At 41.2% G+C, this 57,671-nt stretch carries 48 protein-coding genes and 1 tRNA gene (2 of these 49 cut by a window edge); 20 read left to right on the top strand and 29 right to left on the bottom strand.

Annotated features, from left to right (window positions below; translation table 11 throughout):
* The 5 genes from KTO63_RS24265 to KTO63_RS24245 all read left to right on the top strand — a co-directional run.
* A protein-coding gene (locus KTO63_RS24265; protein WP_217794566.1) for an HAD family hydrolase crosses the window boundary here: on the top strand, positions 1–545 show its 3' portion. 430 nt of this gene lie to the left of the window's left edge; the window shows 545 of its 975 coding nt (coding positions 431–975); the start codon falls outside the window, past its left edge; its stop codon occupies positions 543–545.
* 58 nt (positions 546–603) lie between these two features.
* A complete protein-coding gene (locus KTO63_RS24260; protein ID WP_217794565.1) occupies positions 604–2,178 on the top strand; it encodes an arylsulfatase in 1,575 nt (524 codons plus the stop codon).
* 229 nt (positions 2,179–2,407) lie between these two features.
* On the top strand, positions 2,408–3,448 hold the full coding sequence (locus KTO63_RS24255; protein WP_217794564.1) for a hypothetical protein: 1,041 nt from the start codon (positions 2,408–2,410) through the stop codon (positions 3,446–3,448).
* A gap of 92 nt (positions 3,449–3,540) precedes the next feature.
* Complete coding sequence (locus KTO63_RS24250) at positions 3,541–4,713, top strand: BamA/TamA family outer membrane protein (protein ID WP_217794563.1); 1,173 nt, start codon at positions 3,541–3,543, stop codon at positions 4,711–4,713.
* A 109-nt stretch (positions 4,714–4,822) separates the two neighbouring features.
* Positions 4,823–6,013 carry a BamA/TamA family outer membrane protein gene (locus tag KTO63_RS24245; RefSeq protein ID WP_217794562.1) on the top strand — a complete coding sequence of 397 codons (1,191 nt, stop codon included), beginning with the start codon at positions 4,823–4,825 and terminating at the stop codon, positions 6,011–6,013.
* A 91-nt stretch (positions 6,014–6,104) separates the two neighbouring features.
* On the opposite strand, the gene KTO63_RS24240 is transcribed toward KTO63_RS24245, so the two are convergent.
* Both KTO63_RS24240 and KTO63_RS24235 read right to left on the bottom strand, forming a co-directional pair.
* A complete protein-coding gene (locus tag KTO63_RS24240; RefSeq protein WP_217794561.1) occupies positions 6,105–6,545 on the bottom strand; it encodes a twin-arginine translocation signal domain-containing protein in 441 nt (146 codons plus the stop codon).
* 81 nt (positions 6,546–6,626) lie between these two features.
* Complete coding sequence (locus KTO63_RS24235; protein WP_217794560.1) at positions 6,627–8,093, bottom strand: GMC oxidoreductase; 1,467 nt, start codon at positions 8,091–8,093, stop codon at positions 6,627–6,629.
* Positions 8,094–8,319: 226 nt separating this feature from the next.
* Here KTO63_RS24235 and KTO63_RS24230 point away from each other — a divergent pair, with 226 nt between their 5' ends.
* A complete protein-coding gene (locus KTO63_RS24230; protein ID WP_217794559.1) occupies positions 8,320–8,832 on the top strand; it encodes a DinB family protein in 513 nt (170 codons plus the stop codon).
* A gap of 188 nt (positions 8,833–9,020) precedes the next feature.
* On the opposite strand, the gene KTO63_RS24225 is transcribed toward KTO63_RS24230, so the two are convergent.
* Positions 9,021–11,177: a carboxy terminal-processing peptidase gene (locus KTO63_RS24225; protein ID WP_232373325.1), complete on the bottom strand. Its 2,157-nt coding sequence runs from the start codon at positions 11,175–11,177 to the stop codon at positions 9,021–9,023.
* 420 nt (positions 11,178–11,597) lie between these two features.
* Here KTO63_RS24225 and KTO63_RS24220 point away from each other — a divergent pair.
* From KTO63_RS24220 to KTO63_RS24195, 6 genes are all read left to right on the top strand, one after another.
* Positions 11,598–11,671, top strand: a tRNA-His gene (locus KTO63_RS24220).
* Between the two features lie 99 nt (positions 11,672–11,770).
* Positions 11,771–12,334: a hypothetical protein gene (locus tag KTO63_RS24215; RefSeq protein WP_217794558.1), complete on the top strand. Its 564-nt coding sequence runs from the start codon at positions 11,771–11,773 to the stop codon at positions 12,332–12,334.
* 244 nt (positions 12,335–12,578) lie between these two features.
* Complete coding sequence (locus tag KTO63_RS24210; RefSeq protein ID WP_232373324.1) at positions 12,579–15,230, top strand: outer membrane beta-barrel protein; 2,652 nt, start codon at positions 12,579–12,581, stop codon at positions 15,228–15,230.
* Positions 15,231–15,355: 125 nt separating this feature from the next.
* Positions 15,356–16,108 (top strand): hypothetical protein, encoded by a 753-nt coding sequence (locus tag KTO63_RS24205; protein ID WP_217794557.1) that lies wholly within the window; start codon positions 15,356–15,358, stop codon positions 16,106–16,108.
* 234 nt (positions 16,109–16,342) lie between these two features.
* A complete protein-coding gene (locus KTO63_RS24200; RefSeq protein WP_217794556.1) occupies positions 16,343–16,681 on the top strand; it encodes a type II toxin-antitoxin system RelE/ParE family toxin in 339 nt (112 codons plus the stop codon).
* 7 nt (positions 16,682–16,688) lie between these two features.
* Complete coding sequence (locus KTO63_RS24195; RefSeq protein WP_217794555.1) at positions 16,689–17,015, top strand: helix-turn-helix domain-containing protein; 327 nt, start codon at positions 16,689–16,691, stop codon at positions 17,013–17,015.
* Positions 17,016–17,095: 80 nt separating this feature from the next.
* Here KTO63_RS24195 and KTO63_RS24190 read toward each other — a convergent pair whose 3' ends face one another.
* The 12 genes from KTO63_RS24190 to KTO63_RS24135 all read right to left on the bottom strand — a co-directional run bounded on the left by KTO63_RS24190 (position 17,096) and on the right by KTO63_RS24135 (position 33,319).
* On the bottom strand, positions 17,096–17,551 hold the full coding sequence (locus KTO63_RS24190) for a DUF805 domain-containing protein (RefSeq protein ID WP_232373323.1): 456 nt from the start codon (positions 17,549–17,551) through the stop codon (positions 17,096–17,098).
* Positions 17,552–17,708: 157 nt separating this feature from the next.
* The gene (gene smc, locus KTO63_RS24185) at positions 17,709–21,242 is read right to left on the bottom strand and encodes a chromosome segregation protein SMC (protein ID WP_217794554.1); all 3,534 of its coding nucleotides are present in this window, start codon (positions 21,240–21,242) and stop codon (positions 17,709–17,711) included.
* Positions 21,243–21,623: 381 nt separating this feature from the next.
* Positions 21,624–22,130, bottom strand: coding sequence for a DUF2004 domain-containing protein (locus KTO63_RS24180; protein ID WP_217794553.1), 507 nt, complete (start codon positions 22,128–22,130; stop codon positions 21,624–21,626).
* A gap of 40 nt (positions 22,131–22,170) precedes the next feature.
* Positions 22,171–23,745 carry a sensor histidine kinase gene (locus KTO63_RS24175; protein WP_232373322.1) on the bottom strand — a complete coding sequence of 525 codons (1,575 nt, stop codon included), beginning with the start codon at positions 23,743–23,745 and terminating at the stop codon, positions 22,171–22,173.
* Positions 23,746–24,000: 255 nt separating this feature from the next.
* Positions 24,001–24,708, bottom strand: a complete 708-nt coding sequence (locus KTO63_RS24170) for a sulfite exporter TauE/SafE family protein (protein WP_217794552.1) — start codon at positions 24,706–24,708, stop codon at positions 24,001–24,003.
* On the bottom strand, positions 24,705–25,145 hold the full coding sequence (locus KTO63_RS24165) for a FixH family protein (RefSeq protein WP_217794551.1): 441 nt from the start codon (positions 25,143–25,145) through the stop codon (positions 24,705–24,707). Before KTO63_RS24165 ends, KTO63_RS24170 begins: the two co-directional genes overlap by 4 nt.
* A gap of 219 nt (positions 25,146–25,364) precedes the next feature.
* Entirely contained in the window at positions 25,365–26,792 is a 1,428-nt protein-coding gene (ccoG, locus tag KTO63_RS24160; protein WP_217794550.1) for a cytochrome c oxidase accessory protein CcoG, read from the bottom strand.
* 126 nt (positions 26,793–26,918) lie between these two features.
* Entirely contained in the window at positions 26,919–28,091 is a 1,173-nt protein-coding gene (locus KTO63_RS24155; RefSeq protein ID WP_217794549.1) for a cbb3-type cytochrome c oxidase N-terminal domain-containing protein, read from the bottom strand.
* Between the two features lie 24 nt (positions 28,092–28,115).
* Positions 28,116–28,277: a CcoQ/FixQ family Cbb3-type cytochrome c oxidase assembly chaperone gene (locus KTO63_RS24150; RefSeq protein ID WP_217794548.1), complete on the bottom strand. Its 162-nt coding sequence runs from the start codon at positions 28,275–28,277 to the stop codon at positions 28,116–28,118.
* Between the two features lie 48 nt (positions 28,278–28,325).
* Positions 28,326–30,458 carry a cytochrome-c oxidase, cbb3-type subunit I gene (gene ccoN / locus KTO63_RS24145; protein WP_217794547.1) on the bottom strand — a complete coding sequence of 711 codons (2,133 nt, stop codon included), beginning with the start codon at positions 30,456–30,458 and terminating at the stop codon, positions 28,326–28,328.
* A 32-nt stretch (positions 30,459–30,490) separates the two neighbouring features.
* Positions 30,491–30,652: a cbb3-type cytochrome oxidase assembly protein CcoS gene (gene ccoS, locus KTO63_RS24140; RefSeq protein WP_217794546.1), complete on the bottom strand. Its 162-nt coding sequence runs from the start codon at positions 30,650–30,652 to the stop codon at positions 30,491–30,493.
* A 279-nt stretch (positions 30,653–30,931) separates the two neighbouring features.
* Positions 30,932–33,319, bottom strand: coding sequence for a heavy metal translocating P-type ATPase (locus tag KTO63_RS24135; RefSeq protein WP_232373321.1), 2,388 nt, complete (start codon positions 33,317–33,319; stop codon positions 30,932–30,934).
* A gap of 137 nt (positions 33,320–33,456) precedes the next feature.
* Between KTO63_RS24135 and KTO63_RS24130 the strand changes: the two genes are divergently transcribed.
* Positions 33,457–34,512, top strand: a complete 1,056-nt coding sequence (locus KTO63_RS24130) for a response regulator (RefSeq protein WP_217794545.1) — start codon at positions 33,457–33,459, stop codon at positions 34,510–34,512.
* A 263-nt stretch (positions 34,513–34,775) separates the two neighbouring features.
* Here KTO63_RS24130 and KTO63_RS24125 read toward each other — a convergent pair whose 3' ends face one another.
* The 3 genes from KTO63_RS24125 to KTO63_RS24115 form a co-directional block, all read right to left on the bottom strand.
* Positions 34,776–36,488, bottom strand: a complete 1,713-nt coding sequence (locus tag KTO63_RS24125) for a tetratricopeptide repeat protein (RefSeq protein WP_217794544.1) — start codon at positions 36,486–36,488, stop codon at positions 34,776–34,778.
* Between the two features lie 229 nt (positions 36,489–36,717).
* Positions 36,718–37,452 carry an acyl-CoA desaturase gene (locus KTO63_RS24120; RefSeq protein WP_217794543.1) on the bottom strand — a complete coding sequence of 245 codons (735 nt, stop codon included), beginning with the start codon at positions 37,450–37,452 and terminating at the stop codon, positions 36,718–36,720.
* 67 nt (positions 37,453–37,519) lie between these two features.
* Complete coding sequence (locus tag KTO63_RS24115; protein WP_232373320.1) at positions 37,520–38,992, bottom strand: ABC transporter substrate-binding protein; 1,473 nt, start codon at positions 38,990–38,992, stop codon at positions 37,520–37,522.
* Between the two features lie 422 nt (positions 38,993–39,414).
* On the opposite strand from KTO63_RS24115, the gene KTO63_RS24110 reads away from it, so the two are divergent.
* The gene (locus KTO63_RS24110) at positions 39,415–41,067 is read left to right on the top strand and encodes a M1 family metallopeptidase (protein ID WP_217794541.1); all 1,653 of its coding nucleotides are present in this window, start codon (positions 39,415–39,417) and stop codon (positions 41,065–41,067) included.
* 144 nt (positions 41,068–41,211) lie between these two features.
* On the opposite strand, the gene KTO63_RS24105 is transcribed toward KTO63_RS24110, so the two are convergent.
* Positions 41,212–41,958 carry a menaquinone biosynthetic enzyme MqnA/MqnD family protein gene (locus tag KTO63_RS24105; protein ID WP_217794540.1) on the bottom strand — a complete coding sequence of 249 codons (747 nt, stop codon included), beginning with the start codon at positions 41,956–41,958 and terminating at the stop codon, positions 41,212–41,214.
* Between the two features lie 68 nt (positions 41,959–42,026).
* On the opposite strand from KTO63_RS24105, the gene purB reads away from it, so the two are divergent.
* The gene (purB, locus tag KTO63_RS24100; RefSeq protein ID WP_217794539.1) at positions 42,027–43,373 is read left to right on the top strand and encodes an adenylosuccinate lyase; all 1,347 of its coding nucleotides are present in this window, start codon (positions 42,027–42,029) and stop codon (positions 43,371–43,373) included.
* Between the two features lie 60 nt (positions 43,374–43,433).
* Here purB and KTO63_RS24095 read toward each other — a convergent pair whose 3' ends face one another.
* The 8 genes from KTO63_RS24095 to nusB all read right to left on the bottom strand — a co-directional run bounded on the left by KTO63_RS24095 (position 43,434) and on the right by nusB (position 51,694).
* On the bottom strand, positions 43,434–44,012 hold the full coding sequence (locus KTO63_RS24095) for a dihydrofolate reductase family protein (RefSeq protein WP_217794538.1): 579 nt from the start codon (positions 44,010–44,012) through the stop codon (positions 43,434–43,436).
* Between the two features lie 188 nt (positions 44,013–44,200).
* Positions 44,201–44,785 (bottom strand): AAA family ATPase, encoded by a 585-nt coding sequence (locus KTO63_RS24090; protein WP_232373319.1) that lies wholly within the window; start codon positions 44,783–44,785, stop codon positions 44,201–44,203.
* A gap of 167 nt (positions 44,786–44,952) precedes the next feature.
* Positions 44,953–46,107 (bottom strand): PepSY-associated TM helix domain-containing protein, encoded by a 1,155-nt coding sequence (locus KTO63_RS24085; RefSeq protein ID WP_217794536.1) that lies wholly within the window; start codon positions 46,105–46,107, stop codon positions 44,953–44,955.
* A 109-nt stretch (positions 46,108–46,216) separates the two neighbouring features.
* Positions 46,217–48,649, bottom strand: a complete 2,433-nt coding sequence (locus tag KTO63_RS24080) for a TonB-dependent receptor (RefSeq protein ID WP_232373318.1) — start codon at positions 48,647–48,649, stop codon at positions 46,217–46,219.
* A gap of 439 nt (positions 48,650–49,088) precedes the next feature.
* The gene (gene coaE / locus KTO63_RS24075) at positions 49,089–49,676 is read right to left on the bottom strand and encodes a dephospho-CoA kinase (RefSeq protein WP_217794535.1); all 588 of its coding nucleotides are present in this window, start codon (positions 49,674–49,676) and stop codon (positions 49,089–49,091) included.
* Between the two features lie 161 nt (positions 49,677–49,837).
* A complete protein-coding gene (yajC, locus tag KTO63_RS24070) occupies positions 49,838–50,161 on the bottom strand; it encodes a preprotein translocase subunit YajC (RefSeq protein WP_217794534.1) in 324 nt (107 codons plus the stop codon).
* A 127-nt stretch (positions 50,162–50,288) separates the two neighbouring features.
* The gene (locus tag KTO63_RS24065) at positions 50,289–50,732 is read right to left on the bottom strand and encodes a DUF1573 domain-containing protein (protein WP_217794533.1); all 444 of its coding nucleotides are present in this window, start codon (positions 50,730–50,732) and stop codon (positions 50,289–50,291) included.
* 38 nt (positions 50,733–50,770) lie between these two features.
* On the bottom strand, positions 50,771–51,694 hold the full coding sequence (gene nusB, locus KTO63_RS24060) for a transcription antitermination factor NusB (protein WP_217794532.1): 924 nt from the start codon (positions 51,692–51,694) through the stop codon (positions 50,771–50,773).
* A 417-nt stretch (positions 51,695–52,111) separates the two neighbouring features.
* On the opposite strand from nusB, the gene KTO63_RS24055 reads away from it, so the two are divergent.
* The 5 genes from KTO63_RS24055 (at position 52,112) to KTO63_RS24035 (ending at position 56,787) form a co-directional block, all read left to right on the top strand.
* Positions 52,112–52,393 (top strand): co-chaperone GroES, encoded by a 282-nt coding sequence (locus KTO63_RS24055; protein ID WP_217794531.1) that lies wholly within the window; start codon positions 52,112–52,114, stop codon positions 52,391–52,393.
* Positions 52,394–52,556: 163 nt separating this feature from the next.
* Complete coding sequence (gene groL, locus KTO63_RS24050) at positions 52,557–54,194, top strand: chaperonin GroEL (RefSeq protein WP_217794530.1); 1,638 nt, start codon at positions 52,557–52,559, stop codon at positions 54,192–54,194.
* Positions 54,195–54,429: 235 nt separating this feature from the next.
* A complete protein-coding gene (locus KTO63_RS24045) occupies positions 54,430–55,254 on the top strand; it encodes a toll/interleukin-1 receptor domain-containing protein (RefSeq protein WP_217794529.1) in 825 nt (274 codons plus the stop codon).
* A 28-nt stretch (positions 55,255–55,282) separates the two neighbouring features.
* Positions 55,283–55,870 carry a TIR domain-containing protein gene (locus KTO63_RS24040; RefSeq protein ID WP_217794528.1) on the top strand — a complete coding sequence of 196 codons (588 nt, stop codon included), beginning with the start codon at positions 55,283–55,285 and terminating at the stop codon, positions 55,868–55,870.
* Between the two features lie 11 nt (positions 55,871–55,881).
* Complete coding sequence (locus KTO63_RS24035) at positions 55,882–56,787, top strand: DUF4231 domain-containing protein (protein WP_217794527.1); 906 nt, start codon at positions 55,882–55,884, stop codon at positions 56,785–56,787.
* A gap of 18 nt (positions 56,788–56,805) precedes the next feature.
* On the opposite strand, the gene KTO63_RS24030 is transcribed toward KTO63_RS24035, so the two are convergent.
* On the bottom strand, positions 56,806–57,237 hold the full coding sequence (locus tag KTO63_RS24030) for a helix-turn-helix domain-containing protein (RefSeq protein WP_217794526.1): 432 nt from the start codon (positions 57,235–57,237) through the stop codon (positions 56,806–56,808).
* Positions 57,238–57,469: 232 nt separating this feature from the next.
* Positions 57,470–57,671 carry the 3' portion of a hypothetical protein gene (locus KTO63_RS24025; RefSeq protein ID WP_217794525.1) on the bottom strand. It continues 149 nt past the right edge of the window, so the window shows 202 of its 351 coding nt (coding positions 150–351); its start codon lies off the right edge, out of view — the gene reads right to left on this strand; its stop codon occupies positions 57,470–57,472.

Genomic DNA, 57,671 nt, shown 5'->3' with positions numbered 1-57,671 from the left:
ATTTCTTTGCAAATGCAAAAGCTCCGAATGGTAAATCCGTTGCAGACCTTGTTTACAAGCCACAGGTAGAACTTCTTCAATACTTGCGTGCCAATGGATTTAAAACATACATCTGTTCCGGCGGCACTGTTGACTTTATGCGTGCCATTTCAATAAAATATTATGGCATTCCTCCTGAACAAGTCATAGGTTCCACATTTGTTTATGTGTATAAAGACAGCGCAGGCATCAACGATATTTATCGCTTGCCTAAGCTGGCAACATTCAACGACAAACAGGTTAAACCCGTTAGTATTCAATATCACATTGGCAAGCGGCCAATATTTGCCTGTGGCAATGAAGGCGGTGCCGGAGATGTGTACATGCTGCGGTTTTCACAAGGAGGGAAATACCCTTCCTATCAACTGATCGTAAATCATGATGACAAGGAACGGGAAGCTTACTACCAGGAAAAAGACAACAAGTCTTTGAACTGGGCAAAAAAATACGGCTGGCACGTAGTAAGCATGAAGGGAAACTGGAAAACAATTTTTGCAACAAACTAAAGTGTTGACGACCTAAGAACCTCTCGAAATCTTTTCCCAAACCAAATCAATACCAAATATGCAACAACGAACAAAAACAAATCTTTTCGCGTTGACGATTGCATTTTTTTGCATCCTCACAGCGACAAGTAGCTATGCACAGAAGAAGCCAAACATCCTGGTGATTTTCGGTGATGATATTGGCATATCACAAATCAGTGCTTATACAATGGGAATTATGGGTTATAAAACGCCCAACATTGATCGCATTGCCCGTGAAGGCGCCATCTTTACAGACGCCTACGGCCAGCAAAGTTGTACAGCGGGCCGCGCATCATTCATTCTTGGAGAAGAGCCTTTCCGCACAGGCCTGTTAACCATCGGCATGCCCGGCGATCCGCATGGTATTACAAGCTGGATGCCAACCATTGCAGATGTAATGAAGGCGCAAGGTTATGCTACGGGCCAGTTTGGTAAAAACCACCTTGGCGATCGTGATGAACACTTGCCGACAAAACATGGGTTTGATGAATTCTTTGGCAACCTTTATCACCTGAATGCAGAAGAAGAACCCGAAGGTTATTTCTATCCGAAAGATGCTGAGTTCAGAAAGAAATATGGCCCTCGCGGAGTTATTCATTCTACTGCAGATGGTAAAATCGAAGACACAGGTCCGCTCACAAGTAAAAGAATGGAAACTATTGACGAAGAATTTTTAGGCGCTGCAAAAAAATTCATTGATAAAAATGCAAAAGCAAACAAACCGTTCTTTGTTTGGTTCAACAGCACACGCATGCACATCTTCACGCACCTGAAAGCTGCTTCAATGGGCAAGACTGGTAAAGGCATTGAAGCAGATGGTATGGCAGAACACGATGCAATGATCGGGGAACTGCTGAAACTACTGGAAGATCTTAAAATAGATGATAACACCATTGTTGTGTACACAACAGATAATGGTGCGGAACTCGCGCTATGGCCCGATGGTGGTATGACGCCGTTCAAAGGCGAAAAAGGTACTACATGGGAAGGTGGTATGCGCATTCCTATGATGGTGAAATGGCCGGGCGTTGTGAAACCTGGAACGGTGTACAATGACATCATTTCTTTGCTTGACTGGTTCCCTACGCTCTGCGATGCTGCCGGCGCTCCGGGCGTTAAAGAAAAAATGATGACTGGCTGGAGTGGTGCCGGCAAATCTTTTAAAGTTCACCTCGATGGTTATGACTTCATGCCATACTTCCAGGGTAAGGTAACAAAAGGACCACGCGACAGGCTATTGTATTTTGACCAGGGAGGAAACCTTAACGCTATTCGATATGAAGACTGGAAGTTAAGTTTTGCAATGGCGAATGGCAATATAGCAACAGGTGTGAGAGAAACTCCAGCCTGGTCATTAATTGCAAACCTACGTATGGACCCATATGAACGTGGAATGGAAGAAGGCGGTGGAGCTCTTGAATTTCTCGCCAGGCAAATGTGGCTCATTGTACCTGTCCAGGGAGTGATAAAAGACTTCTTCTCCGACTTTGATAAATATCCTTACCAGGAAGGCAGTTCGCTTAATGCAGCTGGCATTAACTATGGAATGTTGCGTCAACAGGATGCGCTGAAGCGATTGAAGGACGTAGAGAAAATGACAAGACCCAACTAAGAATTAAGAATTAGGATTTAAGAATTAACAGGTCGATCGTACAGATAGCATTGTGACATTCTCATAATGCTATCTGTTGTTTAAACTATTAACATAGATGACTGTTTTTGAACTTTTGATTTTGTAATAAAAATCGCCCCCTGGTCGCAAGACGTACAATTCTCGGGGGCCATGGTCTTTAAAATGTGTTGACCCACAAACCCTACGCTATAAAACCAGATCACACAAAATGAAGAAATTGCTTACGGGTCTATGTATCCTTACTGTTTCGATTCATGCAAACAATGTGTTGGCGCAAGCCGGAGCCGGTACAAAATACGGGCCTAAACAGCAGGCATATGTGGATAGTATTAAAAACTCTGACTACAAATGGACAATGCCAATCCTGGGTAAAAGGGCTTCAGGAAAGGGTTTTGATTTGCCCTACAACAGTGGCATAATGCTGAACACACTTTTTGCCAAACAAAAAGTGCTGATAAGCGATTTGAAGGTTGGATTTAACGACATGCAACCCGTGCCACTGGAGTTCATAAAGTTTGGCGACGTTGTTGCGAAAACACAATCTGTAACCGTGAGGCCAGATGTTTGGATATTGCCATTCCTGGATCTGTATGCTATTGGCGGTTTTAGCACGGCGCAAACAAATGTTTCAATTGTCGAGCCATTTGTAATGAACACCAATGCAAAGTTCCATGGCAACACATTTGGATTGGGAACAACTTTTGCAGCCGGTTATCACGGCTTTATAAGCATTATTGATTTCAACCACACGTGGACGCACATGGACAAAATTTCCGGAACCATAAGCGCCAACATGGTTGATGCACGTTTTGGAAAAAATTTTCTGATGAAAGATAAACCCTACAGAAGCATTGCCGTGTGGGTAGGCGCGCAGGGATTTTTTATTAACAGAACAACAGAAGGTTCCATCAATCTTGCCGACCTAAAAACCGATGCATCTCTTTCTGACATGGAGAGCATTGTAAACGAAACAGCTGGTTGGTACCAGAACCTCACTCCTGCTCAAAAAATTGTAATGAAACAATTGGCGCAAGCCGTTATTAATAAAATAACCGACGGAGGAGACAAAGACGTTATCGTTCACTACTCGCTTAACAAACGACCAACATCTGAATGGAGCATGTGCGTAGGCGGACAATTTCAGTTTAGTCACTCCTGGCAGGTAAGAACCGAAGTAGGATTTTTGGGCGGACGTTCGTCGCTGCTACTTTCGGCTAACTATAGGTTCAGAATGTTTAAGAAGCATTGATGAACTCAGCAGTAGTGTTAGTATGAAGCTCTCTTGCGTCGCACACTTCAACGTTAGAATTTCTATTGAACATTAGTAAATAAACGAACTTGATGTTACAAACTATCTATACCAGGAAAATAATTTGCTTAGTCCTCTTCACATTTATTTGTGCTACACTGCATGCACAACATAACAAAAAACAAATTTCAACGAAAGACTCCCTCGACGGTGCGTTTGACGTAAGTGACTACCTGATCGACGCAAATGGTTTCATACCCATCCCCATTATTATTACTGAGCCTGCGATAGGTGGTTTCGGCGGAGGTATTGCCCCGGTATTTATACAAAAACAAAGACCATATATCGATTCTATTGATGGCAAGCGGGTTGTAACACCTGTTGCACCGTCTCTTACAGGTGGTTTGGCATTTTATACTGTCAACAACACCTGGCTCGCCGGTGCTTTTCGCTCCGGAACATTTGTTAAAAGCAGGATCAAATATCTGGTCTTCGGTGCTTACGGAAATATAAACATGTCCTTCTACAGAACGCTGCCTGCAGTTGGCGAAAAGAAATTCGACTTTAACATGAAAACCGTCCCTATTGCACTGCAAGCCACTAAAAGAATAGGCGTATCTCATTGGTACGCTGGTCTAAAATATCTTTTTCTTAAAACAGATGTAGAATATACGGGCAGCCATTTACTACCGCCGGATTTTGTCACGCCTAAGGAATATTCAAGCATTGTGAGTCAGCTCGGGGCAGTAGTTGAGCTAGATAACAGAGACAATACTTTCACCCCCAACAAAGGTTTTAAAGTTCACTTCGATGCCATAAGATCAGATAATATCTTCGGCAGTGACTATGATTACTGGCACTTGAACTATTACATGTATGCTTATAAAACTATTTCTAAAAAGTTAGTCGGGGGTTGGCGTGTTGATGGGCAACAGTCTTTTGGTGATCAACCGTTTTATTTGAAGCCCTCACTCGACATGCGTGGCGTACCTACAGCAAGATACCAGGGCAATGCTGATATACTTACAGAATTAGAGGCACGCTGGGATTTTTACAAAAGGTGGAGCATCATGCTATACAGTGGTACTGGTAAGGCTTTTGATGAATGGAAAGATTTTGGCAGCTCTTTATGGGTATATACTTACGGCACAGGTTTTCGCTATCTGATCGCAAGAAAATTCGGATTAAGAATGGGTGTTGACGTAGCGTTCAGTAATTCAGACTGGGCGTATTATATAGTGTTTGGGAGCAATTGGCTGAAATAATGGAAAATTGAAAGTTGAAAATGACTGGAACGCTAAAAATGAAATGTAGCATATACTCAGTACTCACAACTCATAACTCAATACATTCTATTAACCCTGAAGAATATTTATGCTATGCAGGCTTTGTAAAAATATTTTTCCTTATTCTATTCATCTCGTGGCGCTAATGCTATTGTCTTCCTTTATAAGCGTTGCGCAGGACACCACTATTGTTTCCAAAGACAACACATCTCCACCGGCTGACACATTAAAAAAGGATTCTTCCAAGTTTGATAAATTTAATCAGAAGGCAGAGAAACTGTTTAAGATAATTCCTGTCCCTCTCGCATCTTATAGTACCGAAGCGGGCACTACGCTGGGGCTTGCGAAGTTTAATCTTTTTAACCTTTCAAAGAAAGATACTATCTCTAAGCCTTCGAGAATTTCAGGAGTCGTCTCCTATTCCACAAAGGGACGAATCAATGCATCTATAGCAAATGATCTTAGTTTCGACAAAAACAGATGGCTCATCATAAGTTACATTAACTATAAACGAACACCTGAATACATTTATGGCATTGGCAATGATGTAACCAGGGATAATGAAGAAGAAGTTTCAGTAGATCGTATAAAATTTGTTACCAACCCAATGCGCCTCATTGCGAAAAATTTATACTTCGGTGCTGCACTTGACATCGCGGACTATTTCAAAATTGAAGTTGATAGCACTGGCTATCTCGTTAAGAACAACATACCTGGCACAGAAGGCGGAACCTGCATTGGCGCTGGGCTTTCAATGGCTTATGATAGCCGCGATAACCGATATAATCCATACAACGGTCATTTCATTCTAACAGATATTCTCTTTTATGAACCGTGGATGGGCAGCAAGTATCAATTCATAAAGTTTGAATTGGATGGCAGAACGTATTTCAACCCCTGGTTAAGACATATTATTGCAGCGCAGGCAACAACAACTTACACATCAGGCACCGTCCCATTTTTTGAATTGGCAAAAATGGGTGGCGATAAAAAAATGCGTGGTTACTACGAAGGCGCCATTCGCGACAAAGTGCTGGTTGATGCTCAGATAGAATATCGAATGCCTGTCTGGAACATCTTTGGCATTGCAGGTTGGATAGGTACCGGGCGTGTTGCGGATTATTACGGCCATCTAAAGCCAAGCGGCTTTTGGCTCTCCTACGGTGGCGGTTTACGTATTCGCGTAGATACTAAGAACAATACCAACCTTCGCATCGACTGCGGCTTTGGCCCACATGGAGTGAGAGGATTTTATGTTGATTTCGGAGAAGCATTTTGAAGAAGTTGAGAGTGGAGAATGGAGAATGGAGAGTTCGTTGTCTGTTGTAATTCCTAACAACTCTCAACTTTCAACTCTCAACTCTCAACTCCTACGCCGCGTAAAACATCGAACTAAACGGATTCAAACACGGTGTGCTATACGGTCCCCAGATGGCGCCCATGTAAGCAATCTCTTTGCTTTCGTCCATTTTGTTTGTAAAGAAATTAGTGGATAAAAGAAAGCGGGAAACGACGTCATCTCTGTATAGTTTGTATTCTTTCTTGAAAGGCAATGGCATCCATTTGATCGGGCCGTATGCAGCCATTAACTTTTGTTTCTTCGCATTGAAATGCCATGGGTTCACTTCAGCCGCTTTATCTGCAAACTTTTCAATGTCACCTTGTTTTATTTTCAGTCCCTTCAAGTCTTCGTACAGTATATCAACAATTACTTTTCTAAAAGGAGAAAAACTCTTTATACCCACATAACCCGCTCCCAGTGCGAGAATACCGCCTGCAGTTAATTTTAAAAATTTTCTTCTACTTGCCATTTTTCAATTAATAATTAATAATTAAGAATTAATAATTGCGCACCCAGAAATATTCAATTTTCAACTTCTAACAACTATCAACTAGAAACTCTTATCCGCCGACATCAATGACAACGCAGATATTGTAAGTGTTGGATTAGCTGCTGAAATAGTTGGAAAGGCGCTGCCACCGAGCACAAACAAGTTTCTGTATTGATGATGGATCATGTGCTTATCCACCACACTTTCAGAAGCATCCTTACCCATTCTTGCAGATGAAAGCACGTGACATTCTGTATCTGTGTATGCTTTGTCTACCAGCACTTCCTCGATATCAAGCGGTGCAAATATTTTGTGCATTTCATCTTCAATTCTTTTTCTGCCACTAATCACGTAATCATTCAGCTCTTTGTACTCCACAAGTGGTTTCAATGGATTGTCGCTGAGCTTTACCACATTGTTGGTAAGGTCAGGAATACTCTCCAGCACAAACTTGAACCTTGCCATGTGGCGCCACTTCCCTTTTTCATTTCTCACAAATGCCTGGTTGTGATTTTCAATGAGAACAGACGAGCCGTTTTTTCTAAAGTCACCATCGTACTGCATATAGCCGTTTGCGGAAATAGATGAACCTCCACCAACGTTTGACATACCTATATGAATGTCTGTGAAGAAACCACACTGTTCACTCAAACCCTTTCCTACAAAGGGATTCTTATCACCGCTGCTCAATAAAATATGTGGATTGAAAATCGCATTTGCGCCAAGCGCTATGATATTTCCTTCAAATACTTCAGGGTTGTTTAAATCAGGATGCAATCTGTTCACACACACAACCCCCTTTGCTACATTGCCTGCAAACTCAACTTTATATACTTGCAAGCCTTCTTTCAGCTCCACGCGGGGATCTGTGTACACGGTATTGCGTAAACCATTTTCAATCGTAAACTTTGCATTTGCGGGACACAGGTTACAAGTGTAAGAACTGCAACAGGCATTACGTGTACTCAATACCTTGCTTGCTCTTGCAGCGGGTTGGCTCACCCATTGCGTGTTGCCGTAGGCTTTCTGCATTTTCAAATCCACTGTACTCAATGCATGCGCCGGCAATGGATATGGTTGGCTTTTGGGAAACGGAGTGTGTTCAGGACCCGCAATATTAATGATGCTTTCGGCTTCACAATAATATGGTTCCAAATCGTTGTAAGTAATAGGCCAGTCGATCGCCTGACCATACAATGTTTTCATTGCAAAATCATTGGGCATAAAGCGCGGCGTACATCCCCACCAGCAATTACTGCTGCCGCCAAAGTTTACATCGAACAACCAAGGCTTCACCTTATTGGTGTTGATAAATGAATCATCGTGTGACTCCATTTTATCGAGATACACTGGATTTTTGCCCTGTGCAAAAGCAATTCTGTCCGTATATGGAAAAAGCTGCCCACGTTCAATGACAAGCACTTTTTTATCGGGACCGCTTTTTTCGAGATATTTTTTTAGAAAGAAGGTTGAAGCAAAACCGGTTCCCGTAACAATCAGATCGTAAGTTGTTTTGGTCGCGCCCATTCAATTTGCGTTTATAGGTGTTGGTTATTGCAGGCGCAGCCTGCTTCTCAAATATAGTTTAAGGTTTTTGGAATTAATAATTAATAATTAAGAATTAATAGAGCTTTCACCCCGATCGAATATGACCGTGGGCAGCTGCAGCCGCAGGTATGAACTTCGAGCCCGTGAGGCCTTGTATTAATTATTCATTATTAATTATTAATTTAAATCCTCAAACCCAACCACTATGTCCACAAAAACAAACGTCGTATCAGCTGAGTATTTCAAACGCTACATCGATGTAGTGAAAGAAGATGACGCAATGGAAGCGCTTGATAACAATTTGAAATCATTTCTTAAACTGCTGAAACGTATTCCCCGCAAGAAGGTCAACTATGCATACGGAGAAGGCAAATGGACTATCAAACAGGTTTTACAACACGTGACAGATACAGAACGTGTTTTTGCATACAGAGCGCTTCGTTTCTCCAAAAACGAGGGAGTGAACCTGTCTGGCTTCGACGAAAATGTTTGGGGCGACAACACACCTGTCGATCAAAGAAAATGGAAGGATATGATTGAAGAATTTAAACACCTCAGGAAAGCAAATATTGCCATGTTTAATTCTTTTACAAAAGAACAATGGCTCTTAAGCGGAACCGCCAATAATAACCACCTCAACGTTACTGCGCTTGGGTTTATGTGCACCGGCCACGTGCAGCACCACATAGGGATTTTGAAGGAGAGATACTTGGGGTAATTGAGAATTGAAAGTTGAAAATTGAGAGAGAACGCGGATCCTCATGATTGTCATGATTCTTAATGATCTTTTTGAGTAAATATAAAAGCCTCCGAAGAACTTTCGGAGGCTTTTACTTTATTAAGATTTTGCCAAAAGATTAAAATCATTTTACATCATAACAATCATGAAAATCTGCGTTCCATTCTCTACTTCGCTTTCGCTAAGTTCCTCTGTACCACCATATCATTCACTACGTTCACCGCTTCATTCAGGTAAATGTCATTCTTCAAAGACTTCTGCCATTGCTTGAAACGATCCTGGCGGTCCTTATCATTTGCATATCTGTTTGCGTCCTGAGGAAGCGTAACTACATCAAGTTCTTTCGGCAATTTGTTCAAAGCCTCAAGCTTCTTAACTGTAGTGCTGATGTTTTTCTTTTCTTCTCTGAATTTATCGATGTTCAAAGAATATACTTTATCATTTTGATCAGCCAGCCATTTGGTGTCTGTCTTAATTTCATTGAATGCAGGATTGCTGTTTACGCGGCCGTTGCTGTTGTTATAAACAATGTTCATATCAAAGCCCGGTTTCCATGTATTGTAATCTGCTTTTTGAATTTCGTCCCAAGGCAAAGCATCAGGATCATCCTTTTCACGAAGTTTGGAATATTCAAATACATCAGGCAACACCACATCAGAGCTTACGCCTTTCAACTGTGTGGAACCTCCATTGATGCGATAAAACTTCTGTAAAGTCAACTTTATTGTTCCCAACTCACTATTGGAAGAGAACATGCCGGTTTCTTTATCCAAACCGATATTGCGCTGAACAGTTCCTTTACCGTAAGTAGATGTGCTGCCAATAATCACTCCGCGATGATAATCCTGGATAGCAGCAGCAAAGATCTCAGAAGCCGAAGCACTGAATTCATTTACCATTACAGCCAACGGGCCATCATACAAAATGTTTTTATCGCGATCGCGCAAAATGCTTGGCTTGCCATCTCTGTCTTTCACCTGTACAATAGGTCCATCTTCAATAAACAATCCAACCATTTGAACAACGTCAAACAATGAACCACCGCCATTGTTGCGAAGATCAAGCACCACACCATCTACGTTTTGTTCTTTTAGTTTTATCAACTCTTTTGCAACGTCTGCAGAGCAGCGGGCTCCTTTAGGATTATCGAAATCTGCGTAAAACTCTGGCAGATATATATAACCAACTTTAGATTTACCATTATCTACAATCGTGCTTCTTGCAAAAGTTTCATCCTGTACAATTTCATCACGGATAAGAGAAATAACTTTCATACTTCCGTCCGTTTTTTTCAACGTAAGTTTTACTTCTGTGCCTTTATCACCTCTGATGAGTTTAACAGCATCTTCAACCGCATAACCAGTAAGGTCAACTGCCTCACCATTTCCTTGCGCCACTTTCGCAATGATATCGCCAACAGCAACTTGTCCGGATTTCCATGCCGGGCTACCTGTAACCAGCGTCATTACCTTAATACCGCCATCTTCTTCACGAAGGGAAGCACCGATACCAAAGAAACGACCGCTCATTTGCTCATCAAAATACCTTTTATCTACAGGAGGGAAAAAGCTTGTGTGTGGGTCCATTGAAGTCGTGATCGTGTTCACATAAGTATTGAACTGATCGTCCACAGAAAATTTGAATTTATACCTGTCGAAGGTTTTGTTCATGATTTTTTGCACACGGTCCCTTGCGTCTGATTCCAGCTGCTCGTTAGATTTTAACACAACAGTTTTGTCCTTATCATTCGCTTTGTTTTTTTCCTGTGTGTCCTGCATATCCACATAGCGCTCAAGCACCATGTACTTCAGGCGTTTGCGCCACATGTCTTTTCTTTCCGCCTCATCCTTTGGAAAGTCAAGTTTTTCTGCGTCCAGTACCACTTCTTCGTTTGCTTTGAAGTCAAAGGGTTTTGACAGCAGCAGTTTGGTAATGGAATCTGCTTCGGCAACTCTTTTCTTAAAGATCTCAGCCACGGCAGGAACAAATTGCACAGGACCGCCCAGGATTTCGTCATCCAGTTTGGTCTCGTACATTTTTAACTGATTGATGTCAGATTGCAGGAAAAAGTTTTTGTCCGGGTCGATCGCCACTAAATACTTCTTGAAAATTTCCCTTGAAAAACTATCATTAATTGCTTTCGGACTGTAGTGAACCTGGTCCAGCATTTCACCTACATTATGGAGTATCTTCTCATACTTTGTGGGAGGATTGTGACCCTTTGTGCCCAGAGATTGAAAACCAATAAATAATGCGCCTGCTAACACCACTATTAAAAACGGCAAACTTCTTTTACTAAACATAAATTGAAGCACTTTTTTCATTCAACAAATTGTACATTTTATACACTTCTCTCCAAAAATAACAATAAAATTAATGGCTTGTTGTAAAATGAATTACATATTAACAACGTCTTTGCCAGAATATTATGAACGGTAATGAAGAGTGAAATGTTTAACGAAAAAACCGGAAGAATATTTGGTCGGGTTGCAAAATTGAAACAGGGTAGCCAGTTGCCAGCAGCCGGGGGCCGGTATTTCATGTGCATCATGTTTTTACAATAACTATCACAACAACAAGTTGAGAGATCGTTTGTGTGCGGAGCGTTACCACTGGCATCCGGCTACCGGCACCACACTCTCAACTTCCTTTCCCTCAACATCTAACAGAAATTATTTTTCAAAAAAAGTGTCCATTTTTTTGTGTGGAATAGGAATTACCTTACTTTTGCATCCCCATACACGGTGGTTGTAGCTCAGTTGGTTAGAGCATCAGATTGTGGTTCTGAGGGTCGCCGGTTCGAACCCGGTCATCCACCCAAAAAGCCGAAACAAATGTTTCGGCTTTTTTATTGGGCGAATTCGATTCGCCCCTACGCAGTGTTGGGAATTTTCGAATTTTCAAATTTTCAATTGTTATGAATCCTGCATTGCTCATTGTTCCTGTAGTTGCCGCTTTTATTGGATGGATTTGCAATAAGATTGCATTGCAGGTTTTTATTAACCGCTTTTCTAGCAAATCGAACATTAGTACACTTGCAGCAAGCATTCCTGTCAACGAGATTTTCTCTTTTGACGAAATCTCCCAAAAAATCACCGACCCCGCCAACCTGCAAAAGATCATGCCGGTTATCGATGAGCACATAGACCATTTTCTAAAAGTGAAACTCAAACAATCAATGCCAGTGGTGGGTATGTTCATTGGTGAGAAAACAATCGCTCAACTCAAACAGGTTTTTCTTGACGAATTGCAATCGCTTTTTCCGCAAATCATGCAGAATTACGCGAAAGAATTGCAAAATGACTTTGACCTGAAAAAAATCATCGCCTACAAACTGCAGTCTGTTCCAGAAGAAAAAATTCAAACAGTTATCAAACAGGCTTTTGCAAAACAATTTTCATCTATTGAAATTGCCGGAGCCCTTATAGGGTTTATCATCGGCTCCATATCGGTAGTATCCACATATTTTATTGTAAAATAGTACACAAATTTTATAGAATAGTACGCCATCGCCCCTTCACAAAACTTTAATTTTCAATATTTCGCCACTGGTTCGAGTACAAAACCACTCATCATTTTATTAGTGTACGAAAGACTATTAAGGAAGATATTTGCCCCCAATTAGCCCTTAATATGTAAAATGGAGGCATGGCATTTACAATATTTCCCTTTGCTTTTCGTCCCTCATATTAACTACTAGATCCAGAAATACAAGCAATCACACAATGAGACAAATTTATCTTTTCTTACTACTGGCAACAGTTTATTCTATTTCTGCGCAGGCACAATACCCGGGAGGTGGCAGCGGCCAAAGACGCGCAGGTGGTGGTAATATGACCGGTAGAATGTACGGCAAGATCGTGGACGAAAAAACGAACAAAGGAATCGATGCTGCTACAATCGAACTGACCCAAAGCAAATTTGATACGCTTACCCGAAAAAGAAAAGATACAGTAATCACTGGAATGCTTACAAGAAGCAATGGTGATTTTAGTCTTGAAAATGTTCCGCTTTTTGGCCAGTTCCGCATTACCATTACGGCGATCGGGCATGAGCCAATCGACATGAAAGTGGCGTTTGATTTAAAAGGAATGCAAGGCGGAGATATGTCAGCAGCACTCAATGCGACCGACAAGGACCTCGGCAATATCAAAATGAAGCAAGATGCAAAGGTGCTGGAAGGCGTAACAGTTACAGCATCCAAGCCAATGGTGGAAATGAAGATCGACAGAAAGGTGTTTAACGTAGATAAAAATATTACGTCTGCCGGTGGTTCCGGTGTAGATGTAATCAGAAACGTGCCTTCTTTGCAGGTAGATATTGATGGTAATGTTACGCTGAGAAACACGACGCCACAACTGTTTGTGGACGGTCGCCCAACAAACCTAACGCTTGACCAGATCCCTGCCGATGCTATTGAAAGCGTGGAAGTAATTACAAACGCTTCTGCGAAATACGATGCATCCGGTGGCAATTCCGGCATTTTAAATATCGTTTTAAAGAAAAATAAGAAAGCGGGCTATAGCGGAAACGTGCGTGCAAACGTTGACAGCCGTGGCAAAGTGGGCGGTGGCGCAGATTTGAACCTTCGTCAGGGAAAAGTGAACGTATTTGCAAACATCAACTATAACCAACGGAAATCAATTTCCAACGGTACGACTTCACGTGCTACTAACCTCGATACGGTTACCCTGCTGAAACAATATGACAAAAATATAAGCAACGGCGATTTCATTTTCTCTCGCGCTGGTTTGGATTATTTCATAGATAACCGCAACACGATTTCGGTTTCAGGAAACTTCGTTCGTGGTAAATTTAAGCCCAACACTTCGAGCCAAATGTACACGGACAGTGTAATGCCACCGCTTGATACAAAATATTATTATACCGATAGAGAGGCGAATGGCAATTCAATGTTTCGCAACACGGGTGTGAGTCTTAACTACAAACACAATTTTGCAAAGCCAGGCAAAGAACTGACTGCTGATGTAACCTACAACGGAAGTAACAACGACAACGAAAACTTCACTGGTTCAACTACATACTTAAGACCGAACAATGACTACTTTGGTTACTTCAATCAGCTTACTGATGGTGGCGGTACGAACAATTCGTTTACGGCACAAACAGATTATGTAAACCCACTTGGCGAAAAATCAAAAGTGGAAATGGGTTTGCGTGCAGCTGTAAGAAATGTGGATAGCCATAATGACATTTACACTGTGGATCATAACGGTAATAAAATCAAGTTGCCACAACTATCTTCTTTGTATAATAATTCAGATAAAGTATATGCCGCATACGCAACTTATTCCAATCAGGTAAAGGGCGGAAAATTCGGTTATCAACTTGGCTTGCGTGCTGAGAGTTCTGAAAACAGCGGAACCGTTCACAGTACAACAAATGATTTTAAAGACACATCAAACTATTTCAAGAACAACTTCCCTATCAGCTTGTTCCCTACTGTGTTCTTATCACAAAAATTAGGTGAAGGCGAAGACCTTCAATTGAACTACACAAGGAAAGTAAACAGACCGAACTTCTTCCAATTGTATCCTTTTACGGATTACTCAGATTCACTTAACCTGAATCGCGGTAATCCTAATTTGAAACCGGAGTTTACGAATTCAATTGAGTTGGGTTATTCAAAAACTTACCATGGCAATGACATGTTTTTGGCTACAGTATATTACAAATACACCACTGACCTCATTACAAGAAGCCAGGAAAAAGATTACAACCCTGTAACTGGAAAAGCGGTTTTGGTTAATACCTACATCAACGCCAACAGCAGTTATGTAACGGGCCTCGAGTTGACAGGAAAAAATGCCATCACCAAATGGTGGGATGTAAACAGCAACATTAACTTTTACACATCTAAAATCAATACGAGCGACTCAACAATCAAGCCACAGGATAATATCATCAGCTATTTCGCAAAATTGAGCAACACGTTCAAGCTTCCGAAAAACTTTACAATCCAGTTATCTGGTGATTATACTTCTAAAACAGTGTTGCCTCCGGGCGGAAGTTACAGTTCAGGCGGCGGTCGTGGCCCATGGGGCGGGCCAACTACCACAGCAAATGGATACTTAAGACCGACAGGCGGCGTTGACATTGCTGTTAAATATGAGTTCCTGAAAAACAAAGCAGCTTCTATTTCTGTAAACATGAACGATATCTTCAAAACGAGAAAGACTGATATGTATTCATCGTCTGATTATTTCGTGCAAAATTCTTTACGCACGAGAGATCAGCAGGTTGTACGTGTCAACTTCAACTACCGTTTCGGTAAATTCGATGCTTCTTTATTCAAGAGAAAGAACATGAAAGGCGGCCAGGAAGGAATGGAGAACATGGGCGGAATGGGTCAGTAAGAACTAATAATTAATAAAGAATAATTAATAGGGCCACATTTAGTAATGGATGTGGCCTTGTTGTATGCTCAAAGTAAAAGATATAACTTTCGAACAGACGTAAATTATGTACCAAGCTTAACGTTATGGATGCTGTATTCGACCACAACAAAATATTAAAAAAGATAGCCAAGGAGCGACTTACACCTTTTGGAATTATACAACAGGGTAAATCAAGAACATTTTTATACGATAACGGTTGGTGGATAATTATAATTGAATTCCAATCTTCATCTTGGTCCAAAGGCTCATACTTAAACATCGGCCTAGACTTTAATTTTTTCCCACGAGAACACTTTGCTTTTACTTACGGGTACAGAGAAAAAAGTTTCGAAGAAGTTAAAGACGAAAAACATTTCGCTGATGTGATCAATGAATATTGTGATTTTGCAATCAAAAAAGTAGCGGAATTAAGAACAAAATTTGCAGACGTTTGGACCGCATCTAATACTTTTAAAAAGCAAGTTGACAAAGACCCATGGGATAACTTTGAACTCGGTATTCTTTATGGTTTAACAGAAAATCTATCTAAGGCAAAAAATCATCTTCAAAAAGTCAGTAACGAAAAATGCGAACACAACTTTGAATTTGAAAGACGCAAATTGGTTTTAGAAATTTTGACTTGGCTGGGCGATGATGAAACGTTCTTAATCAAAATGAAAGACCTAATCACCCAGACACGACAACTAAAAAAGCTATCATTCGCCAACCTTGACAATTTAAGAACTAAATCCAACAATAGCGTTGCTAGTAGTGACTTCGAAGAAAAAGCAGCAAGCGTTTGGAATAAAATCAAGCGGTGGATGGCTATGGTGAATAAAGCACACAACCAGACATAAAATTGAGTACGCTAGCGTCACTTACTATAAGACTTGTGGGAGTTGCAGCAGGTCTTGCCCTGGGATTATTTGCTTTCGTTGCTTTCAAAATTGTAAAAAACAATCGGCATGAACAAGTTTATTCGCAAAGCAAAATAGTAAGTCTCGCGACATCCATGAGCGTCTTACTAAAATAGTTGAAAAACAAAGTTTCCAATTTTAGAAACTTTTAATACCTTTGTAGAAAGAGATTATTTGCGGTACTTTCAGACACGATTTTTAGAAGAAGCAGACAAATTCATAGCAGGACTTGACCCCAAAGCGATAAGGAAAGTATTTTATAACATTGACCTTGCCGAGCAGTGCAACGACCCAAGGCTCTTCAAAAAATTGCAAAAAGATATTTGGGAATTCAGGACAAAGTTTGGCGGCGTACAAATCAGGCTACTTGCATTTTGGGACAAAGATGATGAAACCGAAACTTTAGTTTTCGCAACTCATGGGTTTATTAAAAAAGTCGACAAAGTACCAGTAAATGAAATTGAAAGAGCACTCAACATTAGAAACAAATATTTTGCAAGTAAACTTCAATAGTAACCTTATGGCAAAGACAGCAATAAAATCATATTCACTTGCCGAAATGAAAGACAAATACATCGGCAAAAAAGGTTCAAAAGAAAGAGATCAATACGAGTATGAACTTAGCATGGATGTTTTGAGCCGAATGATAAAAACGGTACGGCAGGAACGCAATTTGACGCAAGAACAATTAGGCGAACTAGTCGGTGTGCAAAAAGCTCAAATCTCAAAATTGGAGAGTAGTGCCAACAGCGCAACAATTGATACGATATTAAAGGTCTTTAAGGCTTTGAAAGCCGAGATCCATTTTAATGTAACGATAGAGAATCAATATTTGCAGCTCGTGTAACAGCTCGTTTATTTCAATTATTAAAAACAGCAAAGCCTTTCTCTGCAGAAAGGCTTGCTTATAAAAGACACGTTGGTTGCTTATTGTTGCTCGAGCGGTTGTTGCTCGAAATCAAAAATCACATCTTCCGGCGCGTTTGGATCACGGCCGTATTTATTGTTTCCTATGGTTCCTTCGGAACAAAGCCAAACCAGTAACATGATACCACCTATGAATGGTACAAAATAAAAGAAAAGCCATGTGCCGCTTTTATCTAAATCATGTAATCTTCTCACTGCCACAGCGAGCCCCGGAATAAATGTGCCCAGCAAGATGATTAAATATAAAGCTACTGCACCAATTGAAAATGATTCTGCTCCTACTAGGTCTGATAAAAATCCAAGTGCAAAAGCCGGTACAAAAATCAACAGCAGGTTGAACAGTACAAAATACCAATATTCAGATCTTTTTGCTCTGCCATTGAAGTTGGCATAATTTTCAAGCACGACCTTTTTCCACCAGTCGATCATGTTGAATTGAGATTCTTCTTTCTTCATTTTTGAGGGTTTAGGTTATTGATTAAAAAATGTTTTCAGAAAGTCGAAACGTTCAATTACTGAATAATTGATTTATTGAATAATTGAGCGATCGCCAACCCCCATGCCTGTCCAAATTTCAACCACTCAATAATTCAATGATTCAATAATTCAATATCTACCTCGCCGGCGCACTAAGCGCTCTGAAGTCAACAGGCACAAGGCGGCTAACACCTGGCTCCTGCATGGTTACACCATAAATCACATCCACAGCACTCATCGTCATTTTGTTGTGTGTAACGATGATAAACTGGCTCTCTTCGCTGAAGCGACGGATCATGTTAGTGAACTTACCCACGTTCGCATCATCCAGCGGCGCATCCACCTCATCGAGGATACAGAACGGCGCTGGCTTGATCAAATAAATCGCAAACAATAACGCAGTTGCTGTCAATGTTTTTTCACCACCACTCAACTGCGTGATAGATGAAGGACGCTTGCCTTTTGGTTTCGCCACAATATCAATTGCTGTTTCAGCCAGGTTTTCAGGGTTTTCCAAAATAAGGTCACACTGGTCCTCCTCTGTAAACAATGCCTTGAATACTTTGATAAAGTTTTCCTTTACCTGGTTGAAGGTGTCCAGGAATTTTTGGTTCGCTGTACTCTCAACTTCAGCAATGGTTTGCAACAAGCTATCCTTCGCACTAACAAGGTCATTCTTTTGTTCAAGAATAAACTCGTAACGCTTCTTCATTTCCTGGAAAGCCTCAATGGCCGTAGGATTCACCTCGCCAAGATTCTCCAGGCGCTTCTTCATCCTGTCGCTTTTCTCCTGCAATTCTTCCACCGGAGTTTCTGTATTGCGGGCCTGATCAATGATATCATCCAGGTTAATTCTGAACTCCACCTGCAAGCGTTCTTTCATACCTGCAAGCTGCAATTTCAGTTCGTTCAACCTATCTTTTATTGCACTCAATGAATGCTCAAGAATGTCTTTCTCTTTTGTTTTCGAACGCAGCAAACTTTCTTTCTCCGTCATCTGGTTACGCAGATTGTAGAAAGCCTGGTCCGCTTCATTCAATTTTTTCTCATCTTCTTCTTTTTTGCGTAACAGATCAACCAAGCCGTTCTCAGCATTTTTCAATGCCTCTTCGCTCTCTGCAATGCTTTCGCTTGTTTGCTTCAATTGAGATGCATTGCTTTCGATCTGTACTTTCAAATCATTAAACTGGTTTGTCTTAAAGGCAAGCTCCTGTTTCAATGAGTTGATGCGGCTCTGCTGACGAGTAAGCGAAAGATTGAATTCGTTGTACTGTGCGTTTGCTTCGTTGTAAGCATTTTCAGCAGCTTTGTACTCTCCCTCTACTTCCATCAGTTTCATGCCCACCTCTTCGATCTGGCGAACCAATGTAGAAAGCTCTTCACGTGTTCCGGAAACAGAACCGTTGGTGCTTTCAAGGTTTTGCTGCATTTCTTCCAGCCTGTTACGACTACTTGATTGCTGCGCGTGCAGGTTCTCAATTTTATTTTGCAGCGCAAAAACCTGGTTCGTCAATGTGTTGATATCCGACTGCGTCTGCTTGATTACATTTTCTTTCAACTGCTCGTTAAAACCGATAACCTCATTGTGTTTCTCCTGGATAGAAGCTTTAATGCCACTAACAATGGTTTCCAGTGCAGCTATCTCATCACGCAGTTTCTCAAGATTTTTCGCACGACCAATTTTCTTACCTTCAAACAAACCTACGCTACCGCCAGTCAGTGCATATTTTCCTTTTACGTATTTACCTGTTTTTTCCAGAACCACTGCACCATTGCTGTTATTCAGCACCTCTTCATTTTCTGCGATGAAAACGTTGCCCAATAAATGCTCAGCCAGTTTTTTGTATTGCGCATCTACTTCTATGACGTCAATCGCCGGAATCGCATTTGCCAAAGAGGCATGTGCATTGGCTTCAGACGCATCCAGTTTATCCAGTAAGAAGAAGTTTGCCTTACCTTTTTTATTGGCATCCAGCAAATGCACGGCCTGCAAACCCTCCTGTAAGTTGTTTACAACATAGTAGTTCAGGTATGGCTCCAGCACATTTTCAACGGCTGCACGATACTCTTCTTTTACATAAATGATATCGGAAAGAATTGGAGCCGTATGGTTCCAGTTGGGATTCTTGTGTAAGAATTTCACACTCTCAGGATAGCCTTCCATGCTATCGATGAGGCTCTTCAACAGATCGTGTTCGTTCTTTTTCGCATCCAGTTTACGGCTTTCATCTGCAAGCGTTTGACGCAAACCTTCCAGCGCACTCTGCGTTTGCAAAATCTGCTCTTTGGTTCTCTCGTGATGCTCCTGCAGTTGTTGCAGATCTGTTTTCTTCGTCTCCAGCTCCTGCTCCTTCACACTCATTTCCTCTTCCAGCTGTTTAAGCTGACTGTGTCTCGCTTCACGCTCCTCCTCAATCTGGTTAATGGTGCGCTGAATATTTTGTATAGATGTATCTGCAATAGCCACGCGTTTTTCTGCTTCAAACTGGCTACGCTGTATTTGTTGATTTTCCTGTCTTAAAACATCAACCGCTTTTCTGCGTTCATCGAATGCCTGGCGTTGGCTATCAACAGTATCTTTCTTATCATCCAGTTGCATTTGCAGCGTTTCCAACTTGCCACTTTCCTCTTCCACCTGCTTTTGGGTGAAAGTGATGCTTTCTTCCAAACCTTGCAATTGGCCTTCGCTTTTTTGAAGGAAATCTTCAAGGCTGGTGATTTTTTCTGTCAGGAAATTCAAACGCTGGGAAGCAAGGTTCTTTTCGTTTTCTTTACCTCGCAGGTTTTGCAGCAGGTCGTTGAACTCATGCTGCATGCTTTGTAGCGCTCTTTCCTTTTCAATGAAACCAACTTTCTCCTGCTCGATCGCAGCTTCTTCCTGTGCAATCATCGCCTCAAGTTGGATCTTCTTATCGGTTTCTTCTTCCGTTTGAGAAGAAAGGTCGCGGTAAGTAAGATTGAACCCTTCTAACGAAGCTTTCGCCAACTCAATCGTGAGTTCGCGATATTCCTTCTTGATCTCGTAATATTTCTCCGCTTTTTTCGCCTGGTTTTCCAGTGATTTAAGCTGGTTATTGATCTCAAACAAAAGATCCTCGATACGCGCAAGATCCTGCTCTGCCGCATCCAGCTTTTGTTTGGCTTCTTTTTTACGTGTTTTGTATATGGAAATACCGGCAGCTTGCTCAAGCATACGGCGACGGCTATTCTCTTTATCCTTGATAAGATCGTCCACCATTCCCAGCTCAATGATCGAATAGCTATCGGTGCTCACCCCCGTGTCCATGAAAAGATTTTGGATATCTTTCAGGCGGCAGCTTACATCATTCAGACGATATTCACTCTCGCCGCTTTTATAGAATTTTCGGGTAATGGTTATCGTGGTAAACTCCGTTGGTAATAGATTACGGGTGTTTTCAAACGTTAGACTCACTTCCGCCAAACCGCTGGCAGAACGGGTTTTAGATCCGTTGAAAACAAGACTCTCCAGGTTTTCACTACGCAGCTGACTGATCTTTTGCTCGCCGATTACCCAACGAATACTGTCAATAATGTTACTTTTTCCACAACCGTTGGGGCCAACAATACCGGTAATATTCTCGTCAAAGTTGACTACCGTTTTGTCAGCAAAACTTTTGAACCCTTTGATTTCTAAACTCTTTAAACGCACTGATCTTAATTTTAGTGGGACGGCAAATATATTGGTTTGCCAATAAAGAAAAATTATGCCATAATAGTTATTTTTCCCTAGTTATTAACTGAATCGTAAAAAACCTGTGAGTAAGCTGTGGATAAGTTGATAAAATGCAGATTGTGAGATTCGATGAAATTGTATCTAGTTTTTTATTTAAGAACTGAGAGGATGCTTTGAGCATAAAACAGAAACTCTTTATAACGAACTGATAATCAGCAAATATATTATTGCTCGTGAATATTAAATTTAATTTATTTGAAATTAGCGCATTCCACAACGAGTTTTGCTAAGGATCACATAACCGTTGTAAAACACTTCAATAAAGTTGCCAATTGTTGAAAGCGAAAATGAATTTCTTTAACTTTCTACTGTTATTTCGTTAATATTTCCATTTTCATCCGTTAAAATCACCACCAGATATTGTGATATTTCGTCGCCAATCGAATAATCAAAAATCGCGAATTGTTTCGCTGAGTTGTGAGGGTACAAACCAAGTCTTTTAAGCTGTAAAGCTTTTACAAGTTGAATTTCAGGACTCTCTATTTCGTTTGAAAAATCGACAATGCCAAAAAGCTCATCAGCTCCCATCTCTTCTTCGTCTAGATGAAATTGAACATAGAACCTTACGGCGCCAACTTCTTCCGTATAATTTCTAATGATATACTCTTTGTTTCTCCTATCAAATGATTCAATACTCTCTAACAACCGTTTCATAAGGTTGAAGCCCTTCTCATCAATAGAATCTGCGTTAAAGTTGAGATCAATTGATATCTCTCGCCCATTAAAATCTGCACGTATACGATAGTATTCTTTAAGATTTTCTGAATCAATGTTTCCGAAATAGGGTAATGGATAACTTGCCATTGCTCAGGATTTTTTTTAAAATTAAAGGAAAAGAACATCGCTATTCAGCGCTAACTATCTGCTTCTCCATTTTTGGCAGTCTGATATAAAAAGTCGTTCCTTCGTTCAGTTTGCTTTCGTAAGTAATTTTTCCCTGCAATAAATTGATGTAGCGGGAAACAATATGAAGGCCCAATCCGGTACCCTGGATGTTCACCGCATTCTTTCCGCGATAGAAGGTACTAAACAGATATTGCTGGTCTTCTTCTGCAATGCCTATTCCTTTGTCAGCTATGCTGATAAGCAATTCATTTTCTGTTGATATTGCTTTTAAAATAATTGACTTATTTTCCGGCGAAAATTTTATCGCATTTCCCAATAAATTCATCAGCACGTTTTTCAGCACACGCTTGTCCGACACAAAATTCTGCTCACCTTCAAAATGCACCTCAATTGTCTGGCCGGGTTTGAGAAGCGCCTTTATCTCATCTACAGTTTCCTGCAACAGCGTAGGAATGTCGAAGTTGTAAACGTCCGTGAAGAAATTGCCCTCCTGCAATTTGCCGAAAGAAAGAAAATCCTGTAACAAATCATTTAGGTGATTTACGGAATTTTTTATTCGGTAAATATGTTTATCACGTTTCTCTTGCTCTTCCGTTAGTTGGTATCGTGATAATAGTGATGCTGAGGATAATACTATTGCCAATGGGGTTCTAAATTCGTGGGAAGCCATTGAAACGAATCTTGATTTTATCTCATTCAACTCCCTCTCCTTGCTTAACGCTTCACTTAACTCACTTTGAGATTTTTCAAGTTCACCCAATGCTTCTTTCAGGATCAATGTCCGCTCCTCTACTTTGTTTTCGAGTTGTGTATTAAGTAGCTTAATGTCGTCAGTGATTCTTTCCAATTGGGCCTTTTGCTCCCGTAAGATCAATTCAGCTTCCTTTCTTTGGGTAATGTCCACAATGAACGCGATTACAAACTGTTGATCATTTTGCTTGTAGTGGCTGAGGCTGACCTCCACCGGGAATTCGCTACCGTTCTTTCTCACGGCATAAAGATCGCGGCCATGCCCCATTTTCCTGTTGCCTGGGTTTTGGTAATATCCTTTCCGGTAACCCGCGTGATGGGGGCGAAATTTCGAAGGTATCAAAATGTCGATGTTGCGCCCGATCATTTCATTTTTACCATAAGCAAACAGACTGAGCGCTTCAGGATTTGCGAGTACTATTTCACCCCGATCATTGGTTAAAATAATTCCTTCCGTAGCGTATTCAAACAAAGCGCTTACCTGTTTTTTTTCTGCATCTACGGAACGATAAAGGCGCTTTAAATAAAGCACCAACACCATCGTCATTATTACTATTATTCCGGAAAAAAGATGCTGCATAATGATTTGTTCTGTGGGCATGTTTCCATGAGGATAAAATCCGGAAACGACCACCAATACAAGGCTTACAATACCCAGCAACCTTGTATAAAAATCATCTTTTAAGAATATGGTGAGCAAAATTGCGGTGATCAATCCTCCGTCAAAAAAACGAAACAACGGATTGATGTATTGCAATACTGCAGATGAGATGACAGTAATGAAACAAAATAATATGATTGGAAAATTTTTCTCCTTAAACATTCCGTGAAGTTATTGAAAAGTCAAAAGTAAAAAGTGGTCTGAGTAACATTTTGATCAAACAATTTCACTGTACCTATTTGAAGATTTGAAAATTTGAAAATTTGAAAATACTTTCGGTGCAACCTTTCATTTTTCAAATCAGCTATCCAAATATTCAGGCAGGAAATAACAAATTCAAGGGAGACGCCTACAGCATTTTCAAATTTTCAAATCTTCAAATTTTCAAATTGCATACGACAGTGTATTGAATGTCTCTTAGTGGCACAAAATACCCTCTCCCGGCGCATCCGCCATTATTGGACTGATATATGGAATACCCAGATTCATACCTCGCAATATAAGCAGCAGCCCAATTACCAGCATAAAGACAGGAGTCACTCTTCTTATATAATTGCGAACAGGTAAACTAACAAATGAACCTGCATAGCTAAGTAAAACGAGAGCAGGCAGGGTGCCAAGTCCAAACATTCCCATCAGCAGTGCTCCATTAAAAACCGTTTTGGTGGTTAACGCCAATGCAACGGCAATGTACACCATTCCGCAGGGCAACAATCCATTTGCAAAACCAAGCATCAAAAAGCTTTTCAATGTTGGCTTTTTAAACTGCTTTGCCATGAAAAGATTCAGGTAGTTATGAAACCTGTGCATGAACACAGGCAGGCGATTTGTTTTTTTCAGAAAATACTGGGCAGAAAAAACAAGGATCATCAACCCACTTATGATCGACAACCACTGCTGCAAGCCGGCGAGGTAAAAACTTCTTCCCAGCAAGGCAAACAACGTTCCAACCACCATATACATCACAATTCGACCTCCATAAAAGAGAGTCATGGACAACCTTCTTTCCGCTGCCGGCAAATGCTTTACAGGCAATGCAAGTGCAAGCGGGCCGCACATGCCCACGCAATGGGCGCTGCTAAACAGCCCAAGCATAAAGCCCGATGTGATGATCTGCCATATCATTTGCTGATAGTTAAAGATTGCTCTGTATAGAATTTTTTATCTGCTTCCTGCCAGGATATTTTAACGGTGTACTTGCCCGGTTGCAGCGATTGTTTAGATACCTGTTGAACCAGCGAACCATTTGTTTTCAATGCCACCTGCAAATCATTTTTAGCATTTGCCGGAGCATAGAACCAAATTGATCCAGTCACATTTTCACCGCGCATTTCCTCCGGAAATTGAATTGCAACGTTATTTTCATCTTGCGTTACACTTACATTGTTGTTCAGCATATCTGCATTGTTTCTTCCATCAATCACATTCTGATATACCAACTCATCTTTGTAGTATTCTTTCGATACAAGATCAACCTGCGTTTGTGTACACCTGTAAACCATATAAAGAATGAAGCAACCAAACGCTGCAAATACCAGTAATAGTTTGTTTCCCCAATTCATTTTTTAGTTTTTTGTTGTTAGATAATTGGAACGCAGATTTTCATGATTGTCATGATTTGTTATGATTTATTCTTAATCCCTTCAAAATCGTTGCTCCGTTTTTCATCATTTATCTTCGTATAGTTTAGAATGCAGACTATTATAATTGTCGTGACCTACCATGATTTCCTTCAATCTTATCAAATCATGACAATCATGAAAATCTGCGTGCCTCTCTCATCATTCGTCCACGAAGCCCAAAAACTTCGTCTCCAGCTCATCAATCTTTTCATCTCCGTTATACATGCCGACACGAATAACCGTTGTTCTTTTTTTAACGTCGTTTTTAGGCAGTGCAATAAAGAAAGAACCTGCGCCCTGTCCGTCTTTATGAACCAGGATGTGATTTCCACCTACAATTTCCACACGACCATTCATTTCTTCCAGCCTGAAGGTTAGCGGAACATCCTTGTATGTTTTATTCACCACTTTAACATCGTACAAATTTGTCAGGGTATCTTTTCCTCTTTCCTGGTAGAGCATGCCTGGAGTGCGCATGAGCGTTGCATCAACATCTTTTCTCGTCATCAGCATTGTTGCAAGAATCATTACCAATATGCCCAGCAACAGCGTGTACAATTTCATCCTTGTTGAGTAGTGTAGCTTTTCGCCGGTTTCTATGCCATTTTCAGATGCATAACGGATAAGCCCCGTGGGCCTGCTGGTTTTCTCCATCATTGTATCGCAGACATCAATACAGGCAGTGCAGCCGACGCATTCCATTTGGGTGCCATTGCGGATGTCTATACCAGTAGGACAGACTTTTACGCATTGAAAACAATCGAGGCAATCGCCAAGATCAACTTTTGCAACTTTGCTATACTTGCCACGAGGCTCACCTCGTTTGTAGTCGTATGCAACGATCATGGAATTTTTATCCAGCAACACACTTTGCAGTCGTCCATACGGACACACCACGGTACACGCCTGCTCTCTGAAATATGCGTACACTGCGTAAAAAATCCCCGAGAACAGCATTAACGAAAACAATCCAACAATATGTTCGCTTACCGGTTCTGTGATTATTTTGTATAACTCTTTTACACCTATGATATAAGCGAGAAAAATGTTGGCGATGATGAATGAAAGCAGAAAAAATACAATGTGCTTTGTGCCTTTCTTTCTGATCTTTTTGACTGTCCAACCTTCGCCCGCCAACAGCTTTTGTTCTGCGGCAGATCCTTCTATCCAATATTCAATTTTACGAAAGAACATTTCCATGAAAATGGTTTGCGGACAAACCCATCCACAAAACAGTCTTCCAAAGGCCGCGGTAAAAAGAATAATAAAAATTATGAAGGCAACCATTCCAAGGCCAAGGATGAAAAAATCCTGTGGCCAAAATATCTTCCCAAACAGAATAAATCTTGCGCTTGGAAAATTGAAAAGAAAAAGAGGTCTGCCGTTAACATATACAAACGGCAGACCAATAAACAAGAGAAAGAAAAACCAACTGCATATTGTTCTAGCCCGGTAGAATTTCCCTTTGGGCTTTTGTGCAAAAATCCACTTACGCTTTCCGGCATCGTCGACCGTTGCAAGTCTGTCCCTGAAGGAGACATCCTCTTCTTTCACACTTTTATTTGCATCCGGATACGTACTGGCCATAGTGATTAGTTTAATTTAAATCCTCGCTCAAGTCAAAAGCTAAAAGTCAAAATCTTGTAGTGCTATCTGTGTGAATATTCGCAGCGGCGCTTTTTACTTTTTACTTTCGATTATTGACTTCGCCTTCTATTTCGCTGTTTTTGCAGAATCAGTTGCTGCTGCGGCTCCGGCTTCTGCATACAATTCGCCTTGCTTTGGTTTGGCATTTGGCGGATTGGTTCCGTGTAATGACTTGATGTAGCTGGCAATTTGCTCGATCTGCAAAGGTGAATAGTCATCTTTCCAACTCTTCATACCTTTGCCATCAACACCGTATTTTATTGTTTTGAAAACAGATTTTATATCACCACCATGTAACCAGTAATCATCTGTAAGATTTGGCCCTACACCACCTTCACCTTTCTCTCCGTGACACGCTTTACAAACTGTTGTAAATATTGCTTTACCAGCACCAAGGTCATTTTCTGCTGTCAAAAGTTTCGCATTGTTTTCATCAACATTATTAGCAGATTTTTTCAGGTAAGCTTCTTTTTCCACCTCGGCTTTCTTCATTTCAATTGCATATTCTTCTCCACTTAATGGCGCTGTATGTGCAATGTGGAAACGATACAAATAAACAACGCCACCAAAAATGGTAAGGTAAAAAAGCCAAACCCACCAGCGGGGCAACTTGTTGTCCAGCTCTCTGATACCGTCGTAGTCGTGATCTAAAACGATGGCCTCTTCTTCTGAAGCATGTTTAAAGCCATTTAAGCGTTCCCACCATGAAAGTGAATTTGCGCCTTGGGCTTCAACCAAAGCTTCTGTGTCCAGCTTTTTCTTTTCCAGTCCAAGCAGAACTTTCAGGTTATAGATAAGCGCAAATATGACAAGCAGTTCCGCAATGATCACGCCGATCATCAGATAAAAGGCAACCGGGCTCAATCCTGCAATTGTGCTTGCTGCGTGTGTGGCAGCCACTTCCGCTGTTTCTGCGTGAGCAGTGGAAACACTAAGGCCTCCGGCAATAAGAAATGCTATGGAATATATTGCTGTACTGTTTTTAGGGATTATATTTTTTGCTCTGTAGACCTCCATTCCACTACGTACTACGTAAGCCAACAAAGCAATAATCAGCAACAGTATTCCCATCACAACCGTGAGCCATATCGCCAACGGATTGTTCATGGATGATTCTTGTGTTGACGGTGTATCTGTTGCGCCAAGTGCCCATGCATTGGATGGAACCAATGCTACTAGCGCCGGCAGAAGGAACAGGAGTTTTTTGAACGAAAAGTTTTTGGTTTTTATGATAGACATATTCTTTATCATTTGGGGTGATTGCTATTTATCTAAAGGAATGTTGCTAATATCTTCAATCAATTTCTTGTCTGCCTTTATGGCCCATGCGAGCACGATCAGGAAGAAAACTCCGAAAATGAGGAAGGATGTTATCGGATAAATGCTTACGCCGCTTATTTTCTCGAGATAGTTGACGAATTTCATAATCGATTGTTTAAAATTTTCTGTTACAGACAAGGCATTGCCTTGTCTCTACCTAACCGCCGTTTGATTTTTTGGTGCATCTTTAATGTCTTTACCAACCCTTTGCAGATACGCAATCAATGCTACGATCTCATCTGTGCTTTGCACTTTGATCTTGTCTGATTTCAAACTTTCTTTTATTCCTTTAGCCTGATTCATCAGATCTGCGTTTGCAGTTGCATCATATCCTTTTTCGTATGGCACGCCAAGCGTTTGCATGGCCCTGATCATTTTAGGTGTTTTTGTAGTATCGATTTGATCTTCAAACAACCATCCGTATCTCGGCATGATGGAGCCCGGCGACATTGTTTGCGGATCAAACATGTGGTTGTAGTGCCAGCTGTCAGGATACTTTCCACCGATTCTTGCCAAGTCCGGTCCTGTTCTTTTACTTCCCCACTGGAACGGGTGATCATATACAAACTCTCCTGCTTTTGAATACTCTCCATATCTGGCTACTTCATCTCTGAATGGACGGATCATTTGTGAGTGACAGTTGTAGCAACCTTCTCTTATATAAATGTCACGGCCATGCAATTCAAGGGGAGTGTATGGTTTTACACTTGCGATGGTTGGAATGTTACTCTTTACAAGGAATGTTGGCATAAATTCTATTATACCACCTATTGCCACTACTACGAAACTCAATATCAACATTTGGAACGGACGTTTTTCAATTACACTGTGCCAGTGTTGTTTGCCGTGCGTTACCACTTCTTTTGCAAGAGGTGCAGCTTCAGCAGCTTCATCTGCAACAAAGCTTCCTTTGGCAATTGTTTTATAAAGATTGTATACCATTACTACAGCACCAGACAAATACAATGCGCCACCAATGCTACGAGTGATGTATAATGGCATGATGTGCGTAACTGTTTCCAGGAAACGGAATTTTAGCAAGCCATCTTCTGTGAATGATTTCCACATAAGGCTTTGTGTGAACCCTGCCCAATACATTGGCACTGTATACAAAACGATACCGATGGTACCGATCCAGAAGTGTGTGTTTGCAAGTTTTTTGGAGTACAAATCTGTTTTCCACATCTTTGGAATAAGCCAGTAAAGAACAGCGAATGTGAGGAAGCCATTCCAACCCAATGCACCAACGTGCACGTGCGCAATGGTCCAGTCTGTAAAATGAGAAATAGCGTTTACACTTTTTATTGACAACATCGGTCCTTCGAATGTCGCCATACCATAACATGTAAGTGCCACTACCAGGAATTTCAACACTGGTTCTTCCTTCACTTTATCCCATGCGCCACGCAGTGTGAACAAACCGTTCATCATACCACCCCAGCTTGGAGCGATCAACATTACAGAGAACACAGTTCCGAGCGACTGCGCCCAATCAGGCAATGCAGTATATAACAAGTGGTGAGGGCCAGCCCAGATATAAATAAAGATCAATGACCAAAAGTGAATGATAGATAGCCTGTATGAATAAACGGGTCTGTTAGCTGCTTTCGGAAGAAAGTAATACATTAAACCGAGGTATGGCGTAGTAAGGAAGAATGCCACCGCATTGTGTCCGTACCACCATTGTACCAGCGCATCCTGCACGCCCGCATACCAGCTATAACTTTTTAAGAATGAGATTGGAAGTTCAAACGAGTTTACGATGTGCAACATCGCAACTGTGATCCATGTACCGATATAAAACCAGATAGCAACGTACAAATGTCTTTCTCTTCTTTTAACGATGGTTCCAAACATGTTTACGCCAAAGGCCACCCACACTAATGTTATGGCGATATCCAGTGGCCATTCAAGCTCAGCATATTCTTTACCGGTTGTATATCCCGCCCACAACGTGAGCGCACCGGCAACAATGATCAATTGCCAGCCCCAGAAATGTATTTTACTCAACAGGTCGCTGAACATGCGAGCCTTACACAAGCGTTGCAATGAATAATAAACACCCATGAAAATACCGTTGCCCACAAAAGCAAATATTACGGCATTAGTATGCACCGGCCTCATACGGCCAAACGTTGTAGGTGCAAAATTGAGGTTCAACGCAGGATAGTAGATTGAAACAGCCGCCCACAAGCCGGCAAGCATACCAACAATGCTCCAGAAAATAGTAGCGTACGCAAACCACTTCACAGTCTTGTTGTCGTAATAAAACTTTTCAATTTGCATATATTCGGTTTGATTTTTTTGCAGTAGTTTGTTTACTTGGTTTTTGTCTCTTTAGAGGTATCGTCGAAGAGGATGCGAACAGAAGATCCATATTCATCATCATATTGCCCACTTTTTATGTTCCAGATAAAAGCACCGAGAAAAAGCGCTGCAACGGAGATACTTGCAATCAACAAAATGACAATTACACTCATTGGGATTGATTTCAAGTGTAAAAATATTGTCAGTTCTGCGGCCTCTTATTGATGACCATCAAACGAAAACATGATTTTAATCACATTTGTAAGGCGATATAAGGCATGATGAATAAGGTGTAAGTTGAGGTTTTGTATCGCAACTGGAAATTAGAGTCAGGGGTTGATGTTTTCGTTGCAATAACAAAGGAACAATATCATTTTTTGACTTGAAAAATTTATGCTCCGGAATGACCGTCCTCACCTCACACCTTATACTTCACTCCTGTTTATTATACCTCACAGCTCATGCTTACTAAGAAGATTGCTCGCACCAAAGGTTAATAATATAATGCTCAAGGAGCTTGATGGCATAAGGATGGCAGCTATGAGTGGAGACAGGTTTCCCTGTACGGCAAATGATAATCCGATAATGTTGTAAATAATAGAGAGAATGAAGCTGGCTATTACGATTCGCTTGTTCAACTTGCAGATGCGTATAAAGCCGGCTAATTTATTAAGTTTGCCTGCTTCGAGGATAGCATCACTGGCAGGGGTAAAATTATTGCTGTCGTCAGTGATGGCAACGCCTACGTTACTTTGCATCAATGCAGCTGCATCGTTCAACCCGTCGCCGAGCATCATCACAGTATTACCTTTCTTTTGTAGCGATTGAATGTACGCAAGTTTGTCGTCAGGTTTTTGATTGAACAACAGCTTGCTATTTGTTCCGAATATTCTGCCTAACGCACCTTTCTCAGAAGCGTTATCGCCTGAAATAACAGATAGGGCAACTTTATTTTTTAATTGATCTATACAAGACTCAACCTGGCGATAGTGATTTTTGAAAGTAAAGTACCCTGTAAAATGTTTATCAATCGAAACATACACCCTTGTGCCTTGTTCATGTTCATTTTTTGATCCTGTGATGAACTCTGCCGAGCCAATAGCGATGTGTCTGTTTTTGACCAAACCCGAAGTTCCTTTACCTGTTTCTTCAGAAAAATCAGCAACGCTGTATGCAGTATTTTTTCCTAAAAAATCTGCTAACGATCTGCTCAATGGATGATTGGACTGAGATGCCAATGCCGCGATTTGCTGTTCTGTTTCTTTTGAAATTTTTTCGCCAATATATTCAATATCATGTTTGTGCGCATTGGTGAGTGTTCCTGTTTTATCAAAAACAACATTGTCAACTTTAGCTATCTCTTCTATTGTTTCTGCATTGCGTAAGTAAAATCCATTGCGGCTGAGTATGCGCAGTACGTTACCGTTTGTAAATGTGTTAGATAACAGCAAGGCACAAGGACAAGCTACAATGAGAATGGCGGTTACAGCGCTCCAGATTTTAGTTGGATCAACAAATGCCCAATATATGGCTGTTATCAATGCGATAGAGAAAAGTATTACAGTGAAATATCTGCTCAATGCATGAACAAATGACTTCTTCTCCAGCTGTTCCTTCTTTTGAGAATCTCCATTGTTCCACAGTTTCGTCAAATAGCTTTGCGCCACTTCTTTTATCACAAGTAATTCAATGTTGGCGCCTTTTTGTTTGCCGCCTGCATATATAATTTCGCCCATTTCTTTTGTAACAGGAATGGATTCGCCGGTTACAAAACTGTAATCAATATAACCATGACTTCTTGTTATAATTCCATCCGCAGGAATTAATTCTTCGTTATGTATCAATAAGGTATCTCCTACTTTCACATCGGGTAATGCGGTGGGAATTTCTTTACTCTCTTTTAACACACTAACGGCAATGGGGAAATAAGATGTATAATCGCGGTCGAATGAAAGTCGCTGATAGGTTCTGTCCTGCAACACTCTTCCTATAAGCATAAAGAAGACGATGCCGGTCATCGAATCAAAATAACCGCTGCCTGTAGACGTCAGTACCTCATACAGACTTCTGAAGAATGTCACAAAAATTGCCAGCACGATTGGCGCATCTATATTAAGGAACTTTTGTTTAAGGCTTCCCCACGCAGAAACGTAGAACGGCTGTGCGCTGTAGAAAAAAACCGGCAGCGCGAGCACAAGATTTATGTAACGAAAAAAATATTGCAGATATTCTTCGCTCTTTTCCAGGCCAAGATATTCCGGAAAACTCATGAGCATGACATTGGCAAAGCAAAAACCTGCTACGCCCAACTGAAAAATCATTTTCCTTGAAACGCGGGGCTTTTTCTTTCCCAAATCATTCAAGGAAATATAGGGCTCGTAACCAATACTGGTCAGCAGAATGGCAACATCTTCCAGAGAGAATTTGGTATGATTAAAAATGATCTCGACTTCTTTTCTCACAAAATTCACTTTGGAACTGATGACGTCAGCATTCAATTTTGGCAAATTATCGAGCAGCCATAAACAGGAACTACAGTGGATCTGCGGCAGATAAAGCGTAACGTGCGATTGCGTTTCATCTTTAAAGGAAATCAGCTGCTGCACAATTTTTTCGTCTTGTAGAAAAGCAAATTTCCCCTGTCTTACCGCTATTTTCTGATTAATCCCCGGATTTTGATTGAGGTCATAGTATTCGCACAACCCGCTTTTATTGAGCAGCGAGTACACCATTTTACAGCCTTCGCAACAAAATGGTTTGTCATCCAATTGTATTGGGTTAATATTGCAGTCTTCACCGCAATGGTAACATTGTACTCTTTCGGCTATTTGTGCTTCCAAAATGAAATTTTAGGCAAATTAGAAACAAACCACCCCGCGACTATTGAAGTATCTCATTATAATAACTGACATTTGTCATATATTTATTTGCAACCTATTATGACTTTTGAGTAGTGTATTGAATCAATTTTGATAGTATGAGAAACATTTTGATAATCGACGACCAAACAGAGATCAGAGAAAACATTACTGAAATTCTTACCCTCGCTGGGTACAACGCCCTGAATGCGGAAAACGGGAAAAGGGGAATTGAAGTGGCGCTTGCAAACAAGCCCGATCTGATCGTTTGTGATATTATGATGCCGGAGCTGGATGGTTACGGCGTTCTACATATGCTAAGAAAAAACCCAACGACAGAAAACACACCTTTTATATTTCTTACTGCAAAAACAGAAAGAAATGACTTTAGAAAAGGCATGGAAATGGGTGCGGACGATTTCATTACCAAACCTTTTGATGATATCGAGTTGCTAAAGGCAATTGAAGTGAGGTTGAAAAAACTTGATGTACTCAACAAAGGTTATGAAGCGACAGGACAAGGCATTAACTCCTTACTGCGCGACCTTAAGGGCACCGGCTTCATGAACATGCAAATGGACCAATACGAGCATGTAACCTTCCACAAACGTCAGCAGATGTATACAGAAGGCAAAAGACCTAAAAGCCTTTTCTACATTAAAAAAGGTCGTATTAAAACTTTCAAGACCAACGAAGACGGCAAAGAATATATCACCAACTTATATAGTGACGGCGATTTTATCGGCTATCACGCTCTTTTGGAAAACTCTGTTTATGATGACAACGCAGAAGTGCTGGATGAAACAGAGATTGTTATTATTCCAAAAGATGAATTCCTGACTGCAATATTCAATGATCTTACTATTGCTCACAAATTCATCAAACTCATTTCGCTGAATGTAAAAGACCAGGAAGAAAGGTTGATGCAGCTGGCTTACAGTTCTCTGAGAAAGCGTGTAGCGAAGGCTTTGATAGACATCAGTGCAAAACTTAAAGTTGGCAATAACAATTCTCCTATCGCCATATCAAGAGACGATATCGCTCATTATGTAGGCACTGCAACTGAATCTCTTATCAGAACGCTGAGCGATTTTAAATCAGAAAGATTGATTGAAATACGTGAGGGTAAAATAAGAATTGAGAATTTCGATAAGCTGAAGAATTTGCTGTATTAATAGATGCCCCGAGGCTAAAACGCATTCCGTAGAGACGCATGAAAATGCGTCTCTTTTTATTTGGGACACTGCCACCTGTGTGGACGCACGCCATTTCTGGGCGGACACCATTCATAGTTGTTACATTCATTTGGGTGGTACAGAGACGCATTATCATGCGCGTTACAGAGACGCATTGTTATGTGTGTTACAGAGACGCATTATCATGCGCGTTACGGAGACGCATTATCATGCGCGTTACGGAGACGCATTATTATGCGTCTCTACGGGAGTTTCAATCTATCCAGCAATTCCTTATCCGCTTTGCTGTAGCCGTATTTTGCTTTTGCTAAATATTCATTTGCTTTCGCAATATCTCCTTGCTTGTTTTTTATTTGCGCCAGTAACCAATACGTTCCCGGATAATTTGGATCATGTTTTATCATGTTGTTGGCAGAGGTTTCTGCCAATGTAAGATTGCCGGTTTTGAGGCTTAGCTGAGTCAGCATCTGCATGAAATACAGTGCGTCTATCCAAGGATCGGGTCCGGTTTGCCTAAGCAATGTGGACTGTATTTTATCCATTTGTTTTACAAACGTGGTATCATAAGGATTTTCGAGCAGGCCAATTCCCATTTTGATCATACCCATTCGGGCATAGGCATAACTCGACCGCTCTTCTATTGTGGCCGCTGGGATTCCTTTTTTCACATCGTCATTTCTGATACTATCAATAATGAAGATTCCTTTTTGGTAACAGCTCCTGGCCGCCGAGACATTGCCTTTGAAAACATTTGCCATGCCTTCAATAAGATAACCCTGTCCCCTGTTTTGCCATTGACTTGTGGCGCTCAGTTTTCGCGCCAATTCAATGGCTTCATCCAATCGATTGTTGTGTATGAGGAAATAAGGATGCCCCTTGCGCATTTGCCCCATCCTGTATGGATTGAAAGGCGTTAGCGTATCCAGCTCTGAAAATATTCGTTCGGCATCTTTGTATTTGCCCAGATATTGATAACAATATGCCAATAGTTCCATGTTGTGCGCATGATGCCAGTCATAATGTGCAGGCATGGCTTCCGTTTTGTATTTCTGCTGTTCCAGCGTAAATGCATGAGTGAATTTTTCAATCGCCTCTTCTACTCTTCCTGTTTTCATAAGATCATGCGCATACATGTGCCATGCGTGAGGGATGGCAGGTGCTGCTTTGGTGTACATCGCTCCATATTCGAGCGCCTTTTTAAAATCTGTAGCCCCTTCATTTGCATGGATCAATATGTGCCATACTCCAAAGTGATTGTATTGTAGTTGCTGCGATTTTAAGAGATAGTCATCAATGGTGTGTCTACTGGCCTTCTCCTCCGTTTCGCCATCAGGTGAGTGATAGTCAAACCTGAACATGCCGGTGAAAGCCCACATCTCTGCATCGTTTGCGAACTCGAAGTTTGCTTCATCCATCAATGATTCCATTTTTTCTTTCTGTTGATGAGTCTGCACACTGTCCCATGCAGGTTGATCCACCTCATATTGCAACTGAATGAACATCTTTTCGCGTGGAGTCAAATTTTCAGCCAATGCAAACGCCTTTGCTATTACATTTCTTGCCTGAGTGGTGTCGCCCAAACCATCATACGCGTTGGCCAGGCCCCAGTAGATCATGGCCGTCGTGTCATATTTAAGTGCAGTATAGAATGACCTAGCACCTTGTACATATTCGAAGTTATAAACGTAAGCCATTCCCTGGTTAAAAAACTTCTGTGCTTCGGCGCTTTTGGTGCTGATGGAGAGGTTAAACTCCCCGATGCCGGTTTTAATTTCTATTGTTTTTTGCAAAAAATCTTCCGGCACGCTTATGGCGCCGGAGCGTGCGATCGACCGTTTTTTCCATTCATTTATTTGGGTAATTGTTAGCGGTGCATTTGCCGGTTTTTGCATGGCAACGAGTAGTGCCGCGGTAAAAGTCAAAACCGTTAATGAAACCCAGATGTACCATTTCATAAAAGCAGAGTTTGGAGGGTGATGTTATAGAACGATTTGGGTCGCGGATTTGGGGCGGCAGATAAAAATTCCGTTATGATCTGTCATCGAGATGCGCTGCGTTAAAGGATCGAATAGACGTTTTATCGAGCCGGGGTTTCAACAAGATACAAAACGGCCTGACCACTTAAAAGCACAAAAAAACCCCGACTGCATTAGTCGGGGTTTTAAATATTGTTGGGAAACGTTCTTATGCTTTTTTCAGCTTAATGATTCTCGTAAAACTCATCAAACGCATGATTTGATAAGTAGGATCAAGCTCAAACCATTTTTTTGCAAAGTTTGGACTCTTGCCATACTTGTGGTGGTTATTCTGGAACAACTCTCCCAAAAGGAAAATACCGAAGGGTTCGCTGTTTTTGGAATGATCGCCATTGTCAAAGTTTGAATAGCCATATTTGTGACCGCACCAATTTACGATAGCGCCTTGTACCGGCCCGATCAGAATGTGAACTGGCAGCAACAAGAACCACCATGCACTTGGCGCAAACGCGATGTAAATACCTGTGTATACTGCTACCCATGCTATACGGGTGATCATGTGATCTCCGAATTTGTCCAATTTTTCCCAAACCGGCAGATACTCTTCGGTAAACTCAGGATCTGGCAAAGACTTACCAGTCAGGAAATTATTGTACATGAGTCTTGTATGAATCATCATGTGCCACACGTCTTTAAAGAAGTGCGGAGAATGCGGATCCTTTTCGGTATCGCTATATACGTGGTGCATACGGTGCATTACTGCATACGCACGTGGAATCAAAAATGAAGAGCCCTGTGTGAACCAGGTCAGGAAGTAAAAAAGTTTCTCTCTTTTTGTTCCTGTAGTATACATTTGATGGGATGCATATCTATGCAGAAAAAATGTATGAAAAAACAAAGAAAGAAACCAATGTGCGAAAAAGAAACAAAGTATTACTGTCATTCGTCAACAATTTCAAAAATTGCCGCGAAGGTACTATGATGAATGTTATATAAAAAATGATTTTGTCTTATTTGTGTAAATTAACAGTTCGTAGTTCTAATAAATTCAATGCGTTAGGATAAAATCCTGTTACATTTTTGTTAACGAGCCTGATCACCTCGTCATACCACAGGGGAACTACGGGTGCATCGTTCATTACCATCTGGTCCATTTGGCGGTAAATCTGGTAGCGAAGCGAATCATTGTTCTCCTGCATTGCCTTTTCATATAACTGGTCAAAAGCCGGGTTGCGATACCTGGTGTAGTTTGGTGGCGCCGGATTTTTCGAATAAAAAACACTGAGATAGTTTTCTGCATCCGGATAATCGGCGATCCAGCTACCACGGAAGAAAAGTGCCTCCGATTTGGCAGTTTGCTCCAGCAAAAGGCTTTTTTGTACCACTTCTACCTGCACTTTTATCCCTGCATCTTCCAGTTGCTTTGCCACGAAACTGCCCAATTCTCCGTAAATGGGTATCGTTAAAAGCTTGGTCACGGGCATGTTCTGACCGTCCGCAAAACCGGCTTCCTTCAATAAAGCTCTCGCTTTTTCAAGATCGTAATGGTACCCCTTAACTGCGTTTGCATCGAAAGAGGGCAAGCCCTGGGGCACAAAGCCGCTTTCTGCCGGGGTGCCGATGGAATTGCGCAGATAGAGCATCATTTTCCGGCGGTCAAATGCGTAGTTGATTGCCTGTCGCACTTTCTTAAATCGCAGGGGTGACTGCTTCAGTAATTCGTTGGAAGAATCTACCAAAATACCCAGATACTCAATATTCAGGTAGGAATGTTTAGATAAGATGACTTTGTCTTTCCATTCATTTTTCAACTCTCCTTTTTTAGTAAGAATTTCATCTTTAAACGATGCTTCGATGTCGTTGACAAAATCCAGTTGCCCCTGGCGAAACAACAGGAACTCGGTTGCCTTGCTGTCGTAAAATGAAACCTTGATGCCATCGAGATAAGGCAATTGTTTTCCGGCGGAATCATGTTCGAAGTAATGCTCATTGCGTTTCATGATCAGCGCCTGTCCGTCTTCCCAGGCCACCATTTCAAACGGGCCTGTGCCGCAGGGATGACTGCGAAAATTCTTTCCGTATTTTTCAACTGCTTCATGGGGAACGATTGAGCAATACTGCATGCTTAGCAAACCAAGGACGGGGTTAAATGGTTTTACGAGCGTGAGTTGAAACGTGCTATCGTCAAGCGCTTTAAAGGCGCTGCTGTCTTTTATTTTATCGTTGAATATCCACGCGCCGCTGCTGGCCGTTGCTTTGTCTATGATGCGTTTGAAACTGTATTCAACATCTTTTGCAACGAACTTCCTTCCTTTACCGCCAGGAAAAACCTCGTTGTCATGAAAGAAAACATCGGTGCGCAAATGAAATGTAAATACCGTTTTGTCCGGGTTCATATCCCAGTCTTTTGCCAATGACGGCTTTATATTCAGCCCGCTATCCACTTCCACCAATGTGTTGTACAACTGATGAATTGCCCACATGATGGACTGATTTTTTGCGAATGCTGGATCGAGCGAGGCTATGCCTGTGCTTTCGTTGTAATGAAATATTTTTCTGTTGGAGTTGTGGTTTGTGCGACAAGCCGACATTAACATGCACAGAAAGAGGGCGCCAATTTGAAAATTTGAAAATTTGAAAATTTGAAAATGGGGCCTCTGGTGGCCATGTTTTTTTCCAAGTTCCGATGTTTCTAATCGTTCTGATTTCAAATTGTGCAGTTTTTACATGAAAGGTGCGTTCGTTACCCTAAAGGATTCTAAATTAGCGAAGTATTTGTTTAGTTGGCACGCAGATTTTCATGATCGTCATGATTTTTTCTGATTTTATCAAACCGATTAAAAAAATCATGACGATCATAAAAATCATGAGAATCTGCGTTCCGTTTTATCAAAATCATTTAAACATGAAAGGAAAACTGTCCGTACTTTTCTTAATGGCTTCTTTTGTTGGCAGCACGGCATTTGCACAGCCTTTGCACAAGCTCGCTTCGTTTACCCATGCAGACACATTGCGTGGCTCGCTGAACAGCGAAAGAACGTGGTGGGATCTGCTGCGTTATGACATTACTGTGAAGCCTGACTACGCGAACAGGTCAATCACGGGCTCCAACAAAATCACCTATTTCGATAATGGCGGACATACGATGCAAATAGATTTCCAACAACCAATGGAAATAGACAGCATTGTGGGTGACGGACAAAAATATCTGTACGAAAGAGAGAACAATGTTTTCCACGTACACATCCGGGATTCTGCGGCACGTTATAAAATAAAACCTGGCCCACGTGATCTGACGGTCTACTTTCACGGCAATCCAAGAATTGCAAAGAAAGCACCCTGGGATGGCGGCTGGATATTTACAAAAGACAAACAAGGCCGGCCATGGATGACCGTTGCCTGCGAAGGACTTGGCGCGAGTGCATGGGTGCCTTGCAAGGAATATTTAGGGGACGAACCAGATAGCGGTGCATCGCTTTCTATTATTGTTCCTGACACATTGATGGGTGTTGGAAACGGCCGCCTGGTAAGCACTGTAAAGAACAACGACAATACCGCGACCTATAAATGGGAGGTTAAAAATCCTATCAACAATTACAATATCATTCCTTACATCGGTAAGTATGTAAATTTTGGCGAAGTGTTTGATGGCGCTAAAGGCAAACTGGATTGTAACTACTGGGTGATGGATTACAACCTGGATAAAGCGAAAAAACAATTCACACAGGTGCCCCCAATGTTGCGTTGCTTCGAGTCATGGTTTGGCCCTTATCCTTTTTATGAGGATGGCTACAAACTAGTGGAATCACCACATTTGGGCATGGAGCACCAAAGTGCCGTTGCTTACGGAAACAATTATCAGAACGGCTACTATGGTAAAGATCTTTCAGAAACGGGTTGGGGTTTGAAGTGGGATTTTATCATTATTCATGAAAGCGGTCACGAATGGTTTGGCAACAATATCAGTTGCAAGGACATTGCTGACATGTGGATCCACGAAAGCTTTACGAACTATTCTGAGACACTTTACATCGAATGCCAGTTTGGCAAAGAGGCGGCGAATGACTACGTGATTGGCTGCCGTAAAAAAATTGCGAATGATATTCCCATTATCGGTGTGTACGGTGTGAACCAGGAAGGCAGTGGCGATATGTATTACAAAGGAGCAAGCATGTTGCACACGATTCGCCAAATCATCAACAATGACGATACTTTCAGGAATATTTTGGTTGGCCTCAACAAAACGTTCTACCATCAAACTGTTACTGCAAAGGACATTGAAACTTACATCAATCATCACTCAGGCCTGAATTTTTCAAGAGTGTTTGATCAATATTTGCGCACTGTTCAAATTCCGGTTTTAGAATACAAATTCGAAGCGGGGCTGGTAAAATACAGATGGAGCAATTGCGTGAAAGGTTTTGCAATGCCTGTTAAGGTAAAAATGGGGCCGGAGAAATGGCTCTACCCTACAGAAGAATGGAAGTCTGAGAGAATGCCTGCGGATGTGGGGTTTGTGGTGGATCGCAATTTCTACGTGGACACCAAGAAAATGTGATAATTTGAAGATTTGAAAATTTGAAAATGGATAAGTGCTACTTCGCAATTAATTCATTCATTCTTGCTAAGCAAGGTGTTTAAATTGAATAATGAAGGCCGCGCCAAAAGCATTTTCAAATTTTCAAATTAGCATATTTTCAAATTATAAATACTGCGGCAATTTAGCCAAAAACAACTCCAGCCCGCGCTTTTTGGGTTCCGTCAGTTCGTAGCTGATATGCTCGGTATAGTATTCTTTTAGGTCGAAAATCGTGTATGGGTGCTCAGCAACTACCTTGTCTAGTTGCTCCAGGCCGAGGGCGTTGGCCTTGTTGAATTCTTCGATGAAGGCGGGATCGAGCTGCTTATTGCTGATCCAGGCGGCAAATACGAAGGGCAAACCTGTCATTTGGATCCAGGCCTCGCCGAGGTCGTAAATGTATTTTGATGTTTTGCGTTGCTCAAGTGCGCGGTCGCCAATCACTACGCCGGCAGTGGTTCCGGAGATGTGCTCGCGGAAATCTTCTTTGGCATCGGTAAGAATGGGATCCACTTTCCAGAATTCTTTCAGCAATATGCGGGCAAGCCTAACCGAAGTGCGGCTCTGGTAATCCAGCAATACTTCTTTGATCTCGTGAATGGGTACTTCACTGAAAATGCACACTGACGCTACCGGTCTGTCGCAGCCAATGCAGTAATTTGTATTGATGTGCCATTCTTTTAACCTGGGAATGATGGCCACTGGCACAAGGCCTATGTCTATTTTGTCTTCCACCAGCATGGTGGCGATTTTGGACGGAAATTCTGTAATTAACTCTATCTGGTCTTTCATAGCGCCCTGCTCAAATCCATATAGCAAAGGCTTTGCGTTCAGGTAGCTAACAGATCCTACTCTAATTTTTCTTTCCACTCTGTTTGATTTAATTTCGCAAATGTACAGTACTCAATCATTACAAGAATTTTTGTTTAAAACAAATCATGGAATTAACTACGCTTTCTGCCATTTCGCCTGTTGATGGCCGCTATAGAAGACAGGTACAGCATTTAGATGAATATTTTTCTGAATATGCCTTGATGAAATACCGCGTTATCGTGGAAATAGAATACTTCATTTTCCTGGCAGATAAGAAATTCTTTTCGCTGAATGCAAAAACAAAGAACTTTTTGCGCCAGGTGGCAGAAAACTTTAGTATCGAAGATGCACAAGTGATCAAGGAAACGGAGAAGATCACCAATCACGATGTTAAAGCAGTCGAGTATTTCATTAAATCAAAGCTGGACGAAGCGGGTGTTGAAAGCCTCAAAGAGTGGGTTCACTTTGGTTTGACTTCACAAGACGTGAACAATACCTCTATTCCGCTTTCGTGGAAACATGCGATTGAAATTGAATATTTGCCTGCTGTTTTAAACCTTAACAACGAATTGAAGGTGCTGGCTGACAGCTGGAAAAACATTTCGATGCTGGCTCGTACGCACGGCCAACCTGCGAGCCCTACCCGACTTGGTAAAGAGGTGATGGTTTTTGTGGAAAGGATACAAAACCAGGTGGAACAGGTGATCAATGTGCCTTTCTCTGCAAAATTTGGGGGCGCAACCGGAAACTTCAACGCGCATCACGTGGCCTTTGTGAAAAAGAACTGGGTGGTGCTCGGAAACGATTTCGTGGAAAACAGACTTGGTTTGCAAAGACAACAATTCACTACACAGATCGAACATTACGACAACCTGGCTGCGCACTTCGATGCCATCAAACGTATCAATAATATCCTGATCGATTTTTGTCGCGATATCTGGACATATGTGAGCATGGATTACTTCAAACAAAAAGTAAAAAAAGGCGAAGTGGGATCTTCCGCAATGCCGCATAAGGTAAACCCGATCGATTTCGAAAATGCAGAAGGCAACCTTGGTATTGCTAACGCATTGTTTGAGCACCTGGCAGGCAAATTGCCTATCTCCCGCCTACAGCGCGATTTAACGGATTCAACAGTTTTGAGAAATATCGGTGTGCCATTTGCGCATACGATCATCGCGATCAAATCAATTGAAAAAGGTTTGAGCAAACTGGTATTGAATGAACAAAAGCTTGCTGCAGATCTTGATAACAATTGGGCGGTTGTAGCAGAGGCAATTCAAACTGTTTTGCGTCGCGAAAACTATCCAAAACCTTACGAGGCTTTGAAAGATCTTACTCGTGGCAATGCAACGATCAATAAACAAGTGATGCATAAATTCATCGACGGCCTGAAGGTAAGCGCTGACGTGAAGAAAGAATTGAAGAAGATTACGCCGCATAATTACACTGGTGTGATCGCAGCGTTTTAGCAACTATTAACGCTTAACGCAAAATGCCCAACGCAATGGTTCTGCGTTGGGCATTTTGCGTTAAGCGTTATGCATTATTGGTTTTAAAAATAAATGGGTTGCGTGTTTTGTGTTTACCGCTCGAATCTTTTCAAAATTTGATATCCGGTTTTCATTCGTAATAAACAACGATGTTCCACTGTTCAGCAATATTGGCGCAATGCTTAAATGAAACTCATCGACCAGGCCGGCGTTCAAATATTGCTGTATAACATTTGCTCCGCCCATTATCCAAACGTCTTTTTCTTTCGCTGTTTTCTTTGCTTTTGCAAGGGCACTTTCAATGCCATCATTTACCAACGTAAATCCTTCCCGGACTTTTAGCAGTTTTGAACTCACTACAAAGGCGTGCGCCTCAAACGGAGAATTGCTGCCCCATGCACCATCGATAGCGATTTGATAGGTCCTGCCACCGGTAATAACGGCGCCGCTATTACTGACAAGGTCTTGCATAATCTCTTTGTCTTCCTTTTGGCTGCCTTCGAACAACCATTTATGCAATGCCTCGCCGTTCGTGCCCATCGGATTATTTTCAGCAACATCCGGCCCGGCAATGTAGCCGTCCAACGACATTGTGATGGTTGCAATGGTTTTGCCCATAAACAATAATTGAGTTGTTGAATGATTGCGTAGAGACGCATGATAATGCGTCTCAGTAACACCAAAGGGGTGTTGCAATAAAACAGGGTTTACATCTGGCAACACCAGAATATTGCGGAGACACCCCGATATTGCGGAGACGCTCCGATATTGCGGAGCGGAGACGCATTATCATGCGTCTCTACGGGTTACGCTTCGGCCCTCTTAAACGTAATTACAGCGCGTGACATTTTCTTCAGGTCGTCATCGTCCGAAGGCATCGAATTTGTAGCAACAATCACCACACCTTTGTAATCTTCTATTTTGTGCATTAAATAATTTACGTCCTGATTCGCATACTTGTCATGCGAATCCTTTACGTTTGTTCGTTTACCGAACAATGCATCTGCTTCATCGAAGAACAATATCCAGTCATGGTTTTGTGCGTTGCTGAAAACCTTGTCAAGGTTCTTTTCTGTTTCGCCGGCATACTTTGATACAACCTCAGATACGTTTATTCTGTACAATTGCCTGCCTTCTTCTTTCGCCATCAATGCAGCAGCGGCTAGCTTATCAGCGGCATCATCGCCCTCAAACAATGCGATATAGTTGCACATTTTGTTTAAAGGAACCAGCGTTTGAAGTGTGTTTAATTCAGCCTTTGCGAGTGGAGAAATGTCCAGACTTTGCCACTGCTTTTGAGTCGTGAACAACTTACCTGTGTTGTCGTGATTGTTGGAAAAAAGATGAGAAGCAAAGTCACTTATTTTCTGTAATGGATTTGGCAAGCTCATACAATACGTTTTTGTTATATGTAATTTACCAAGAGTTGGCGGCAATTGCAAACGAAAGTTAATAACCGAATAACTGATTAACTGAATAACTGAGTGGTTGAACGTCAACATGTAAAATCGACAATAACCACTCAGTTATTCAGTTAATCAGTTATTCAGTCACTTATCTATACAAGCTGTTTCTTTTGAACAGGAATTCCCTCAGACTTTGGGTGCTTTTTGTATTTCCTTCCGTACCAGATCATAAAGCCGGTAATGGGAAGGCTGGCGCAAATAAGGCTTACCAGGAAGGCGGCAATTTTGCCGGGCAGATTGAAATATTGTCCTACGTGCAGGCCGTAATTCATTTCATTGAATTTCATGCCGGAGCTTTTCACGCTATGTGGTAAGCTTTTCAGCAGCTTGCCGGATGAGGGGTCAAAATAATAATTATCCTGATGATCGTAGTTTAAAGATTTGGCGTAGGCACCGGTTGTTATGGGGTCGCTTTTAGCAAAGGGGGCTGTAACAAAAAACATCTCGGCGCGGGCAGATCTTTTCACCGTTTCAACGAAGGCTATATCCATGGCTGGATGCGCATCTGACACCACGGTGTTTGTATCAATCACAGGATGCAAGTCTTCGTTCTTATCGTATTTCTGGCCCACATTTGCCACATTGTACATGGCTTTGTGCATCCAATCATAATCGATGGCAAGGCCGGTAAGCGCCAGCACCAAAGCGATAACAGAAGCATAGAACCCAAACACTTTGTGCATATCATAGTTTACGCGGCGCCATCTGCCTTTCCATTTTATGGTAAAGCTCATTTTGCGGTCATGCTTGCGTTTGGGCCACCACAGTATTATGCCTGTTATCAGCATCACAACAAATATGATGACAGACACTCCAACAATCTGTTTGCCTATCACCGGTGGTAACAGGAGATATAAGTGAATGTATTCTACAATAATGAAAAAGTCATTTCTAAGATTCTCAGTGGCAAGATATTGCCCCGTGTAGGGATCAAAGTAAATGTACAATTGTCCGCCCTCGCCGGAAGAATATACCGCCGCAGATCTGTTTTTTCCTGCATACACCACAAAGCTAGGCTTGTTGGCCGGCACTCGTTGCTTCGCATTTTGAAAAAGAACCGAAGGCGCTACAAACGCCTGGTCGCGTTGCTCAACGTGCCTGTAGGGCCTGGTTACGTCTTTAATCTCGTCATGAAAGCAGTACAAGCAACCTGTAACACTCACAATAAAAACAATCAACCCGGTTGATAACCCCAGCCAAAGGTGCAGTCTGCCGATCCAATATTTTAAAGTGTTCTTCTTTTTCAAATCATTGAATTATTGAAGTCAAATGGGCTAAATAACTGAATTATCAAATAATTGGGCTGTTCGCACATCTTCAATTATTCAATAATTCAGTTATTCAGTTATTCAGTTATTAAAATCTAAACGCAATATTCGCTGTCACGCTTCTCAACTTCTGCGGACTGAATGATGAGTAACCGATCCAGTAATGTTCATTGGTTAGGTTATCAAGTTTCACGCCTATTCTGTATTTGCCTTGTTCGTAAAACAAAGTAGCACCTAATACAGTGTAAGAAGGCAGTGTGAATTCGCCAACATTTGCATCGTTGATCACTTTATAATCACTCACATAGTTGCCACCAAAGCCAACACCAAGTCCTCTTAATTTCTCCACCTGCAGGTTATAGCTGATCCAGAAATTGCTTGCCCATGGCGAAGTGGCTGTAGCTGGTCTGCGGCCAAGTACACTCGCGTCAGCTTTTGTATATTTCGAATCATTGTAAGAAAGGCCAAATGAAATGTTCAAACCTTTTATCGGGTTGGTGATCACTTCTCCCTCGAAACCTGTGCTACGCTGCGTTCCGTCTTGTATTTGCGCATACGGATTGTTAGGCGTTGGCATCGAGCGCACCATGTTTGATACTTCGATGTTGTAGTAACTCAAAGTACTGCTGAGTTTGCCACCAAACATATCCAGCTTTACACCGGTTTCAAACTGGTTCGCCTGTTCAGGTTTGAACGAATTGCCTTCGTAATCAACACCGGTTTTATTGGTGAAGCCATTCTGATAATTAGCAAAAATCGAAATCCTGTCTTTGATCGGTTGGTAAACGATACCGAATTTAGGCGACAATGCGGTTTGGTTGTAAGCAGATCCCGGAGTGATCGTGCCCGTAGATTTATTAAAATTTCCTTTGTTATCGAAATGATCTAAACGAAGTGCAGCTGACAACATTAAGTTTGGCAACAAATTAAATACGTCGGAAATATAAGCGCTGTAGGTATTTGTTTTATAGATCAGCGGATAATTATACGCATCAATGGTTGTCCAGTCTCTCACGATCATCGCATCTACATTTCGTTTGTTGAACGCCATGTAATTTGGCGTGGCCCCAATAAGCGGAACAGTATCAAAACCCATGTTGTAAAACACCTGGTCAGAATTTTGATAGAAGAAATCAAGCCCGCCTACGAAACGGTTTCTATGATTGCCGATATGAAAATCGCCGATGAAGTTTTGTTGCAGTTCCATTACCTGGTTGGTGCTGTGATCGGTGAACTGATTATTTCTGGAAATAGAATCGCCCGGCAGTAAATAGAAATAAGGAGAAGGACCGTCAGAAAAACTGTTGGTGATAGAATATGTCGTTTGGGAGCGCCATCCGCTGCCCATCTTGTAATCCATTTCCGCAAAGAAATTCGCATTGCGGGCAGTTTGGTACAAGTCGGAATTTGCGTAGGATTTCTTGTAATCCATTTTCAGTTTATCAGGGCTGTCGCCGCTTAATTTAGACATTGGCATTAGCCATGGGAAAAAGTAAACATTCAATCCTGTGTTTTGTCCCTGGTAAAATTCTGCATCAAACAGGAATGACAATTTATCATTCACTTTATAGGAAAGACTTGGCGCCAGGGAAAATCCTTTGCTGAAGCCATTGTCAGTAAAGCTTTTTTCAGCGTTGTAAGCTGCATTTACGCGTAGCAAAACTGTTTTCGCAGAATCCAACGGCGTGTTTACATCCACGCTGAACCTGTTGAAATTGTAACTGCCACCTGCGTAGGAAATTTCACCACCCACTTTCTCGTAAGGCTTTTTGGTGACGCGGTTGATCAAGCCTCCATAAGAAGTGAGGGTGCTACCAAACAATGTGGCAGATGGCCCTTTGATGATCTCGATTCTTTCTATGTTGGCAGCGTCGATTGTGCTGGAAACATTTCCTGCAACGCCATTTCTCAACTGGCTCTGCAACACAAAACCGCGAGAGTTGTAGTAACTACCGCCGTCGCCGCTTCTTCCCGTTGCGATCCACATTTTGTTGATGCCCGGTGCATTTTTCAACGCATCATCCACTGTAAACACCATTTGGTCTGCAATCAGGTTTTTGCTGATAGTCGTATATACCTGTGAGTTTTCCATGCTTTTTAAAGGCATTTTGGAAACAAAATCACTCACTTTTTTGGCGTACTTATTATTACCTCCCGTTACGATTACTTCCTGCAATTGTTTATTGGAAGCAGTCAGTTGAATATTTATTGTGGTGGTATTATCACCTGTTACGTTCACTTGTTTGGTAACCGTGTTGTGGCCAACAAGGGAAACTTCAATTTCATAGTTACCCGGACGAACGTTGAAGAATGAGAAAACGCCATCCTCATCTGTGAATGCGCTTTTGTTGGTTCCCTTTAAAATTACGGTTACATAAGCGGCGGGTTTGTTATCACTCGTAGTAACGGTTCCTTTGATTGTTGCAGCGTTTTCGTCTCCGTTTGCATATGTCATAAGGAACGCAAAAAACAACATGCAAACAGCTGATAGTTTTGTAATAATTCTTGATACGGGGGTCATTCTTCTGAATTTGGCTGCAAATTTCCTTGAAATCAATGGCTTATGGACTACGAAATAGGGAAAAACGGTTTACGCGATGCGGAAAAAGTAGAGAGGTTGCGGCCAGTAGTCAGTTGCCGGTAGCCGGTGGTGGGTTGCGAAATGATTGGCGGAACCCTTGATGACTTTAAATTATAACTGAAGCCTGTTGAGATTTGGAATTCAGTTTATCATTTGCAAAAGAAAGATTGCAAATTCTACTTGATGGGGTAAGCAAATTCAATTTGTGCTGAATTAAAATGTGAGATAAATACGCTCTGTTTATGCAAAAAGGCTTGGACAAACTCAGCCTGACACTCTAAGCGGAGTGTCAGGCTGAGCTTGTCCAAGTCCCGTTAAACTCATTTGATATCACCACATTTGTTTCGCTGCAGCGTACAGACAAGGCAATGCCTTGTCTCTACCGGCCGGCGGCCAAAAACTTCTCGTGCAAATCCAACACCTGCTCAATCACCGGATGCTGTTCGTCGTTGATGATCACGTAGTCGCACAAGCGCATTTTAATCTCTTCGTTGATTTGGTTTTGCATTCTTTTCAGCACCTCTTCGCGGGTCACATTGTCACGCTGCATGATGCGGTGAATGCGCATAGCTTTGGGTGTATACACTCCTATCATGATGTCGATTCCTTCCTGAGAACCGCTTTCGAAAAATAGTGCAGCTTCTTTAATGGCGTATGGGGTGGTTTGTTTTTGCATCCACTCACTGGCGTAGCGGATGGCTTCCGGATGCGTGACGCTATTGAGGAAAGCTAGTTTTTCCTTATCGTTGAATACCTGGCTGGCAATGAATTTTCTATTCAGCACATCTCCGCTATACGCTTCTTCTCCAAAATATTCTGTGAGTTTTTCGCGGATAACCGGAGATTCGTTCATTATATTTTTTGTTGCATCATCTGCATAAAATACAGGAATACCAAGCACTTCGAAGATTTTTGAAACGGTACTTTTGCCGCTTCCTATTCCACCAGTAATACCGATTTTTAACATGGATTATGTTTTGGACATTTGCCACTGAGGCACAGAGAATACAGAGATATGGAATAAAGCTAAGAATATTAAATAATCCTCAGTTGTTCTGAGCCTCTGTGGCAATAAAAAACCGGAACCACTCAAAGTAATTCCGGTTGATAATGTAAAACTGCGCGCACTTATTTTGCCGGAGTCGGATTGTTCTGTTGTTTGGACCACTCAAGGCTGATCGCACTTTTCTCGATTTTCATAGTGCTTCCAGGGCTTGTTTCGATAATGATGGTACCATCTTCGTTCACTTTATTTACAATACCGTGAATACCTGCAATGGTAACAATCTTGTCACCTTTCTGCATGCCTTCCTGGAATTTTTTTGCATCTTTTGCTTTCTTAGCCTGTGGGCGAATCATGAACAGCCAGAACACCAATATCATACCTCCTAGTAAAACCAATTGAAGCGTTCCGCCTCCCGCTGGTGCCTGTAGTAAAGTCAGATTTGTCATTTTTGTTTTATTTTTTGAAACGTTATGATTAATTCAAAAATCAAAAGTCAAAATTCAAAAAAGTTGAAAGTCGACTTGTCGGCCTTGATTCAGAGCGATTCTATTTTGACTTTTTAATTTTTACTTTTTATTTTTTCTTCTCCACTTCTACTTCAAAAACCAGCTCATGCTCCTGCGTGCCTTTCGTATTCGCAGTTACATAAAGGGTTTTGTGTTGCATGCCGGATTTTCCTTCACTGTTAAAAGAGGCTTTGATCAATCCTTCTGCTCCCGGAGCAATTGGCTCTTTCGGAGGATCAGCCACTGTACAACCACAGCTTGGCTGCACGCGTGAAATGACCAAAGGCTTGTCTCCCGTATTTTTAAAAGCGAAGCTTACATCCAGTTTTTGACCTTCTGTAATTTTGTCAAATTTCTTGTCTTGTTCCTTCCATTCTATGGTAGTGAACATTGAGGAATCCATTTTCAAAGGGCCATTTTGTATCATTCCGCCGGTTGTTTTGTTTGGGTCTTTCGACTTACAACCAACCGTCAGCAGGGCACAAACTGACATGATTAGCAAGTAACGCATGGTGTTTTTTTGCAAATGTAATGGATTTGATTTTTCGACTACTTCTTGAAGTTGACTTTGTGTAATTTGTTTTCCTTCACCAGGTCTTTGTGAATATTATCCAGAATACCGTTCACAAACTGGCCGCTTTGCGGGGTGCTGTATTCTTTCGCCAGGTCAATGTATTCATTGATGGTTACTTTGGCAGGAATGGTTTCAAAATACAATAATTCACACACACCCATTTGCATCATGATCATGTCCAAAGTGGCAATACGCTCAGGGTCCCAGTTCTTTAATTTTGGCGTGATGAGTTCCATCGTCACGTCTTTTTTGTCCAAAACAGTCTCGGTCAGACTTTTGGCATATTGCCATTTGTCTTTCGTGAGCATTTCCTGGAAATTAAATGAACCTGGTTTTTGTATATAACTCATAACCAGCATGTTGATCATGTCACAATCATCATCCCAGTTAGAGAAAATTTCTTCTAAATGATCTGTATAGGCTTCATTTGGAAGCAATAAATCGCTAAAAATAAATTGCAGTATATCTTTCTCAGACTTTGTTTGTCTGCCTTCTGCGTGAATATATTGTTGGTATTCCGGTTTTTCGGTCAGTTCGAGGTAGAATTTGCGCACCATGTCTTTATCCAGCATTGCAGCGATCATGTCTTCGCTGAGTGCCTTTTGGTAGCTGCTGTCCTCGATAATTTTCCAGATGATTTCGTTGCCCGCCAGCTTGGTGTTTACATTCAGGTCTTCTGCTGAAGGCAAATGTTTAGAAGCTTTTTGATGAGCGTCAATTTCAGCATATCGCGCAAGCTCTGTCAGGAAATGAATGTTATAAACTAATAATTGTCTCGTTAAATCGAACTGCTTTTGGAGGAGCCTCGCTGCTTCGCCGGGTTTAAGATCCTGATCTTTAGTATCTATCACATAAAGCGTCTGCATGACTTTTACCCGGATATTTCTTCTACTGATCATATGCTGTAAGAACTTATTGAAGCCGCGAAGGTAGCGCATAATTTGAAAATTCGAGACGCGGCAATTTGAAAATTTGAAAATATGCTAATTTGAAAATTCAGAAAGTCGAATTCTCACTATTAAGTGCAACCATCGGCATTCAAAAATTAAACAATTGAACAGCATGAATGACACGTTAATATAACGAAAGGTCGACCTTCAGCATTTTCAAATTTTCAAATCTTCAAATTTTCAAATTAAAGCATGTGCCAAAATTTCACATTCCCCAACGCATATTCCACCTCCAAGACTGCCAACTCTTCTTTTTTCCAACATTTTGAACCTATTGGCACGTAATTCGTTTAGTTTTGTGCCGAACCAAAAAACAGGGCTAAACGGCCCCTTTGTAATAGTTTATCTATAAAAAACACAAATATTATGGCTAAGAAGCTAAGCATTACTCCTTTGCATGACAGAGTTGTTGTAAAACCAGCTCCTGCTGAAGAAAAAACTGCCGGCGGCATCATCATTCCTGACACAGCGAAAGAAAAACCACAACGCGGAACCGTAGTGGCTGCGGGTCCTGGTAAAAAAGACGAGCCTGTAACTGTAAAAGTGGGCGATACCGTTTTGTATGGCAAATACGCAGGTACAGAACTGAGCGTGGAAGGTAATGACTACCTGATTATGAGAGAGAGTGACATTTTGGCCATCGTTTAAACGATGACCAAAAATTTGAAGATGTGCTGATTTGAAAATTTGAAAATGCTTTAGGTGCATCGTTCAATTGTTTCACTCAGGCTTTCTCAAATTGTAACAAATGTCAAATTAGCGCGAACTCAATTTTCAAATTCCCAAATTTTCAAATTTTCAAATTAAGAATATGGCTAAGCAAATCTATTTCGATATCGAAGCTAGAAATAAAATGAAGAAAGGCGTTGACACTTTGGCCAACGCAGTTAAAGTAACTCTTGGACCAAAAGGTCGCAACGTTGTGATCGAGAAAAAATTCGGTGCACCAGCTATTACTAAAGATGGTGTAACGGTTGCAAAAGAAATTGAACTGGAAGACCCAATTGAAAACATGGGTGCTCAGATGGTGAAAGAAGTAGCATCTAAAACTGCTGATATTGCAGGTGACGGTACTACTACTGCTACTGTTCTTGCACAATCCATCATCAGCGAAGGTCTGAAAATGGTAGCTGCGGGTGCAAACCCAATGGACCTGAAACGCGGTATCGACAAAGCGGTTAAAGCCGTAGTTGAAAACCTCGTTAGCCAGAAAAAAGATGTTGGCAACAACAACAAAATGATCGAGCAGGTAGCTACTATTTCTGCTAACAACGATAGCGAAATTGGTAAACTGATCGCTATGGCTATGCAGAAAGTAGGTAAAGAAGGCGTTATCACTGTAGAAGAAGCAAAAGGTACTGACACAACTGTAGATGTTGTAGAAGGTATGCAATTTGACCGTGGTTACATCTCTCCTTACTTCGTTACCAACAGCGAAAAAATGGAAGCTGAATTGCAGAACCCATACATTCTTATTTACGATAAGAAGATCGCTGCAATGAAAGACATCCTTCACATCCTTGAGAAAGTTGCACAAAGCGGCCGTCCCTTAGTGATCATCTCTGAAGATCTTGAAGGTGAAGCTTTGGCTACATTGGTGGTAAACAAATTGCGTGGTACCATTAAAGTGGCTGCTGTTAAAGCTCCAGGCTTTGGCGACAGAAGAAAAGAAATGCTGAACGATATCGCTATCCTTACTGCAGGTACTGTAGTAAGCGAAGAGCAAGGCTTTAAACTGGAGAATGCTGACCTTACTTATTTGGGCCAGGCTTCTTCTATCACTATCGATAAAGACAACACTGTTATCGTAGGTGGTAAAGGTAAAAAAGCGGATATCACTTCCCGCATCAACCAAATTAAGGCGCAAATCGAAAACACAACATCTGACTACGATAAAGAAAAACTGCAAGAGCGTTTGGCTAAATTGAGTGGTGGTGTTGCTGTATTGTACGTAGGTGCTGCAACTGAGGTTGAAATGAAAGAAAAGAAAGACCGCGTAGACGACGCTTTACACGCTACACGTGCCGCTGTTGAAGAAGGTATTGTGCCAGGTGGTGGTGTTGCTTACATCCGTGCTATCGCAAGTTTGGAAAAACTGAAAGGTATTACCAACGCAGACGAAGCAACTGGTGTAAACATCGTTAAACGTGCTATTGAAGAGCCTCTTCGCCAGATCGTTTCTAACAGCGGTATCGAAGGTTCTATCGTGGTACAGGCGATTAAAGAAGGTGAAGCTGACTACGGTTTCAACGCTCGCACTGAGACTTACGAATACATGTTTAAAGCGGGTGTTATCGACCCAACTAAAGTAAGCCGCGTAGCATTGGAAAACGCTGCTTCTATCGCCGGTATGTTGCTGACTACAGAATGTGTAGTGGCTGACAAACCAGAACCTAAAGCTCCAGCTGGTCCTGCTATGCCAGGCGGTATGGGTGACATGGGTTACTAAGATTTACAAAGATGATTTTCATATGGCCGAATCCGAAAGGGTTCGGCTTTTTTTGTGGATAGCGCGCTGTGGGATGGACGTTGAGTGGGGGAAGAATGAGCCAACTGCACTTATTACAACAACCAAAATAATACGTTTGTAATTTGCTGATAGTCATTATTTGAATTATTTTGCTTTTAGCAAACTCAGACCGCACAATTAATTAACAGTATTAGAATTTTCAACAACCCCAATTATGAAAGTATTTATTAGCTGGTCCGGACAAAGAAGCAAAGAAACAGCTGAGGTTTTAAGTTCATGGATTAGACAGGTAATTCAATCAGCGGAAACCTGGATTTCTACTGACATTGAAAAAGGAACACGATGGAACGACAAAGTTAATAAGGAGCTTGAACAAACTAAAGTTGGAATAATCTGTTTAAACAAAGAAAACCTTTCATCTGAATGGCTGCTTTTTGAAGCAGGCGCTCTTTCTAAAACAACTGATGCCTTTGTATGTACTTTTTTGCTTGATGTTACATCAGCAGACATCAAACCTCCGCTTGGGCAATTTCAGCACACGAGTTTCTTGAAAGATGACGTCAAAAAACTCATGCATTCGATAAATAGCAAAATACTAATAAGCGGAGAAAAAAACCTTCCTGAAAAAGACTTGGATGAGGTCTTTGAAATATTTTGGCCTCGGCTGGAATCTAAGCTTGAAATTATTCAAAAAAAATTGCCCTCAAATTCAAAAAGCCAGCGAACAGATAGAGATATATTGGAAGAAATCCTCCAAGCCGTTCGTTCGACAAATACTGCTGATGATTTGACTAAAAATTTTATTTACTATTATTTGTTAGACAACAATAAGCGTGGAGCGGCAAATATCTCTCATATAAATCATATTCTCCCCAAATATTTTAACTCCTCCTACGTAAGGAACTTGGAATACGATATTCTTCTCAATCTTTTGGAATCTGATAAAGAAAACAGGGAGAAAGACACTAACCCAAAAGATGAAGCAGACAAAAAGACTGAAAGTTCTGACACAGATGACAATGATAACTTCATCCAATAAGATATTTCCCGAACTAAATTTAACCCCAATGGCAAGAAAGTGCTACATCTCATTTAAAACAGAAGATACTAGTTATAAAAACTACATTCAAACACAGATGCACATTGACATGATCGACAAATCACTAAATCAGCCAATAAATTCATTTGATGAAGACTACATCATGAGGGTCATTCGCGGTGAATACTTGTCTGATTCAACAGTCACTATTCACCTAATTGGAAAATATGGAGCAGAAAATCGAGGGCAGCAAGAACAACGCTTTATAAAACGGGAACTTCAAGCATCCTTATATCATGGACCAGGTAACACACAAAATGGCATTTTAGGCATTGTCTTACCAGAAATGACCACTACGATCTACGGGAACCAATATGTCTGCAACTCATGCGGGCTCGCTCATAATTACGTTGGGATAAACGACTCAACAGTTATCAGAGAGTTTAGTTACAACTACTACGTCCCAAAACAAAACAAGTGTTCATGGGCAGAAGATGACAGATACTGCGTGTTAACAAGTTGGGAAAACTTTCAAGCAAACCCTACCCTTTATATTGAAAATGCTTTTGCAAAAAGAGAAAGTGAAATTGCAAATTATACAAAAGTAAGGCCTTAATATAATTAATAATGGCAAGTACAATACGACCGATATCGGAACAAGATTTTACTGGTTTATACATAGCATCTGACAAGGCGTCAAAAAATGCACAAAAAAGTTATGTCACTGTTGTAGCAACAGTTTTGGCTTTGACAATCTTTGCCTCAGCTTTAGCAATTTACAACTATCAATGCGCATACTCCAAACGTCTACTTTACACCATCTCAGGAATTTCTCTTCTTATTAGCATGCTGCTTACTATTATTCTATTAACAAAAAAATTTGAGGACTTTTGGTATCAAGGAAGAGCCTTAGCAGAATCTTGCAAAACTTTATCTTGGAGATTTATGACTTGCTCTGAACTGTTTGAGAACACAGTACCGCTCGCAACCGCAAAACAACGATTCACTAACAGAATTGATGATTTGGGAAAAGAGTTTACTGAATTAAATAAGGCCATGAGCGCGGACTTAATAAATAATGCAGTTATTACTCAACTGATGTTAGACATAAGAAGTCTAAGTTTAAATGATCGAATAAAGTATTACATTCGAAATCGAATTGAAGATCAAAAATTATGGTATTCTCAAAAGGCGTCTTTCAATTTGAAGAAATACAACCTCTGGTTCTTTTTAATAATTGCAACACAAGGATTGTCTCTTGCAAGTGTCGTTTTCTTAATATCAAATCCTGACTCTAATTGGAATTTTGTCGGCTTCTTTACTACAGTCTCTGCCGCGTTCCTTAGTTGGTTACAACTGAAACGACATCAAGAATTAAAACAGGCTTACACTACCGCTTCACAAGAATTAAACATCATAGCTTCTTTGGCTGACGATATTTCATCAGAGCAAGAATTTTCTAAGTTCGTATTGGATTCAGAAAATGCTATTTCTAGAGAACACACTCTTTGGCTGGCACAGAGAAGAAAATAGATAGGGTATTTCGCCCACTCATTTTCCCAGTTGGCCTATCACCTTCTCCAACAATTCAATCTTACTATCTTTTTCTTTTAACAACGCTTCATTAAGTCGTTTAATTTCTTCCAATGCTTCCAACCATTTTTCAACAGGATTCACATTGAAAACCGGATTGGCTCCTGCATTAAGAAATGCACCGTGATCAAAACTATTTGAGATAATATTTACAGCTTGTTCCTCATCGAAATTCAACAATACATCAACAGGAACTTTTAAGGCGTCTGATACCAATTGCAGAATCTCCGGGTCCACGGTTTCTTTTTGCTCCAATAAGGAAATTTTACGCTGGGTCAATTCTTCGCCGAGTTCACCGGCAAGGCCTTCCTGTTTCCAGCCCCTCATTTCGCGAAAACGTTTAATGTTGCGGCCCTCGTGTATTTTATGCATGGAGTTGTGTTGTGCCATAGAAACGAAGTTAGAAAAACAATTAAGAATTAGGAATTAAGAATTAAGAATTGTTTAGGTGCGGTAGTCGGTAAGTTAGCGAACAATTTGAAAATTTGAGGATTTGAAAATTTGAAAATTCTTTGGGTGCGGGTTTGGTTATTGGTTCTGAATTGCTCGACATGCAAGGATGAATGCAGTTGCGTAACGTGTTACACGGAATGAATTTTCAAATTAGCATATTTTCAAATTTTCAAATTCGGTTCGTCAGGTGCGGCAGTGGGTAAGTTAGCGAGGCGGGTTTTGTGTGTGAGGGGGCTTTGGCACAGATACGCGGCGCTGCAGGGCCGGGCGGCATATCTGCGCCAATAGGTGCGAGATGCAAGATGTTTTGAAAACACGCTGCAAGTGTTGGCATGGTAGGAAATACAAAACAACAAACGTCTTCTACACGC

It is taken from the genome of Pinibacter aurantiacus (genome assembly GCF_019130065.1).
GTDB classification, from domain to species: Bacteria; Bacteroidota; Bacteroidia; order Chitinophagales; family Chitinophagaceae; genus Pinibacter; species Pinibacter aurantiacus.
Note: the sequence above shows the minus strand (reverse complement) of the source record. Positions and strands in the feature narration are given on the sequence as shown.

What these genes read in the sequence shown, in the direction of transcription:
- KTO63_RS24260 (WP_217794565.1), top strand. Translation starts at nt 604, where the DNA reads ATGCAACAACGAACAAAAACAAATCTTTTCGCGTTGACGATTGCATTT.
- KTO63_RS24255 (WP_217794564.1), top strand. Translation starts at nt 2,408, where the DNA reads ATGAAGAAATTGCTTACGGGTCTATGTATCCTTACTGTTTCGATTCAT.
- KTO63_RS24250 (WP_217794563.1), top strand. Translation starts at nt 3,541, where the DNA reads ATGTTACAAACTATCTATACCAGGAAAATAATTTGCTTAGTCCTCTTC.
- KTO63_RS24245 (WP_217794562.1), top strand. Translation starts at nt 4,823, where the DNA reads ATGCTATGCAGGCTTTGTAAAAATATTTTTCCTTATTCTATTCATCTC.
- KTO63_RS24240 (WP_217794561.1), bottom strand. Translation starts at nt 6,545, where the DNA reads ATGGCAAGTAGAAGAAAATTTTTAAAATTAACTGCAGGCGGTATTCTC.
- KTO63_RS24235 (WP_217794560.1), bottom strand. Translation starts at nt 8,093, where the DNA reads ATGGGCGCGACCAAAACAACTTACGATCTGATTGTTACGGGAACCGGT.
- KTO63_RS24230 (WP_217794559.1), top strand. Translation starts at nt 8,320, where the DNA reads ATGTCCACAAAAACAAACGTCGTATCAGCTGAGTATTTCAAACGCTAC.
- KTO63_RS24225 (WP_232373325.1), bottom strand. Translation starts at nt 11,177, where the DNA reads ATGAAAAAAGTGCTTCAATTTATGTTTAGTAAAAGAAGTTTGCCGTTT.
- KTO63_RS24215 (WP_217794558.1), top strand. Translation starts at nt 11,771, where the DNA reads ATGAATCCTGCATTGCTCATTGTTCCTGTAGTTGCCGCTTTTATTGGA.
- KTO63_RS24210 (WP_232373324.1), top strand. Translation starts at nt 12,579, where the DNA reads ATGAGACAAATTTATCTTTTCTTACTACTGGCAACAGTTTATTCTATT.
- KTO63_RS24205 (WP_217794557.1), top strand. Translation starts at nt 15,356, where the DNA reads ATGGATGCTGTATTCGACCACAACAAAATATTAAAAAAGATAGCCAAG.
- KTO63_RS24195 (WP_217794555.1), top strand. Translation starts at nt 16,689, where the DNA reads ATGGCAAAGACAGCAATAAAATCATATTCACTTGCCGAAATGAAAGAC.
- KTO63_RS24190 (WP_232373323.1), bottom strand. Translation starts at nt 17,551, where the DNA reads ATGAAGAAAGAAGAATCTCAATTCAACATGATCGACTGGTGGAAAAAG.
- KTO63_RS24180 (WP_217794553.1), bottom strand. Translation starts at nt 22,130, where the DNA reads ATGGCAAGTTATCCATTACCCTATTTCGGAAACATTGATTCAGAAAAT.
- KTO63_RS24175 (WP_232373322.1), bottom strand. Translation starts at nt 23,745, where the DNA reads ATGTTTAAGGAGAAAAATTTTCCAATCATATTATTTTGTTTCATTACT.
- KTO63_RS24170 (WP_217794552.1), bottom strand. Translation starts at nt 24,708, where the DNA reads ATGATATGGCAGATCATCACATCGGGCTTTATGCTTGGGCTGTTTAGC.
- KTO63_RS24165 (WP_217794551.1), bottom strand. Translation starts at nt 25,145, where the DNA reads ATGAATTGGGGAAACAAACTATTACTGGTATTTGCAGCGTTTGGTTGC.
- ccoG (WP_217794550.1), bottom strand. Translation starts at nt 26,792, where the DNA reads ATGGCCAGTACGTATCCGGATGCAAATAAAAGTGTGAAAGAAGAGGAT.
- KTO63_RS24155 (WP_217794549.1), bottom strand. Translation starts at nt 28,091, where the DNA reads ATGTCTATCATAAAAACCAAAAACTTTTCGTTCAAAAAACTCCTGTTC.
- KTO63_RS24150 (WP_217794548.1), bottom strand. Translation starts at nt 28,277, where the DNA reads ATGAAATTCGTCAACTATCTCGAGAAAATAAGCGGCGTAAGCATTTAT.
- ccoN (WP_217794547.1), bottom strand. Translation starts at nt 30,458, where the DNA reads ATGCAAATTGAAAAGTTTTATTACGACAACAAGACTGTGAAGTGGTTT.
- ccoS (WP_217794546.1), bottom strand. Translation starts at nt 30,652, where the DNA reads ATGAGTGTAATTGTCATTTTGTTGATTGCAAGTATCTCCGTTGCAGCG.
- KTO63_RS24130 (WP_217794545.1), top strand. Translation starts at nt 33,457, where the DNA reads ATGAGAAACATTTTGATAATCGACGACCAAACAGAGATCAGAGAAAAC.
- KTO63_RS24125 (WP_217794544.1), bottom strand. Translation starts at nt 36,488, where the DNA reads ATGAAATGGTACATCTGGGTTTCATTAACGGTTTTGACTTTTACCGCG.
- KTO63_RS24120 (WP_217794543.1), bottom strand. Translation starts at nt 37,452, where the DNA reads ATGACAGTAATACTTTGTTTCTTTTTCGCACATTGGTTTCTTTCTTTG.
- KTO63_RS24115 (WP_232373320.1), bottom strand. Translation starts at nt 38,992, where the DNA reads ATGTGGGCAATTCATCAGTTGTACAACACATTGGTGGAAGTGGATAGC.
- KTO63_RS24110 (WP_217794541.1), top strand. Translation starts at nt 39,415, where the DNA reads ATGAAAGGAAAACTGTCCGTACTTTTCTTAATGGCTTCTTTTGTTGGC.
- purB (WP_217794539.1), top strand. Translation starts at nt 42,027, where the DNA reads ATGGAATTAACTACGCTTTCTGCCATTTCGCCTGTTGATGGCCGCTAT.
- KTO63_RS24095 (WP_217794538.1), bottom strand. Translation starts at nt 44,012, where the DNA reads ATGGGCAAAACCATTGCAACCATCACAATGTCGTTGGACGGCTACATT.
- KTO63_RS24090 (WP_232373319.1), bottom strand. Translation starts at nt 44,785, where the DNA reads ATGAGCTTGCCAAATCCATTACAGAAAATAAGTGACTTTGCTTCTCAT.
- KTO63_RS24080 (WP_232373318.1), bottom strand. Translation starts at nt 48,649, where the DNA reads ATGACCCCCGTATCAAGAATTATTACAAAACTATCAGCTGTTTGCATG.
- coaE (WP_217794535.1), bottom strand. Translation starts at nt 49,676, where the DNA reads ATGTTAAAAATCGGTATTACTGGTGGAATAGGAAGCGGCAAAAGTACC.
- yajC (WP_217794534.1), bottom strand. Translation starts at nt 50,161, where the DNA reads ATGACAAATCTGACTTTACTACAGGCACCAGCGGGAGGCGGAACGCTT.
- KTO63_RS24065 (WP_217794533.1), bottom strand. Translation starts at nt 50,732, where the DNA reads ATGCGTTACTTGCTAATCATGTCAGTTTGTGCCCTGCTGACGGTTGGT.
- nusB (WP_217794532.1), bottom strand. Translation starts at nt 51,694, where the DNA reads ATGATCAGTAGAAGAAATATCCGGGTAAAAGTCATGCAGACGCTTTAT.
- KTO63_RS24055 (WP_217794531.1), top strand. Translation starts at nt 52,112, where the DNA reads ATGGCTAAGAAGCTAAGCATTACTCCTTTGCATGACAGAGTTGTTGTA.
- groL (WP_217794530.1), top strand. Translation starts at nt 52,557, where the DNA reads ATGGCTAAGCAAATCTATTTCGATATCGAAGCTAGAAATAAAATGAAG.
- KTO63_RS24045 (WP_217794529.1), top strand. Translation starts at nt 54,430, where the DNA reads ATGAAAGTATTTATTAGCTGGTCCGGACAAAGAAGCAAAGAAACAGCT.
- KTO63_RS24040 (WP_217794528.1), top strand. Translation starts at nt 55,283, where the DNA reads ATGGCAAGAAAGTGCTACATCTCATTTAAAACAGAAGATACTAGTTAT.
- KTO63_RS24035 (WP_217794527.1), top strand. Translation starts at nt 55,882, where the DNA reads ATGGCAAGTACAATACGACCGATATCGGAACAAGATTTTACTGGTTTA.
- KTO63_RS24030 (WP_217794526.1), bottom strand. Translation starts at nt 57,237, where the DNA reads ATGGCACAACACAACTCCATGCATAAAATACACGAGGGCCGCAACATT.